The organism is Leifsonia sp. CL147 (assembly GCF_900114565.1).
GTDB lineage: Bacteria > Actinomycetota > Actinomycetes > Actinomycetales > Microbacteriaceae > Leifsonia.
Genome location: NZ_FOTM01000008.1, coordinates 5,860 through 62,742, shown reverse-complemented (window position 1 = coordinate 62,742; position 56,883 = coordinate 5,860). Strand labels below are relative to the sequence as shown.

The window sequence follows — 56,883 nt, the reverse complement described above, 5'->3', positions numbered from 1 at the left end:
CTCCTGCTCGAGCGCCTGCACGTCCTTCATGGAGGCGCTCTGCTGCACCCGGTCGGAGTCGCGCTTGGCGCGCGCCTCGACGATCTCGACGTCCGACTCGATGCGCTCGAGCTCGGCGCGCGCGTCCTCCAGCTCACCGGTCGCGGAGATCCAGCGGGCGCGCAGCGCATCCACCTCGGGCTGGAGCTTCGCGAGCTCGACGGCCTGCGGCAGGTTCTTCGCGGCGTGCGCGAGCTGCGCCAGTCGCGTGTCGGCGGCTTGGAGGCGCAGGAGCTCGGTCTGGTCGGCGTGGCTGGCTTTCACAGTGCGGTGCTTCCTTACGTAATGGTGGTCATTGCAGGATGGCGAAATCCCAGGGGTCCGTCCGCAGCTCGCTGACGACGACCTCCACGCCGGGCAGGGCCGTACGCAGCTGCACGGCGGCGGTGTCGAGCCAGAGCCACTCACTCGCCCAATGGGACACGTCGAGGAGGGCGGGACCGCCGCCGACCGCAGCCTGCTCGCGCGCTTCGGAGGCGGGATGGTGGCGGAGGTCCGCGGTGATGTAGACGTCGGCTCCGCGCACGGCCTCGGTGGCGAGCAGCGAATCCCCCGCCCCTCCGCACACGGCGACGCGAGTGACCGGCTGCTGGTAGTCGCCGGCCGCGCGGACCCCGCCGGCGGTCGGCGGGAGGATCTCGGCGAGCGCACGCGCCAGCTGCCCGAGCGTCGTGGGCCGGGGCAGGTCGCCGACCCGTCCGATCCCCGTGACGCCGTCCGGCGAGGGTGCGATGGGACGCGTGTCGTGCAGCCCCAGGCGCGCGGCGAGCACATCGCTCGTGCCTTCGGTCACCACATCGGCCGTGGTGTGCGCGGCGTACAGAGCGACGCCGCCGCGGATCAGCCGGGCGAGCAGCGCGCCCTTGTAGCGGTCCTCCGCGATGCTCGTCACGCCGCGCAGGAGGAGCGGATGGTGCGCGATCAGCAGGTCGGCGGACAGTTCGACCGCCTCGTCGACCGTCGCCCCGACCGCGTCGACGGCGAGCAGGATGCGCTCGACCGCCGCGCCCGGATCGCCCGTGACGAGACCGGGTGCGTCCCAGCTCTCGGCACCGGCGAGCGGCCAGAGCTGCTCGACGGTGTCGCGGACGGAGGAGAGGGTGTTCGGCACGTCGTTCAGCCTACGGGATGCGCTCCCGCCCCGACCCTGCGGGTCAGGCGACCGCGAGCTCCTGATCGCGCACGGCGGGGACCGCGCTCACCAGGACACCGAAGAACCCGATCAGCAGCGCGATCACCACGCCGATGTTGCTCGCCCCGATCCCCGCGTGCGGGTCGATCCCCACCAGCCGGAACAGGTAGCCCTCCCACGCCAGCCAGGGCAGGGGCGAGCTGACCGTCCCCAGACCGATCACCGTTCCGCCGACCAGCAGGCCGAGGTTGGTCCAGCGCCAGTCCGGGTAGATGCCGCCGCGCGTCACGAGCGACGGCTGGTGGAACCGCCGGGTTCGCAGCATCATTTCCCCCGAGAACACCCCGACCCACGCGGCCACGGGCACCGAGAGCGCCGTCGGGACCCCGCGGATGACCGAGTCCAGGTCGGTCACGGTCGCGGCGAGGACACCCCCGGCGAGCGCGATCGCCCCGCCCGCGAGGAGGGTGCTCCGGCGTCGTCCGAGCCGCACGCCCAGCGCATCCACCGTGAAGCCGGCCGAGTACACGGTCAGGACGAGAGCGGAGATCAGGGACAGCCCGACGGCCAGCAGCAGCGGAACCGGGTACCAGGCCGGGAGCCCCAGCCCCACCAGGCCCGCCACCGGATCGCGGGCGAGCTCACCGGCGAGCTCCGGATGGGAGGCCGCGAGCAGACCGCCGTAGGAGACGAGCACGAACGGCGGGACGCCGGCGCCGAACGTCGCCCACAGCATCGCCGCCGCCCCGGACGAACGCGGCCGCTGATAGCGGGCGACCTCCGCGCTGCTCATCGCCCAGGCCAGCCCGACATAGCTGAAGACGAGCACGGCTCCGGTGGCCACGTGCGTCCAGAGCGCGTCCGGAACGGCCAGCGCCCGACCCACATCGACGAGCCGCCACGTCGCCGTGACCATCAGCGCGATCAGCACGGCGGAGGCGATCGTCAGGATCAGCTGCACCCGCGCCAGGAGCGCATACCCGAAGTAGGCGACCGCGACGGCGACCAGGATGGTGACGGCGAGCGCCCCCGAGGTGGCCGCGACGGGACTCCCCGGCCAGTTCTCGGCGGTCGTGAGCGAGCCGGCCGCCGAGCCGGCGAGCCACAACAGCACAGCACCCCAGAACAGCTTGACGACGAGGGCGATCACGGTCGGCAGGAGGTTGCCCAGCATCCCGAAGGTGGCGCGCGACACGACGAGGGTGGGCTGCCCGCTCCACTTGCCGGCGAGCGTCGCCAGCCCGAGGGGAAGGAACGACAGCGCCACGCCCACGAGCGTCGCGACGAGGAGCTGACGCAGGCTGAGCCCGAGGACGAACAGCGTCGCGCCCACGCCCACACTGATGAGGGAGGAGGTTCCGGCGAACCAGAGCCAGAACATCCGGGAGGCGCGCCCCACCCGCTGCTCGAGCGGAGTCGGTTCGAGGTCGGCCGCCTCGGGGACGAACAGGCGCAGGGCGGCGCGGTGTCCCGCCGGGAGAGTCGGGGCGACACCGGTCCGCGGGGGCTGGGGCGGGAGCGTGGCGGAGCCGGAGTTGCTGGATGCTGTGCCGAGTGCCGGCGCCGGCGGGTTCGGATCCCGATCCGGGTTCGTCCCCGTCTCCGGCTCCGGCTGCGGCTGCGGCTGCGGCTGCGTCTCCGGCTGCGGCTCCGGCTGCGGCTGCGGCTGCGTCTCCGGCTGCGTCTGGGGACCCGGAACAGCCAGGACGGGGATCGGCTGCGAATCACGCGGTGCGACATCCTCCGGGACGAACCCCAGTGGCTCGGCGCGATTCACCGGCTGGAAGGTCGGCGGCCGGACGGCGTCGCCCGCCGTACCCGAAGAACCCGCCGCACCCGAAGAACCCGCGGAACCCGCCGCGTGACGCCCCACCGCATCCCGCTGCACGATGATCGGGATGGCCGACGTGATCCGCGCCACCTCCTCCTCGAGCGCACTCGCCAGTTCGTCGTCGCTGTGCCGCTCGCCGCGCGCCCCGGGGTCCATGACGCCAGACTACGACGCGCCGTGACCCGGCAGCAGAGGGATCCGCCCGGCGAGCCGAAGTGCCCAGTAGCATCGGACTGTGAGCGGAATCGCAACCCCGTACGAGGACCTCCTGCGCGACGTCCTCGCGAACGGCACCCACAAATCCGACCGGACCGGCACCGGGACGCGCAGCGTCTTCGGCCGGCAGCTCCGCTTCGACCTGGCCGACGGCTTCCCGCTCATCACGACCAAGCGCGTCCATTTCAAGTCGATCGCCTACGAGCTGCTCTGGTTCCTGCGCGGCGAGAGCAACGTCGGCTGGCTGCGCGAGAACGGCGTCACCATCTGGGACGAGTGGGCCGACGAGGATGGCGAGCTCGGCCCGGTCTACGGCGTGCAGTGGCGCTCCTGGCCGGCACCCGACGGCCGGCACATCGACCAGATCCAGCAGGTCGTCGACACCCTCCGCAGCGACCCCGACTCGCGCCGGATCATCGTCTCCGCCTGGAACGTCGCCGAGATCCCCGACATGGCGCTCGCGCCCTGCCACGCCTTCTTCCAGTTCTACGTCGCCGACGGACGGCTCTCCTGCCAGCTCTATCAGCGCAGCGCCGACATGTTCCTCGGCGTGCCGTTCAACATCGCCAGCTACGCCCTGCTGACCATGATGGTCGCCCAGCAGGTGGGGCTGGAGCCGGGCGAGTTCGTCTGGACCGGCGGGGACGTGCACATCTACGACAACCACGTGGAGCAGGTGAACGAGCAGCTGACGCGCGACCCGTATCCGGCGCCGCGGCTCCGCTTCACCCGGAAGCCCGACAGCATCTTCGACTACCGCTTCGAGGACTTCGCCGTCGAGGACTACCGGCACCATCCCGCCATCCGCGCCGCCGTCGCCGTATGACCGTCGCGCTGATCTGGGCGCAGGCCCACGACCGCGTCATCGGCGTGGACGGCGTCATGCCGTGGCACCTGACGGAGGACCTCCGTCACTTCCGCGCCCTCACCGGCACCGACCCGGTGATCATGGGCCGGCGCACCTGGGAATCGCTCCCCGAGCGGTACCGGCCGCTCCCCGGCCGCGACAACATCGTCGTCACCCGCCAGGAGGGATGGGCTTCCCCGGGCGCGCGCGTGACGCACTCCATCGACGCGGCTCTTGCTGCCGCTGGGGACGCCTCCACGGTGTGGGTCATGGGCGGCGCGGAGCTCTACCGCCAGACCCTGGGCGTGGCCGACCGCCTCGAAGTGACCGAGCTCGACCTGGACGTCGCCGGCGACTCGCGCGCACCCGAGGTGGGGCCCGAGTGGACGGCGGACGCGGGCGAGTGGCTGACCGGATCGAACGGGATGCGCTACCGCTTCGTCACCTACACCCGCTGACCGGTCCGCTCGCTCTCCGACGAATCGGCCCGCCGCAGCCCTAGGAGGTCAGCCCGGCCACCAGGTTCACCGTGGCCGCGACGATGACGGTGCCGAACAGGTACGACAGCAGCGTGTGCCGGAGGATCGTCCGGCGGATGTACGAGCTCGTGATGTTCGTGTCGGAGACCTGGAACGTCATCCCGAGCGTGAAGGAGAGGTAGGCGAAATCGCTGTACCGCGGCGGCTCCTTCTGGTTGAAGTCGATCCCGCCGCCCTTCCGGTAGTACATGCGGGCGTAGCGCAGCGCGTAGAGGGTGTGCACGAGCGTCCAGGAGAGCGCGATGCTGACCACCGACAGCAGAGCGACGCCCAGCTGCGCGCCGCCGTGGAGGTGCCGGGCATCCACCAGGATGTAGACGATCGCCGCGACGCTCGCGCTCGACGCCAGCAGCAGCACGATGTCGGAGACGCGGCGGCCCGGGTCCTCGAGGGTCGCATGGCTCTCGGTCCCTGCCGCATCCATCCGCCACACCGACACCCACGCCCAGACGACGTAGACCAGGCACGCCGCAGCCCAGCCGGCGATGACCGAATAGTGCCAGTCGTCCACGAGGCCGTCCACCACGGTGACGGCCACGCCCGCCCCCAACGCGACGCCCATCCTGACGCGGGAACGTCCGCGTCCCTTCTGCAGTTCTTCGGTCACACTCGGGATGTTCGCACATGTCCCCTGGGCGCAGGCTCCAGCGCGCCGGTACGATCGTTCACGTGACCTCAGCAACGCTCTCGCCCTCTCCGCTGGCCGACCTCGACACCGACTCCTTGCGTGAGGCGCACGCCGCCTTCGCCCGCGCCTACGACGAGCTGAAGGCCGCCGGCCTGAAGCTCGACCTGACGCGTGGCAAGCCGTCGGCCGAGCAGCTGGACCTGTCGGACGATCTGCTGCACCTGCCCGACGGCCGCTTCCGGGATGCCGCGGGCACAGACCTGCGCAACTACGGCGGAGCGAGCGGGCTTCCGGAGCTGCGAGCGATCTTCTCGGACGCACTGCGCATCCCGGTGGAGCAGTTGCTCGCGCTCGGCAACTCGAGCCTCACGCTGATGCACGACACGATCGCGTTCGCGCTGCTGCACGGCGTCCCCGGCGCCGATCTTCCCTGGGCGGGCCGGCCGATCAGCTTCCTCGCGCCGGTTCCGGGGTACGACCGGCACTTCACGATCGCCGAACGCCTCGGCATCCGGCTGATCCCGGTGCCCAGCGACGACAACGGACCCGACGTCGAGGCCGTCGCCTCGCTGCTGGCCGCCGACGACAGCATCCGCGGGATGTTCTGCGTCCCCGTCTACTCCAACCCGACCGGAGCCGTGTACACCGAGGAGGTCGTCCGGGCGCTCGTCTCGCTGCCCGCTGCACCGGATTTCCGCCTCATCTGGGACAACGCGTACGCCGTCCATCACCTCACCGACGAGCGCCCGGAGCCGATCGACGTCCTCGCGCTGGCCGCCGAGGCCGGCAACCCGGACCGCCCGCTGGTCTTCGCCTCCACCTCCAAGGTGACCTACCCGGGCGCGGGCGTGGCGTTCTTCGGCGCCTCCGCCACGAACATCCAGTGGATGCTGCACAACCTCTCCGCTCAGAGCATCGGCCCGGACAAGCTCAACCAGCTCCGCCACGTCGAGCTGCTGAAGGATGCGGAGGGCCTCGCCGCCCACATGGACAAGCACCGCGCCATCCTGGCTCCGAAGTTCGCGGCGGTGGATGCGGCGTTCCGCGAGCGCCTGGCGCCGTGGGGCGGCGGGTCGTGGACGGCTCCGCGGGGCGGCTACTTCGTCAGCCTCGACATCGTCGACGGCGCGGCGAATCGTGCGGTCCAGCTGGCGAAAGAGGCCGGGATCGCGGTCACTCCGGCCGGGGCGACGTTCCCGTACGGCGACGACCCGCGCGACGCGAACATCCGCATCGCGCCGACGTTCCCGCCGCTCAGCGAGCTGACGACCGCGCTCGACGGCCTCTGCACGGCGATCCTGCTGGCCGAGGCCGAGACCCTGCTCGCCGATCGGGACTGACCGGATGACGCGGTGGGTCGTCCGCGCCAGTGTCGAGGAGGACTGGCCGGCGTACCAGGCCCTGCGCTTCGAGATGCTCCAGGACGCGCCCATCGCGTTCCTGGAGACGATCGAGCAGGCCCGCGCGCATCCCGACGAGCACTGGCGCAGGCGCGCCTCCAACGCGGTGCCGACGAACCGTCTGTTCGCCGCGGTGGCCGAGGACGGGCGGTGGCTCGGCAGCATGGGCGGATACCAGTCCGCGAACGCCCACGACCCCTACCTCGTCGGCGTCTACGTGACGCCTGCGTGGCGGGGCCGCGAGCACGGGATGACGGACGCGCTCCTCGACGCCGTGATCGCGTGGGCGCAGGGACGCGGCGAGCGCCTGCTGCTCGACGTCCACGAGGACAACGCGCCGGCGATCCGCGCCTACCTGCGGCGCGGGTTCGCCTTCACGGGCCGCACCCAGCCCTATCCGCTGGACCGGACCGCCCTCGAGCGCGAGATGTTCCTCCCGCTGCCCCCGATCCCCGCGTCCGGGTCCGCGAGCTCCTGAGTCCGGGCGGACGGGTCAGACCTCGCCGAAGCCGGTGTCCACGAGGTCGGCCAGCGCATCGACGGCGGGGCGGCCGCCCGGGTCGGCTGACGCGATCCGTGCGGTCGAACCAGCGGTCAGCCCCAGGGACATGATGCCCAGGAGGCTCTTCGCATCCTTGCCGTTGACGGTCACCTTCGACGGGAACGTGTTGGCCAGCTTGACGAACTCGGCCGCGGGGCGGGCGTGCAGGCCCTCCGGATTGCGGACCAGGACCTCGCGCTCGTAGGGACCGCCGGCGTCGGCGGGAGACTCGGCGGCCTCTGCCGCAGGCTTCGCGGCCCACGCATCCACCGCTCCCTCGGCGGCCGCGACGACCGCATCCAGAGTCCCACCCGACTCCGCAGCGACGGCGGCGGCGACCCCGCCCTCGACGAACGGCACATCGACGACGCGGACGCGAGAACGCTGCCCCTCGTCGAGCATGTCGAGCACTGTCTCGGCGGTCAGCAGCGCGGAGCCGAGGTCGCTGACGACCACGACCCCCTCGCCGCCGTCCGCCTCGGACACGCCGGACATCACCTTCGCGAAGCTGGTCCCGATCCCGTCGTCGTCCGTGCCGCCCGCGGCCACCAGCCGGACGGATCCCGCCATCTGGCGCGCGAGCTCCACCATCCCGGCCGCGATCTGCGAGCTGTGCGAGACGAAGACGATTCCGACCGTGGCGGTCATCCGGCCGCTCCAGCCGAACCGGACGCTCCGGACGCCCCGGACGCCCCGGACGCTCCGGACGGCCCGGATGCTCCAACCGCTTCCGCCGCCGCGCGCAGCAGCAACGCTGTGGACTGCGCTCCCGGGTCGCGGTGCCCGGCCGACCGCTCGCCGAGGTAGCTCGCGCGGCCCTTCCGGGCCACGAGCGGCTCGGTCGCCTCCGCACCCTTCTCCGCCGCCTCCGCTGCCGCCGCCAGGATGCCCGAGGCCGGCGCCCCGGACTCCTGCGCGGCGGAGGCGGCGTCGACCGCGGGCGTCCAGGCGTCGATCATGGTCTTGTCGCCGGGCTCCGCCTTGCCCCGGGAGACGATGCCGTCACGCGCCGCGGCAAGGACCGCCACGAGCTCCTTCTCGTCGATCGCGCCGGAATCGCCGACCGGGTCCGCCGCCTTCAGGAACGCCGTCCCGTACAGCGGGCCGGACGCGCCTCCGACCGTCGAGATCAGGGTCATGGCCACCGAGCGCAGCGCATCCTTCGGCGTCGCGTCCTCCGCCAGCTTGCCCAGCGCGTCGACGGACGCGCGCAGCCCGCGGTCCATGTTCTCGCCGTGATCGCCGTCGCCGATCTCCCGGTCGAGCGTGTTCAGCTCCTGCTTGTGCTCGCCGATGGATGCGGCGGCCCCGGCGATCCACGTCCGGATCCAGTTCGTGTCCAGCGTCATCGACGCCTCCTCCTCGTTCTCGGTCTCGGTGTCACGTCCGTCAGCGGGTACGACCGCGGCTCAGACGCCCCAGCGCAGCGCGGCCGTGTGGACCGGTGCGTCCCAGAGCGCGGTGAACTCGTCGTCCAGCTTCAGCACCGAGATGGATGCGCCCTGCATCTCCAGCGACGTGACATAGCTGCCCACCAGCGAGCGGCTCAGGGTGATGCCGCGCTCGTCCAGGATCTCGGCCGCCCGGCGGAACAGGATGTAGAGCTCCGACAGCGGCGTGCCGCCCATCCCGTTCACGAACAGCAGGACCGGCGAGCCGTCGAACGACAGGTCGCCGAGGATCGCATCCATCATCCGGTCCACCAGGCGGTCGGCCGGCTCCAGCTTGATCCGCTCGCGACCGGGCTCGCCGTGGATGCCGACACCGAACTCGATCTCGTCCTCCGGCAGCACGAAGCCGGGCTGTCCGGCGTGCGGGACGGTGCCGTCGGTCAGGGCGAGCCCGATCGAGCGGACGTTCGCGTTGACCCGCTCCGCGATGGCGGTCACCGTGTCGAGGTCGTCGCCCCGGTCGGCCGAGGCGCCGGCGATCTTCTCGACCAGCACGGTCCCGGCGACACCTCGGCGCCCCGCCGTGTAGAGCGAGTCCTGCACCGCGACGTCGTCGTTGGTGACCACGGAGCGCACCGTGATGCCCTCCGCCCCGACCAGGTCCGCTGCGGTCTCGAAGTTGAGCACGTCGCCCGTGTAGTTCTTCACGATGTGGAGGACGCCGGCTCCGCCGTCCGCGGCCTTGGTGGCCTCGACGATCGGGATCGGCGTCGGCGAGGTGAACACCTCGCCCGGAACGGCCGCATCCAGCATCCCCTTGCCGACGAAGCCCGCGTGAAGCGGTTCGTGGCCGCTGCCGCCGCCGCTGACGAGACCCACCTTCCCCCGCACCGGGCCGTCGGCTCGCGCCACGAACTTCGGATCCTGGGACACCCGGACGATGTCGGCGTGGGCCCGGCCGAAGCCGGCGAGGGACTCGGTGACGACGTCGGGTACGTCGTTGATGAGTTTCTTCATCGAAACCTCTCCTTCCATTCCGGTGGATGCCTCCACCGTGTCAGTGCGTCGCGGCCACCCACTCGTCGAGCTTCGCGGCCGCAGCCCCGGAGTCGATCGCGTGGGCCGCGACCGCCATTTGCGAACGGAACCGGTCCAGGATGGACTCCTGGACCCTCGACGGGTCGGACGCGAGCTCGAAGGAAACGAGCCCGGCCGCCGCGTTGAGCAGGACGATGTCGCGGACGGGGCCTTCCTGCCCTGCCAGCACGGCACGCACGACCGCCGCGTTGTACGCGGCGTCCTTCCCGAGCAGGTCCTCGATCCGCGCGCGGGGGATGCCCAGCTCGCGCGGGTCGATGTCGTGCTCGGTGACGAGGCCCCGGGAGACCTCCCAGACGTGGCTGTGACCGGTGGTCGACAGCTCGTCGAGCCCGTCGTCGCCGCGGAAGACCAGCGCGGTCGCGCCGCGGGTCTGGAACACGCCGACGATGAGCGGGATGCGGTCGAGCGCCGCCACGCCGACCGCCGACGCCTCGGGCCTCGCCGGGTTGCACAGCGGCCCGAGGTAGTTGAAGACGGTCGGCACGCCGAGTTGCGCCCGCACCGGCCCGGCATTGCCGAAACCCGGGTGGAAGGCGCTGGCGTAGGCGAAGGTGATCCCCACCTTCTGCAGCACCTCCGCCACGCGCTCGGCGGAGAGCGTGAGGTCGATGCCGAGGGCCGCCAGCACGTCCGACGAGCCGGACGACGAGCTCGCGGCCCTGTTCCCGTGCTTGATGACGGGGACGCCCGCTGCCGCGGCGACGATGGAGGCCGTGGTCGACACGTTCACGGTCCCGAACCGGTCGCCGCCGGTCCCGACGATGTCCAGCGCCATCGGATCGACGGGCAGCGGGACGGCGTGCTCGAGGATCGCGTCGCGGAAGCCGACGATCTCGTCCACGGTCTCGCCCTTGGCGCGCAGCGCGATGAGGAAGGCGGCCAGCTGCGCGTCGGTCGCCTCGCCGGTCATCACCTGGTCCATCGCCCACGCCGCGTCCGCCACGCTCAGGTGCTCTCCGGCCAGGAGAGCGGTCAGCACGGACGGCCAGGACTGCGCATGGGACATGAAGCGATCCTATCGGCGGGCGACACGCCACGGCGAGAGCCGCCGATCCGGCGGCCGCTGACCGGGTCTTAACCGGAATTCGGGCGGATTCAAGCCCCCTGGGTGGGAAAACCATGGGTTCTTTTCAGCCATAATGGGTTACGTGACGAGCACCTCCCTCAATTCTCCAGGACTGGCTCCCTCAGTCAGTGCGCCGGCGATCAACCGGCCCAATGTCGTGGCTGTCGGCACGATCGTGTGGCTCGGCTCGGAGGTGATGTTCTTCGCGGGCCTGTTCGCGATCTACTTCACCCTGAAGTCGACATCGCCGCAGCTGTGGACCGCCGAGACGCAGCACCTCAACGTCCCGTACGCGCTGACGAACACGATCGTCCTGGTGCTCAGCTCGGTCACGTGCCAGTTCGGTGTCTTCGCTGCCGAGCGCATGCAGCCGCGGCGGGTGGGCAGCCGGCTGCAGTTCTGGCGCTGGGGCATGGTCGAGTGGTTCACGCTGACCTACCTCATGGGCGCGGTCTTCGTGTCCGGCCAGGTGCTCGAGTACGCGACGCTCGTCTCCGAAGGCATCGCCCTCAGCGGCAACGCCTACGGCTCGGCCTTCTACCTGACGACCGGCTTCCACGCCCTGCACGTCACCGGCGGCCTCTTCGCCTTCCTCCTCGTCATCGGCCGCGTGTTCGCGGTCAAGATCTTCGGCCACAAGGAGGCGACCAGCGCGATCGTCGTCTCCTATTACTGGCACTTCGTCGACGTGGTGTGGATCGCCCTGTTCGCGGTCATCTACCTCATCCGATAGTGAACAGGAGCGTTCTTCACCCCATGCGTCCGAAAAACCGCAGCACGGCAGCGCCGGTCCGCTCGAGCAAGACAGCACGGAAGGCCGGTCGTCGTCACCCGCTGGCCACCGTCGCGCTCCTCGCCATCGGCCTGGGCCTGACCGGCGGCGCGTACGCCGCGTTCACGACCACCACGGCATCCGCCGACGAGCCCGCCGCCGCCACGAGCCAGAGCTCGGTCGACGAAGGCAAGAAGCTCTTCGAGTCGAACTGCGCCACCTGCCACGGCCTCCAGGCCCAGGGCTCGTCCGTCGCGCCCAGCCTGATCGGCGTCGGCGCGGCCGCCGTCGACTTCCAGGTCGGCACCGGCCGCATGCCGATGCAGATGCAGGGCCCGCAGGCGCAGGAGAAGCCGGTCCAGTTCACCGACGACCAGGTGAAGGCGCTGGCGGCCTACGTCGCCTCTCTGGCGCCCGGCCCCTCCATCCCGGAGCAGAAGTACCTGGACGGCAAGGGCAACGCCGCCCGCGGAGCCGAGCTGTTCCGCATCAACTGCGCGATGTGCCACAACGTCGCCGGCGCCGGCGGCGCGCTGACCGAGGGCAAGTACGCCCCGCCGCTGACCGGCGTCAGCGCACAGCACATCTACGAGGCCATGATCACCGGCCCGCAGAACATGCCGGTGTTCAACGACCTGAACATCTCGCCCCAGGGCAAGGCCGACATCATCACGTACCTGAAGTACATCCAGAACAACCCGTCCCCGGGCGGCTTCGAACTCGGCTCGCTCGGCCCGGTGGCCGAGGGCCTGTTCCTCTGGATCTTCGGTCTGGGCGCGATCGTCGCCCTCACCGTGTGGATCACGGCGAAATCCAATTAGCCCTTCGGGCAATCAGCCGGCACCAGGCACGACACAGCGTAAGAAGGAGAGCAATGGCACAGGACGAGAACGGCGGTCACGAGCTGACGCCCGCCAGTTCGTCTGCTGAGGAGCACCGGACCGGCGACCCCGGGACGGCGGTGATCATCCGCGACGCTGTCGAGAACCCCGGGTTCCCGCCGCACCGGCCGCGCGTCACCGACCTCGACCCGCGGAAGGAGCGGCGCGCAGAGCGCACCGTCTACACGCTCTTCTACCTGTCGATCGCGGGTTCCGTGTGGGCGGTCGCCGCCTACCTGGCGTTCCCGATCGTCGACAGCGACCCCGGGTCGGTCCGCCTGAACACGCTGTTCATCGGCCTCGGCGGCGCGCTCGCCCTCCTCGCCATCGGCATCGGCGCTGTCCACTGGGGCAAGGCGCTCATGCACGAGAAGGAAGGCGTCGACCTCCGCCACCCGGTGCGCGGGAGCGACGCCACGACGCTGCGCGCCGCGGAGATCTTCCGTCAGGCCGACGAGGAGTCCGGCTTCAACCGCCGCACCCTGGTGCGCAACAGCCTCATCGGTGCGCTCATCGCGTTCCCCCTCCCGGCCGTCGTCCTTTTCCGAGGCCTCGCGCCCCAGAACGTCGACCCGGTGGAGGCGCTCTCCCAGACCATGTGGGCCAAGGGCGTCCGCCTGACCCGCGACCCCAGCGGCACGCCGATCAAGGCGTCGGATGTGACGCTCGGCAGCGCATTCCACGTCATCCCGGAGGGCCTCCTCCAGGCGGACGACATGCTCGAGCAGAAGGCCAAGGCCGCCGTGCTGCTCATGCGCCTCAAGCCCGAGGACCTGCACGTCTCCAAGGGCCGCGAGACCTGGAACTACGACGGCATCGTCGCCTATTCCAAGATCTGCACGCACGTCGGGTGCCCGGTGGCGCTCTACGAGCAGCAGACCCACCACCTGCTCTGCCCGTGCCACCAGTCGCAGTTCGACATCACGCACGAAGCGCAGGTCATCTTCGGACCGGCGAAGCGGCCACTGCCGCAGCTGCCGATCACCGTCGACGCCGATGGCTACCTGGTCGCGCGCAGCGACTTCCACGAGCCCGTCGGCCCGAGCTTCTGGGAGCGCCATTGAGTACCACCACCGCCGCACCCGCGGCAACGAAGACGGCCTCCTCGGGAGGGTTCACGGCAGCGGCCGCGAACTACCTCGAAGACCGCACCAGCATCTCCGGGGCCGTCAAGGAGTTCGGCCGGAAGATCTTCCCCGACCACTGGTCCTTCCTCCTCGGCGAGATCGCGCTGTACAGCTTCATCGTCATCCTGCTGTCCGGTACCTTCCTCACGTTCTTCTTCCAGGCCTCCATGGCGGAGGTCGTCTACAACGGCTCGTACGTCCCGCTGAAAGGCATCTCGATGTCGTCGGCGATGCAGAGCACGCTGAACATCTCGTTCGAGGTGCGCGGCGGCCTGCTGGTCCGTCAGATCCACCACTGGGCGGCGCTGCTGTTCGTGGCGGCCATCGGCCTGCACATGCTGCGCATCTTCTTCACGGGGGCGTTCCGCAAGCCGCGTGAGCTCAACTGGATCATCGGCTTCGTGCTCTTCATCCTCGCGATGGCGGAGGGCTTCACCGGCTACTCGCTGCCGGACGACCTGCTCTCGGGCAACGGCCTCCGCATCATCGACGGCCTGGTGAAGGGCCTCCCGGTGGTCGGCACGTGGATCTCGTTCCTGCTCTTCGGCGGCGAGTTCCCGGGCACGGCGATCGTCGGACGCCTGTACACGCTGCACATCCTGCTGCTTCCCGCGCTGGTCGTGGCGTTCATCGCGTTGCACCTGATGTTCGTGGTCATCCACAAGCACACGCAGTACGCGGCCCCCGGCCGCACGCAGGGCAACGTGGTGGGGTACCCGGTCCTCCCGGTGTACGCGGCCAAGGCCGGCGGCTTCTTCTTCATCGTGTTCGGTGTCGTGGTGCTGATGGCCTCGCTGTTCACGATCAACCCGATCTGGAACTACGGCCCCTACGATCCATCACCCGTCTCGGCGGGCACCCAGCCGGACTGGTACATCGGCTTCGCGGACGGCGCGCTGCGCCTGGTCCCGCCGGGCTGGGAGTTCGTGTGGCTGGACCGCACCTGGTCGTTCAACATCATCGTGCCGGTGGCGATCCTCGGACTGTTCATCGTGACGGTCATGATCTACCCGTTCCTCGAGGCGTGGGTCACGGGCGACAAGCGCGAGCACCACATCCTGGACCGTCCGCGGAACGCCGCGACCCGCACCGCCATCGGCGCTGCCGGTGTCACGTTCTACGCGGTGTTCTGGGCGGCGGCGAGCTCGGACATCATCGCCACGCACTTCAAGCTGACGATGGAGGGTGTCATCCACACCCTCCAGGCACTGCTCTTCGTCGGGCCGGTGGTCGCGTACATCGTGACCAAGCGCGTCTGCCTGGCGCTGCAGAAGAAGGACCGCTCGATCGCCCTCCACGGCTACGAGAGCGGCCGCATCGTGAAGCTGCCCGGCGGCGAGTTCATCGAGGTGCACGAGCAGCTGAGCGACTACGAGCGCTGGCGTCTGATTTCGTACGAGACGTACGAGCCGCTGATGGTGCGCCCGAACCGCCGCGGCAAGATCACGGCGGCGAACCGGATGCGCGCGGGCCTGTCCCGCTGGTTCTTCGAGGACCGGATCCTGCCGCCCACCCGCGGCGAGCTCGAGTCGGGTCACGGACACCACTGACCGTCCCGTCTCACGGAAGCGCCGGCGCGTTGATTCGCGCCGGCGCTTCTGCGTTCGCTCTCTCCCGCTTTGGTAAGGTCTCCCCCGATGCCCGCTGACCTGAACCGCCTCGCGTCCTGGCTGCGCTGCCCGGTGTGCGCCGCGGACCTCGAACCCGTCGACCACCTGACCCTGGGCTGCGCAAACGGCCACCGCCACGACGTCAACAAACGCGGCTACGTCTCCCTGCTCGGCGGCGGCAGCAAGCACCTGGGTGACACGCCCGGGATGCTGGACGCGCGGGACCGCGTCCTCGAGGCCGGCGCCTACTCCCCCATCGCGGAGGCGGTCGCTGCAGCCACCGCCGGGACGCGGATCCTCGACGCCGGCGCCGGAACCGGCCACTACCTGCGCGCTGCGCTGACCGCCGTACCGTCGGCACTCGGTCTCGCCATGGACCTCTCGCCACAGGCGGTGGCCCGGGCTGTGCGTTCGTCGGACCGCATCGACGGGCTCGTCGCTGACACGTGGCGCCCCCTTCCCGTCCGGTCGGAGAATGCGGACACGATCCTCGATGTCTTCGCGCCGCGGAACCTGCCCGAGTTCCACCGTGTCCTCCGCCCGGGAGGGGTGCTGGTGGTCGTCGTGCCCCGTCCCGACCACCTCGGATCGCTGAGGGCCGGGGGGACGATGCTCGACATCCCGTCCGATAAGGCAGAGGACGTCATTGCCACGTCAGAGGCCCTGTACGCCCTTCAGACGCGCGAACCCGTCGGGTACGACTTAGCACTCACGGACGACCTCGCCGCCGCTCTGGCGGGCATGGGCCCGTCGGCGCGCCACACGGTGCCCGCGGGTGCGATGGGCGGGGGCGCGGTGGGCGCGGGCGCGGGCGCGACGGGCGGAGGCGCGGCGGGCGCGGGCGCGGTGGGCGGAGGCGCCGCGGGCGAGGGCGCGGCGGGCGCGGCCGCGGGCGCCGGCACCCCCGAGACGACCCGCGTCTCCGTCGACGTCCTCCGCCTCGTCCGCCGCTGACGCCTGCACGGCACACACGACCCGCGTCATCGACGTCCTCCGCTGCGTCTACCGGTGACGCCTGCACGCACACACACGACCGGCGTCATGGACGTCCTCCGCTGCGCCCGCCGCTGACGAACGAGCACCCCCGCCACGACACACATCTGCGTCGAGGTCCTCCGCCGATGCCGGCACCGCATCCACTGGTCCCGACATGCCGTGTCGGCACGTTCGAAACGGCATGTTGGGACCACCAGATTGGATCCGTGGGACGCAACACGCCCTAGGCGACGCGCGTGACCGCGTGTTGCGTCCCACGGATGGCGCCCTCGACGCCAAAGCGCCGCGTTCCACGGATGCGACCCTCGACACCGAAGGACCGCATCCACTGGTCCCAACATGCCGTTTCGGCACTTTCAAAACGGCATGTTGGGACCACCAGATTGGATCCGTGGGACGGATGGCGCCCTCGACGCCAAAGGGCCGCCTCCCGGAGGAGACGGCCCCATGTACGAGGTACGCGGTGCGACGTGCGGGTCAGCGGGCGAAGTAGCCGCGGTAGTACTCGTAGACCCAGCCGACGAGGCAGACGAGGGCGAAGGCGACGCCGATGAAGCAGATCCAGAAGCCCACGGCGAGGCCGAGGATGACCAGCCCCGCACCGACGGCGAGGGAGAACGGCCACCAGCTCCACGGGCTGAAGTGCCCGAGTTCGGGATCGCCGTCGTCGATGTTCGCGTCGAGGCGGTCCTCCGGCAGCTCACCGCCCTGCGAGGCGTGCGAGCGGCCCACGTAGAAGGCGATGAACGCCGAGAGGATGGCCGCGAGCAGCATGCCGACGGTGCCCACCCACTCCACATTGCGGTGGAACTCGTCGAGCAGGTTCCACAGCGTGTAGACGACGGACGACAGGACGAAGAAGATCGAAAGGATCCAGAACAGGATCGCATTGGCGCGCATGGGTTACCTCACCTCGTCGTTCGCGATGTCGTGCACGGGGGCTTGCGGGGCGTCCTTGGCCGCACCGATCCCGATCGGGATGCCCGCCTCGGGGTGGTTCAGGTCGAAGGCCGGCGACTCCGAGCGGATGCGCGGGATCGACGTGAAGTTGTGCCGCGGGGGCGGGCAGCTGGTCGCCCACTCGAGCGAGCGGCCGTAGCCCCACGGGTCGTTCACGGTGACCTTCGGCGCGTTGCGCGCGGTGAGGTAGACGTTCACGAAGAACGGGATCATCGAGATGGCGAGGATGCCCGCACCGATCGACGACACCTGGTTCATCCACGTGAAGCCGTCCGACGGCAGGTAGGTCGCGTACCGTCGCGGCATACCGACCACGCCCAGCCAGTGCTGGATCAGGAAGGTCGTGTGGAAGCCGATGAACAGCAGCCAGAAGTGCCACTTGCCCAGCCGGTCGTTGAGCATCTTGCCCGTCCACTTGGGCCACCAGAAGTAGAAGCCGGCGAACATCGCGAAGACGACCGTGCCGAACACGACGTAGTGGAAGTGCGCCACCACGAAGTACGTGTCCGAGACGTGGAAGTCGAGCGGCGGGGACGCCAGGATGACGCCGGTCAGACCACCGAAGGTGAAGGTGATGAGGAAGCCGATCGACCACAGCATCGGCGACTCGAAGGTGAGCGACCCGCGCCACATCGTGCCGATCCAGTTGAAGATCTTCACGCCGGTCGGAACCGCGATGAGCATGGTCATCAGCGAGAACCAGGGCAGCAGCACCGATCCGGTGACGTACATGTGGTGCGCCCACACGGTGACCGACAGGGCCGCGATCGAGATGGTCGCGTAGACCAGCGTCTTGTACCCGAAGATCGGCTTGCGGCTGAACACCGGGAAGATCTCGGACACGATGCCGAAGAACGGCAGGGCGATGATGTACACCTCGGGATGCCCGAAGAACCAGAACAGGTGCTGCCAGAGCAGGGCTCCGCCGTTGGCCGCATCGTAGATGTGCGCATCGAACACACGGTCGGCGGCCAGCGCGAACAGCGCAGCGGCCAGCACCGGGAAGGCCATCAGCACGAGGATCGAGGTCACCAGGGTGTTCCAGGTGAAGATCGGCATCCGGAACATGGTCATGCCCGGGGCGCGCATCGTGATGATCGTGGTGATGAAGTTCACCGCGCCGAGGATGGTTCCGAAGCCCGAGAGGCCGAGGCCGAGCACCCAGAGGTTGCCGCCGAGCCCGGGCGAGAACGTCGTGCTCGACAGCGGCGCGTAGGCGAACCATCCGAACGAGGCGGCGCCCTGCGGGGTGAGGAAGCCGGCGACGGCGATCAGCGAGCCGAACGAGTAGAACCAGTACGCCAGCGCGTTCAGCCTCGGGAAGGCCACGTCGGGCGCGCCGATCTGCAGCGGCATGAGCACGTTGGCGAAGCCCGCGAACAGCGGCGTCGCGAACATCAGCAGCATGATCGTGCCGTGCATCGTGAAGAGCTGGTTGTACTGCTCCCTGGTCTGCACCACCTGGAGACCCGGCTCGAACAGCTGGGCGCGGATGATGAGGGCCATCACGCCGCCGATGAGGAAGTACACGAACGAGGAGATCAGGTACATGTACCCGATGGTCTTGTGATCCGTCGACGTGATGTAGTTCACGAGGATGTTGCCCTTGCGGGCCGCACCGTTCGCGGTGAGGATCGTGGACGCAGGCCTCGGAGCCGCGGTGGCTCCCGGTGCGGGTGCTGTCGTCGTCATCAGTCTGTCCTACTCGTTACCCGCAGGGGCGGCGCCCGTCCCGGGCAGGTTCTGGTTGCGGTCGTACTCGGAGCCCAGCTGACCCGTGAATCCCTGGGCGCGCAGGCTCTGGATGTGAGCGTCGTACTCCGACTGCGGCACGATCTTCACATTGAAGAGCATCGCCGAGTGGTACTCGCCACAGAGCTCGGCGCACTTGCCGACGAAGGTGCCCGTGCGGTTCGTGGTCGAGAAGTACAGGTAGTTCGTCTTGCCCGGGATGACGTCCTTCTTGTACAGCATCGCGGGGACCCAGAAGGAGTGGATCACGTCGCGCGAGTCGAGCTGGATCGTGATCGTCTTGTTCTCGGGCAGGTACAGGGTCGGGATCTTGCCCTCCTGGACCGCGCCCTGGGTGGCGCTGTTGTCGTCCGGCTGGACCTGGACGCCCGGGTCGTAGACGTTGTCGGTCACGTAGTTGAAGTCCCACGCCCACTGCTTGGCGTACACCTGGATCTTGAGGTCCGGGTTCGCGTACGGCTTCTCGATCGCCGCCTGGTCGCGGGCGGTGAAGGCGAAGAAGCCGAGGACCAGGATGAGGGGCACGATCGTGTAGAAGATCTCGATCGGCATGTTGTAGCGCAGCTGCGACGGAAGGCCGGTCTGCCCCTTGCGCCGGCGGTAGACGATGACCGCCCACAGGATCAGGCCCCACACGATGATGCCGACGATCAGGAGCACGATCCAGCTGGTCACCCACAGGCCGCTGATGCGGTCGGTGTGGTTCGTGACGGGCGGCTGACCCTCCACGAAGCCCGGGAGGAATCCGTGCAGCTGAGCCTGCGTGCAGCCCGCAAGCGCCACGACGAGCGTCGCAGCGATCGGGATGGCAGCCCATCGGAGACGGCGATTGTGACGCACCGGTGACCTTTCGAGTGACTACGGGGACAGTTCACATGCAACTGTATGTGGCTGCATCCACCCTACTCCGACTGACACCCTGATCCGAACAAAAGGGCCGCCCTGTGGAGGGCGGCCCTGAGTGTTCTCGTGTGCTATGGAACTCAGTGGAAGGAGTCTCCGCAGGCGCAGGAACCGGTCGCGTTCGGGTTGTCGATCGTGAAGCCCTGCTTCTGGATGGTGTCCTCGAAGTCGATCGTCGCGCCGTCCAGGTACGGGACGCTCATCTTGTCGACGATGACCTCCACACCGTCGAAATCGACGGTCGCATCCCCGTCGAGCATCCGCTCGTCGAAGTACAGCTGGTAGATCAGACCGGAGCAGCCACCGGGCTGGACGGCGACGCGCAGACGCAGGTCGTCGCGGCCTTCCTGCTCGAGCAGGCTCTTGACCTTGGATGCCGCGGTGTCGGTCAGGCCGACTCCGTGGGCCTTGGTCGCGGTCAGCGTCGTGTCGGACATCGGGCTCCTCACAAAGGATGATTCAGGCTTCGGAAACGAAATCTGCGTCGATTGTACGTCGCTCGGCTGCGATTTCCGCGACCGCCGCCGATCCGCTCAGGATTCTCTCGCGTTCAGCCGCGTGAGAAGCAGCGCCTCGGCGAGCACGGCACGCTTGAACACCCCGAGGTGGAGGGACTCGTTCGGGCTGTGCGCACGGGTGTCGGGGTCCTCGACGCCGGTCACCAGGATCTGGGCCTCGGGGAACTCCCGCACCAGATCGGCGATGAACGGGATGGAGCCGCCGATGCCGGTCTCGACCGCCTCCGCGCCCCAGGCGTCGGTCATGGCGCGCTTCGCCTCGCTCGCGGCCCAGCCCGCGGTGTCGACCAGGAACGGGTCGCCGAGGTCGACGTCGTCGATGGCGATGACCGCCCCGAACGGAGCGTGCGCCCGCAGGTGGCGCTCGAGCGCCTCGTAGGCCTCGCGGGCCGGCTGCCCCGGCGCGACACGGGAGCTGATCCGGACGGACACGCTCGGCAGGAGGGTGTTGGAGGCGTTGGCCACGCTGGGGGCGTCGATGCCGGTGACCGTGATGGTCGGCTGCGACCACATCCGCGACAGGATCGGGCCCCGCCCGATGCTCCGGACTCCGGGAAGGAAGGCGGCGTCCTCCGCCAGCTCCTCCTCGCTGAACGCGGGTGGCTCGGCGGCCCCCGTGTACGACCGCAGACCCTCGACGGCCACGGCGCCGTCGTCGTCGTGGAGCGTCGCGAGCAGTCTCGCCGCCGCGAGCATCGCATCCGGAGCAGCACCTCCGTACATCCCGGAGTGGGAGGCGTGCCCGAGCGTCGAGACGGTGAGCCGGAACGTCACGTTGCCGCGCAGCGAGACCGTGAGCGCCGGCGTGTCCACGTCGACGTTGTCGGAGTCGGCGACGACGATCACGTCCGCCGCCAGCGCGGCGGAGTTCTGCTGGAGGAAGTTCGAGAAGGAGCGCGAGCCGAACTCCTCCTCGCCCTCGATGAAGACGGCGAGGCCGAGATCGAGGTCGTCGCCCAGAGCCTCATGCAGGGCGCGAACGGTGGCCACGTGCGACATCACGCCCGCCTTGTCGTCGGCGGCGCCCCGGCCGTACAGCCGGTCGCCGCGGACGGTCGGCTCGAACGGCGGCGTCTCCCAGTCCGCCGCGTCGCCCTCGGGCTGCACATCGTGGTGGGCGTAGAGCAGGACCGTGGGTCGTCCGTTCCGCGCAGCGCGCGTCGCGAGCACGGCCGGCTGGCCCAGGCTCTCCGCCCCGCCGTCGTCGCCCCGCGACGGGATCGGCGCCTGCTTCACCTCGACGCGGTCGAAGACGCCCGTCTCCGTCAGCAGGGCGGCCACCGCATCCGCACTCCGGCGCACGTTCGCCGGGTCGAACGCCGACCACGACACCGAGGGGATGCGGACCAGCTGCGCGAGGTCCGCGATCGCCGACGGCAGCCCGGCGTGGACTGCGGCGCGGACCTCCTGCTCGACGCCGTCCGGGGAATCGGGCGCGGCCGTGTCGTGGGTCGCGGAAACGGGGGTCAGCTGGCTCTCTGTCATGCGGGTAATCTTAAGCGGACCCCACAACCGAAGGCTCGAAGTTGGCGAAACGACAGAACCCGGCGAGCGACGCGGAAACGCCCGCAGCCGAGACCCCCGAAGAGACGGCTGCCCGGCTGAAGCAGGGCAAGGGGGCGCCGACGCCCTCCCGCCGCGAGCAGGAGGCTGCACGCAAGCGCCCGCTCGTCCCCACCGACCGCAAGGAGGCGGCCCGGATGGCGCGCCAGCGGCAGGCGGAGGCGCGCGAGAAGGCCCGCGTGGGCATGGCCGCCGGGGATGACCGCTATCTGACGGCCCGCGACCGCGGCCCGCAGCGCCGCTACGTCCGCGACTACGTGGACGCGCGCTTCTCGATCGGCGAGTTCCTCATCCCGATCATGCTGCTGGTGATCGTGCTGACCTTCCTGCCGTCCCCGCTCCTGCAGGCGTACGGCCTGTTCGCCCTCTGGGGGTTCTTCCTGATCGCGGTGATCGACTGCATCGTCCTCGGCTTCCTGGTGCGCAAGCGCATCGCCGCGAAGTTCGGGGAGAGCAAGGTCGAGCGCGGACTGCGCTGGTACGCCGCGATGCGCGCCCTGCAGCTGCGCGTGATGCGCCTGCCCAAGCCGCAGGTCAAGCGCGGCCGGTTCCCCAGCTGACGTGGCGATCATCGCGGCGGCCGACGGCTCCGCCCTCGGCAACCCCGGCCCGTCCGGCTGGGCCTGGTACGTGGACGACGCCCACTGGTCGGCCGGCGGCTGGCCGCACGGCACCAACAACCAGGGCGAGCTCATGGCGGTCATCGACCTGCTCGAGGCCACGGCCCACCTGGACGACGACCTCCACATCTACTGCGACAGCCAGTACGTGATCAACGCGGTCACGAAGTGGATGCCCGGCTGGAAGCGCAAAGGCTGGCGCAAGGCGGACGGCGCCCCCGTGCTGAACCGTGAGCTCCTCGAGCGCCTGGACCGCGCACTGCAGGGCCGCCGCTTCACGTTCGAGTGGGTGAAGGGACACGCCGGCCACGAGCTGAACGAGGCCGCAGACGTGCGCGCCCGTGCCGTGGCCACCGCCTATCAGCTGGGCGACCCGATCCCGATCGGCCCGGGGTGGCCCGGGACCGCGGCCGCGGCTGCGACGGCGGAGCCGGCGCCGGCGCCGGAACCGCAGCCGGACCTGGAGCCCGCCCTGCTGCCGACGCGATCCGGAGGCACGACGGCGACCGCGACGGACGACGACGCCCTCGAGTTCGACCTCTTCGACGGCCTTCCGCCCGAGGAGACGGACGAGGAAGCCGTCGCCCGGCTGGAGCGCGAACTGCTCGAACCCGGCGTGCGCTCCGACGCTTCGCGACTCGCCGCGCTGCTGCATCCCTCCTTCGAGGAGATCGGCCGCTCGGGCCGGGTGTGGGGCCGCGACGCCCTCATCTCCGAGCTCGCGGACGAGGACTCCCCCGCCGGCGAACTCGACGTCCTCGGCATCGACCGGGTCGCTCCCGATGCGCTGCTCCTCACGACGCGGACCGTGGATGCGCGGGGCGCGACACTGCGCAGCTCCCTCTGGGTGCGCAGCTCGGGACGCTGGCGCCTACGCTTCCACCAGGGCACTCCGGAGGCGTAGCAGCCCCCGGTTGATCTGCCGCGCCCACAGCGGGCCGCGGTAGAGGAACGCGGTGTAGCCCTGCACCAGGGTGGCACCCGCATCCAGTCGTTCCTGCACATCCTCTGCCGTGTCGACACCGCCTACGGAGATCACGCAGAGCTCCGGCGGGACGACCGCCCGGATCAGCCGCAGCACCTCGAGCGAGCGAGCGGCGAGCGGCGTGCCGCTCAGGCCTCCTGCTCCCGCTGCCTCGACGACTGCCGGGTCGGTGCGCAGACCCTCCCGGGCGATGGTGGTGTTGGTGGCGATGATGCCGGCGAGACCGAGCTCGACCGTGAGCCGAGCGATCCTCTCGACCTGGTCGTCGGTGAGGTCCGGGGCGATCTTCACCAGGAGCGGCGTATCGCCGGCGACCTCCTTCACGGCGGTCAGGAGCGGTGCGAGCAGTTCGAGCTCCTGCAGGCCGCGGAGCCCCGGCGTGTTGGGAGAGCTGACGTTCACGACGAGGTAGTCGGCGACCGGTGCGAGGGCCCGCGCGCTGGTGAGGTAGTCGGCCGTGGCATCCTCGACGGCGACCACCCGCGACTTGCCGATGTTGACGCCGAGGACGGGACGCCGCCGGGCGCGGCGCACCCGCAGCAGCTGGTTGGCGGCACATCCTGCGCCGTTGTTGTTGAAGCCCATCCGGTTGATGACGGCGCCGTCCGGGATGAGGCGGAACAGCCGCGGCTTCTCGTTTCCGGGCTGCGGGCGTGCGGTGACCGTGCCGACCTCGACGTGGCCGAAGCCGAGCGCGCCGAGGCCGAGAACGGCCTCGCCGTCCTTGTCGAAGCCCGCCGCCACACCGAACGGGGAGGCGAACCGCAGTCCGAGCGCCTCCACCGCCAGCGAGGGGTCGGGCGCGGTGTACCGGCGGGCGAGACCGCCGAGGCCCAGGGCCGGGAGGGCGCGGATCACCAGGAACGCGAGATGGTGGGCCCGCTCGGGGTCGAGCCGGGACAGGATGAGGTCGAACAGTACGCGATACATGCCTGTTCGAGAATACCCGTTAGGGCACATCCACCGTTTCCGCACGGTGCGCGAGGCGCAGCGAGCGGATCGCCTCCTCGAAGTCGTCGAGGGAGTCGAACGCCTGGTAGACGCTCGCGAAGCGCAGGTAGGCGACCTCGTCCAGCTCCCGCAGCTCCGGGAGGATCGCCAGCCCCACGTCGTTGGCCTCGATCTGCGACGCGCCGGTGGACCGGATGGTCTCCTCCACCTTCTGCGCCAGCACCGCCAGGTCGGAGTCGGTCACCGGCCGGCCCTGGCAGGCCTTCCGCACGCCGAGGACGATCTTCTCGCGGCTGAACGGTTCGGCCACGCCGCTGCGCTTGATCACGCTCAGACTCGCCGTCTCGGTGGTCGAAAAGCGGCGGCCGCATTCCGGGCACTGCCGCCGGCGGCGGATGGAGAGCCCGTCGTCGCTGGTCCGCGAGTCGATGACGCGGGAATCCGGGTGGCGGCAGAAGGGGCAGAACATGGAGGAATTCTACCGCCCGGAGTCGGCCGGACCGCCCGGGCGGAAGCGCGCGGTGACCGCTTCGCCGTGCGCAGGGAGGTCCTCGGCTGCCGAGAGCGCGACGATGCGGTCGGCGACCTCGCGCAGCGCATCCCGGTCGTAGCTCACGACCTGCTGCGGCCGCAGGAACGAGTAGGCGCCGAGGCCGGGCGAGAAGCGGGCCTGGCCGCCGGTCGGGAGCACGTGGTTGGAGCCGGCGAGGTAGTCCCCCAGGCTGACGGGCGACGTGGCCCCGAGGAAGATGGCGCCGGCATTGTGGATGGACGCGAGCAGCGCCTCCGGATCCGCCGTCTGCAGCTCGAGGTGCTCCGGTCCGTAGGCGTCGCTGAAGGCGGCGGCCGCCGCCAGGTCGTCGACCAGGACGATCGCCGACTGCGGGCCGCCCAGCGCGGTCCGGACGCGCTCGGCGTGCTTCGTGGCGTCTGCCTGCCGGCCGAGCTCGGCGACCACCCGATCCGCGAACGCCGGACTGTCGGTGACGAGCAGGGAGGCGGCCGCCTCGTCGTGCTCCGCCTGGCTCACCAGGTCGGCAGCGACGTAGCCGGCATCCGCCGCATCGTCGGCGATGACCAGGATCTCGGTCGTTCCCGCTTCCGAGTCGATGCCGGCCTGGCCGCGCACGACGCGCTTGGCCGCGGCGACGTAGACGTTGCCCGGTCCGGTGATGACCTGGACCGGCTCCAGACCCAGCTCTTCGACGCCGTACGCGAGCGCGCCGATCGCGCCGGCGCCTCCCATCGCGTACACCTCGTCGATGCCCAGCAGCCCGGCGGCGCCCAGAATGGCGGGGTGGACCGCGCCTCCGAACCGCCTCTGCGGCGGACTGGCGAGAGCGACGGAAGCGACGCCCGCGACCTGGGCCGGAACGGCGTTCATCACCACGCTCGACGGATACGCCGCCTTGCCGCCGGGGACGTAGAGCCCGGCGCGCTCGACCGGCTGCCAGCGCTGGACGATGGTCGCGCCCGGGCGGATGGCGGTCTCGGCGGCGGGCGGGACCTGTGCGGCCGTCGCCTCGCGGACGCGTGCGATCGCCTCCTCCAGGGCCTCGCGGACCTCGGCGGGGAGCGCCTGCACGGCCGCGTCGATCTCGGACTGCGGCACGCGCACGGACGCGGGAGCCCCGCCGTCGAAGCGCTCGGCCTGCTCGGTCAGCGCCGCGAGGCCGCGCCGCCGGACATCGTCGATCAGCTCGGTGGCGATGGACATCGCGGCGTGCACGTCGACGACCGGACGAGGAACCAGGCGCTGGAAGGCGGCGCGAGTAGGCTGGACACCGCGGAGGTCGATGGTCTGGATCATGGCCCGACCAGCCTAACGGTTCGCGCCGGTCATCCCCCGCGCGGAATGGTCCCGACAGATTCGAGCTTGTACCCACAGTATGAACAGTGCATCCCCCGACCCCACCGACGGCACCGTCAGCGACGCGACTCCCGACCTCGCGGCCTTCCGGCAGACGTTCCGCCGTCACGCTGCCGGGGTGGCGCTGATCACGGCACAGACCTCCGACGGCACTCCGGTCGGCTTCACGGCCACCTCCCTGGCATCGCTCGCCGCCGTGCCGCCCCTCGCCACCTTCAACATGTCGCTGTCGGCGTCGAGCTGGCCCGCGATCGCGGAGACCGACCGGGTCGTCATCCACACCCTCGGTGTGCGGAACCGCGATGTGGCGCAGATCCTCTCGGGGGACAACCGGCGGCGCTTCCTCGGCGACCACTGGTACCGCGGCCCGCACGGACTGCCCGTGATCAAGGACACGACCGCGTGGATGGTCGGACGCATCCTCGAACGCACCGAGGTGCACAACAGCGCTGTCGTGATCGTGCAGATCGAGGAGGGCGGCCTCGGCGAGGACGACGCTCCGCTCGTCTACCACGAACGCACCTACTGGCGCCCCGGCACCCCCGTCTGACCCGGCCCCGCCGCCCGCCGCCGTCCGCTGCCCGAGCCCGCCGCCCCAGCTGTCGCCCCCCAGCCCGCCGCCCGCCGCCTCCGCTCTCGCCCCCTCACGCTGCGCCACTGTCCCCCCTCCCGCTCTCCCCCTCCCGCTCTCCCCCTCCCGCTCTCCCCCTCCCGCTCTGCCGCCCTCACGCCCTCCCCGAAGTGCTCGTTGTTGCAGCCCCAGACGGCGTGTCGGGTGCAACAACGAGCACCTCGCCGGAATGAGCACCCTGGCGGATGCAACAACGAGCACCTCGCGGGAACGAGCCCCTCGGCGGAATGAGCACCTTGGGGCAGGCGGGCCCCGTACGCGCAACTACGAGCACCTCGGCGGGAGGAGCACGTCCCCCTCGCCCCGACCTTCCGCCGAGGTGCTCGTTGTTGCAGCCCCAGACGGCGTGTCGTGTGCAACTACGAGCACCTCGGCGGATGGCGGAGGGTGGAGGCGGGGGGGTGGAGGCGGGGGTGGAGGGGAGGAGGCGGGGGGCGGAGGGGGCGGGAGGGGCGGCGTCAGACGAGGCAGTTGGGGCCGAGCAGGCCCTTCAGCTCTCCGTAGAGGTCCGCGCTGACGGTGACCGGCCGGGGAACCTCGAACACCCGCGCGACGTGACCCTTCACCAGCCGCAGGCGCACCTCGCTCTCGCCGGGGTGACGACCGAGGACCTCGTTCAGGGACAGAACGGTGTCGGTGGTCGCGCGCTGGTCCGGCATCGTGATCACGAGCGGCCCGGAGTCGTTCGCCTGGCCCACGTCGGGCGTCATCAGCGAGAACGCGTGCAGGTTCATCCCGTCGTCGCGCAGGCTCACCCGGCCCCGGACGACGACGATCGCGTCTCCCACCAGCTGCGGAGAGTACTCCTGGTACGCCTTGCCCATGAACATGACGGTCAACTCGCCGCCGAAGTCCTCGACCTGGATCATCCCGTACTGGTTGCCGGATGCCTTCGCCACGCGGTGCTGCACGCTCGTCACGAGGCCCGCGATCGTGACGGTCTCGCCGTCCTGGATGCTCTCGGAGCCCACCAGCTCGGCGATCGACGTACTGGCGAGCTTGGCCAGCTGCAGCTCGAGGCCCGCGAGGGGATGGTCGGAGACGTAGAGTCCGAGCATCTCGCGCTCGAACGCCAGCTTGTCGCGCTTCGCCCATTCCGGACGCTGCGGGATGTGGTGCTGCGTCTGCGTCGCCTCGTCCTCGCCCCACAGGCTGTCGAAGTCGAACCCGACATCGCCGTTCGCCTCGTTGCGCTTGATCTTGACGGCCGACTCGACCGCATCCTCGTGCACCTCGATCAGCGCACGACGGGTGTGGCCGAGCGAGTCGAATGCGCCCGCCTTGATGAGCGACTCGACCGTCCGCTTGTTCGCGGCGTGGATCGGCACCTTGTTCAGGAAGTCGTGGAACGTCTCGAAGCGGCCCTTGCTCTCGCGCGCCTCCCGGACCCCCTCCACGACGTTCGCCCCGACGTTGCGGACCGCGCCCATCCCGAAGCGGATGTCCTCGCCGACGGCGGCGAAGTACAGGTTGGATTCGTTGACGTCCGGCGGCAGCACCTTGATGCCCATGCGGCGGCACTCGTTGAGGTAGAGGGCCATCTTGTCCTTGGAGTCGCCGACGCTGGTCAGCAGCGCCGCCATGTACTCCGCGGGGTAGTGCGCCTTCAGGTAGGCCGTCCAGTACGAGATGACGCCGTAGGCGGCCGAGTGCGCTTTGTTGAACGCGTAGTCGGAGAACGGGAGCAGGATCTCCCAGAGCTTGTTGACCGCATCCATCGAGTAGCCGTTGGCCTGCATGCCCTGCGAGAAGCCCTCGAACTGCTTGTCGAGCTCCGACTTCTTCTTCTTGCCCATCGCGCGGCGCAGGATGTCTGCTTGGCCGAGCGAGAATCCCGCGACCTTCTGCGCGATCGCCATCACCTGCTCCTGGTAGATGATGAGGCCGTAGCTCGTGGAGAGGATCTCGGCGAGCGGCTCGGCGAGCTCCGGGTGGATGGGCGTGATCGCCTGCTGGGCGTTCTTGCGCAGCGCGTAGTTCGTGTGGGAGTTCGCGCCCATGGGGCCCGGCCGGTAGAGCGCGATGAGCGCCGAGATGTCCTCGAAGTTGTCCGGCTTCATGAGCCGCAGCAGCGACCGCATCGGGCCGCCGTCGAGCTGGAACACGCCCAGCGTGTCACCGCGCGAGAGGAGCTCGTAGGCGGGACGGTCGTCGAGCGCGAGCTCTTCGAGGACGAGTTCTTCGCCGCGGTTGTCGCGGATGTTGTCGAGGGCGTCGTTGATGATGGTGAGGTTGCGCAGCCCCAGGAAGTCCATCTTGATGAGTCCGAGGGACTCGCAGGCCGGGTAGTCGAACTGCGTGACGATCTGGCCGTCCTGCTCCCGCTTCATGATCGGGATGATGTCGATCAGCGGGTCGGACGACATGATGACGCCGGCCGCGTGCACGCCCCACTGGCGCTTCAGGTTCTCGAGTCCGAGCGCCGTGTCGAAGACGGTCTTCGCCTCCGGGTCGGTCTCGACGACCGCCCGGATGTCGACCGCCTCTTTGTAGCGCGGGTGGTCTTTGTCGAAGATGCCGGTGAGCGGGATGTCCTTGCCCATCACGGGCGGGGGCATCGCCTTGGTGAGCTTCTCACCCATCGAGAACGGGAAGCCGAGCACACGCCCGGAGTCCTTCAGCGCCTGCTTGGCCTTGATGGTGCCGTACGTGACGATCTGGGCGACGCGCTCCGAACCGTACTTCTCGGTCACGTACTTGATGACCTCGCCGCGGCGGCGGTCGTCGAAGTCGACGTCGAAGTCGGGCATCGAGACGCGGTCGGGGTTGAGGAACCGCTCGAAGATGAGGCCGTGCTGCAGCGGGTCGAGGTCGGTGATCCGCATCGCGTAGGCGGCCATCGAGCCGGCGCCGGAGCCGCGGCCGGGGCCGACGCGGATGCCGTTGCGCTTCGACCAGTTGATGAAGTCGGCGACCACGAGGAAGTAGCCCGGGAATCCCATCTGCGAGATGACGCCGATCTCGTAGTCGGCCTGCTTGCGCACCTCGGGGGTGATGCCGCCCGGGTACCGCTGCTCGAGGCCCCGCTCGACCTCCTTCACGAACCACGTCTGCTCCGTCTCGCCCTCGGGGACGGGGAAGCGCGGCATGTAGTTCGCGGCCGTGTCGAACTGCACGTCGCAGCGCTCGGCGATCGCCAGGGTGTTGTCGCACGCCTCGGGATAGTCGCGGAACAGCTGCCGCATCTGCTCCGGCGTCTTGAGGTAGAACTCGTCGGCGTCGAACTTGAAGCGGTTGGGGTCGTCGAGGGTGGAGCCGGACTGCACGCAGAGCAGGGCGGCGTGACTCTTCGCATCCTCGGCGTGCGTGTAGTGGAGGTCGTTGGTCCCCACCAGCGGCAGGCCCAGATCTTTCGCCAGCCGGATGAGGTCGGACATGATCCGGCGCTCGATGCCGAGGCCGTGGTCCATGATCTCGGCGAAGAAGTTCTCGCGGCCGAAGATGTCGCGGAACTCGGCCGCCGCCTCCCGTGCCGCCTCGTACTGGCCCAGGCGCAGGCGCGTCTGGACCTCGCCGGAGGGGCATCCCGTGGTCGCGATGATGCCCTTCGAATACCGGCTGAGCAGGTCGCGGTCCATGCGCGGCTTGAAGTAGTAGCCCTCCATGGAGGCGTACGACGACATCCGGAACAGGTTGTGCATGCCCTCGGTGGTCGCCGCGAGCATCGTCATGTGGGTGTACGCGCCGGAGCCCGAGACGTCGTCGCCGCCGCCGTCGCCCCAGCGGATCCTGGTCTTGTCGGTGCGATGGGTGCCGGGCGTGAGGTACGCCTCGGTGCCGATGATCGGCTTGATGCCCGCATCGACGGCGGTGCGCCAGAAGTCGAACGCGCCGAACATATTGCCGTGGTCGGTGATGGCGACCCCGGGCATCCCCTGCGCCGCCGCCGCCTCAACCAGCGGTTTGACCCGCGCCGCCCCGTCGAGCATCGAGTACTCGCTGTGGACGTGGAGATGTACGAAGGAGTCGCTCATGACCCCTTCAGCGTAAACGGTTCGGCCGACATTTTTCGGCGACCCTCGGCACCGCCGGGGGGAAAGGAGGAGATGTTGCGCGACGCGCCGCGCGGGCGCAGGAAAGGGAGGAGGCGAGGGCCGGAACCGACCGGAATTCCTCCGTTTTCGATGCGCGCCGGCTACGTGCGGAGCACGTCCAGAGCGTGTTGCAGGTCCGCGGGATAGGTCGTCGTGAAGGTGACCCACTCCCCCGTCGCCGGGTGGTCGAAGGACAGCTGGACGGCGTGCAGCCACTGGCGCGAGAGGCCCAGCCGCGCGCTCAGCGCCGGGTCGGCTCCGTACATCGCATCGCCCACGCACGGGTGCCGCTGGGCCGCCATGTGGACGCGGATCTGATGGGTCCGACCGGTCTCCAGATGGATCTCGAGGAGGCTTGCCGAAGGGAACGCCTCGATCGTCTCGTAATGCGTGACGGAGGGCTTCCCGCCCGCGACCACGGCGAACTTCCAGTCGGACCGTGGATGGCGGCCGATCGGCGCGTCGATCGTGCCGGTGAGCGGATCCGGATGGCCCTGCACGACGGCGTGGTAGATCTTCTCCACGGTCCGGTCGTGGAAGGCACGTTTGAGGACCGTGTAGGCGTGCTCCGACTTCGCGACGACCATGAGGCCGCTCGTGCCGGCGTCGAGGCGGTGGACGATGCCCGCGCGCTCGGCGGCGCCCGAGGTGGAGATCCGGAAGCCCGCGGCGGCCAGCGCGCCCAGCACCGTCGGGCCCTCCCAGCCGACCGAGGGATGGGCGGCCACGCCGACGGGCTTGTCGATCACCACGATGTCGTCGTCATCGTGCACGATCGTGAGCTCGGGGACGGCGATGGGGACGACCTGCACGTCCGACTTCGGCTGCCACGACACCTCGAGCCACGAGCCGGCCGCGAGGCGGTCGGACTTGCCGGCCTCCCGGCCGTCCACCGTCACGCCGCCCGCCTCGGCGATCTCGGCGGCGAAGCTGCGCGAGAAGCCGAGGAGCTTGGCGAGGCCCGCGTCGACGCGCGAGCCGTCGAGCCCGTCCGGGATCGGGATGCTGCGCGACTCCATCTAGCTCTGAGGTTTGTCGTGCTGATTCGCGATGGGCTGCTTCGGCTCGCCCAACGTCGGCTCGCCTGCGACAGGCCCCCCTGCGACGGGCTCCCCTGCGACCGGGTCACCCGGGACCGACTCGCTCGCCGGGTCACCCGCGACCGACTCGCTCTCCGGGTCGACGTCGCCGTCCGGCGCGTGCCGGCCGTCGAGGCCGACGCCGCGGAGGGTGAGCAGGAGGAACAGCACCATGCTCGACACGATCGCCACGTCGGCGAGGTTGAAGATCGCGGGCAGCACGGGGATCTGCAGGAAGTCGACCACGTGGCCGACGCCGAAGCCGGGTTCGCGGAACAGCCGGTCGGTCAGGTTGCCGAGGAGCCCCCCGAGCAGCAGCCCGAACAGCACCGCCCAGGCCGTCGACCGGATCCGCGGGGCGTACCAGATGACGAACCCGAGGACGCCGACGCCCACGATGGAGAAGATCCATGTGGAGCCGGTGCCGATCGAGAACGCTGCGCCCGCGTTCTTCACGAAGTGGAACTGCAGCAGCTGCCCGAGGACCTGGAACTGCTGACCCTCATAGAGGTTCGCCACCACCAGGAGCTTGGCGGTCTGGTCGACGAGGTACACGCACAGCGCCACCACGCCCAGGATCACCAAGGCCCGGACGCTGACCTTGGACCGGGAGGGACTAGCCTCCAAAGCCGGGGAAGGCCGGAGGCTGCTGACCAACCTGCTGGCCCTGGTTGCCGTCGTCGGAGCCGCCTGCGGGCACCGGAGCCGGAACCGCGCTTCCGGCGCCTACCGGAACGGCCGCACGGCTCTGGGCCGGGTTGGCGCCGCCGCCCTGGACGGGCGCGTCGAGGTCGCGGAGCTGGCTCTCGATGTAGCTCTTGAGACCCTTACGGTAGTCCCGCTCGAACGTGCGGAGTTCATCGATGCGACGCTCGAGTCCGGTGCGCTCCTGGTCGAGGGCGCTGATCTGGGCGCGCTGCTTCGACTCGGCCTCTGCGACGATGCGGGCTGCGGTGGCGTGCCCCTCGGCGATGAGCTGGTCGCGCTTCTCGACGCCCTCGCGCACGTGCTCCTCGTGGAGCCGGCGGGCGAGCTGGAGGAGGTTGTTGGTGGCGTTGGGGTCGTTCGCGTCGTCCGCTGGCGGCTGGTACGCCGGAGCGGGCTGAGCCTGCGCCTGCTGAGCGGCCTGTGCGGCCTCCTGCTGCGCCTGGGCGAGGCGCTGACGCAGGTCTTCGTTCTCGCGCTGAAGACGCTCGGTCTCGGCGTTGCCGGCCTGCGCCGGAGCGGCGACGGCGCCGCCCTGGCCACCGCTGCGCTGCAGCTCGGCGATCCGGGAGTCGGCGGCCACGAGACGCTGCTTGAGCTCCTCGTTCTCCTGATTCAGGCGACGCAGCTCGACGACGACTTCGTCGAGGAAGTCGTCGACCTCGTCCTGGTCGTACCCCTCGCGGAACTTCGTCGGCTGGAACCGCTTGTTGACTACATCTTCCGGAGTCAGCGCCATGGCAAGCCACCTTCGTGAAAAATTGGAACAGAAACGCGTTCAGCCAACGCTAGCAAAGCGGATGGGACTCGCGCAGCCACCCGCACGGTCCGCGCGTCGGCTCGTCAACGATACAACGGGCGCTCCGCCGCGGGCCTCAGCAACACTCAGCGGAATCCCAGGGTCACGTACAGCCCGATGATGACCACCAGCATCGTGAGGCTCCACCCGAAATCGATCGCCACCGGACCCATGGAGACGCGCGGGATGATCCGGCGGAAGAAGCGGATGGGCGGATCGGTGATCACGTACGTGGATTCGGCCAGCACCAGCCCGAAGCCGCGCGGCCGCCACTGGCGGGCGAACACCCGGACGAGATCGAGCACGAACCGGGCCCACAGCACGAAGAAGTAGATCAGCAGCGCGTAGTAGACGACGGTCGCGATGATCGAGACGGCAAGCACCTACCCAGTATGGACGAAAGCGCACCGCCTCCCCTGCCGCCCACGGAGGAGGCGGAGGGAGCCGATGCGCTCAGGCGTCGTGGAGCCGGACGTCGCAGCCGGCGGGTGCGTCCCGCCGGAGGTCGCGTCCCCGCCAGGCGCCGCGTGCCGTCAGGCCTGGGCGAAGAAGGATGCGTCGACGTCGGCGTCCTGACCGCCGTGCTCGCCGGAGACCACGACGTGGCTCGGCGAGAGCAGGAACACCTTCGGCGTGACGCGCTCGATCTTGCCGTAGAGCCCCTGGGAGAGGCCGCTGGCGAAGTCAACGAGGCGCCGGGCGTCGCCCTCGCTCATCTGCGAGAGGTTGATGATGACCGGGATGCCCTCCCGGAACGACTCGGCGATCGCCTGGGCGTCGCGGTACTGGCGGGGGTGGACCGTGAGGATCTCGTTCATTTCCTGTACCGATGCATTCCGTGCTGTGGACGACTTGCGCAGCGGCGTGACCGGAGCGCGGCCGGCCGCGGGTGCGACCGGGGCGGGATGGGGGACGGCCTGCACGGGCGACGGAGCCGGCGCGGGGGCTTCGCGGCGCGGCTGGTGCTGCTCGTGCTGCTCCTCGAACTCCAGCTCCTCGTCGGCAAGGCCCAGGTAGACCATCGTCTTCTTCAGCGGGTTGGCCATGGCTTCCTCCGTACAGACCTGCGCGACGCCTCGCCACGCACGTGAACTCGTGCTTCGAGATTAACGAACCTCGGGCCGATTCCCGGTAATGGCCGTCCCGATCCGAAGGTGTGTCGCGCCGGCGGCGATGGCCTCCCGGTAGTCCTGCGACATCCCGGCCGAGATCGCGGAGGCGTCCGGGGCGAGCGAGCGGACGCGGCCGGAGGCGGCGCGCACCCGTTCGAAGGCGCTGGCGGGCTGCTCTCCGAGCGGAGCCACCGCCATGACGCCCAGCAGGCGCAGTCCCGGCGTTTCCAGCACGTGCTCCACCAGCGGCTCCAGGTCGCGATCTGCGACGCCGCCGCGTCCGGGATCGTCCGTCAGGTTGAGCTGGACGAAGACGTCGAGGTCCGGGTCGGCCTCGCCCTCGCGGGCGGCCAGCGCATCCACCAGCGACAGCCGGTCGACCGAGTGGACGACGGACGCGTATCGCCGCACCTGCCGCGCCTTCTTGCCCTGCAGCTGCCCGACGAAGTGCCAGGCGAGGTCGAGGTCGGCCAGCTCGGCGGCCTTCGCCTGCGCCTCCTGATGACGGTTCTCCCCGACGTCGCGCACGCCGAGCCCGGCGAGCTCGCGCACCAGCGACGCCGGGTGGAACTTCGTCACGACGATGGTGGTGAGCTCCCCGGGCGAACGGCCGGCGGCCCGGGCGGCGTCCTCGACGCCCTCCCGGACCGCTGCGAGCCGCTCGGCCAGCCCGTTACTTGAGGAAGTCGGGGATGTCGAGGTCGTCATTCTCGTCGTCGAACGCCGGGTCCTTCTGGGGTGCCGCCTCTGCGGCCGGGCTCTCGCCGGTCTGCCAGGTGTCGGCGGCGGGAGCGGGAGCCGCGGCCTCGCCTGCTTCGAACGGCGCGGAGGAGGCCGCCTGCGCCTGCTCGGATCCGGCCTCCACATAGCTGGCGCGCCGGCCGTCGACCGCCGCGGGCCGCGTGTTGGGCTCGCCTCCGTCGAAGCCGGCCGCGATGACGGTCACGCGCACCTCGTCGCCGAGGGTGTCGTCGATGACCGCACCGAAGATGATGTTCGCCTCCGGGTGCACCGCCTCCTGGACCAGGCGAGCGGCGTCGTTGATCTCGAAGATCCCGAGGTTCGATCCGCCCTGGATCGAGAGCAGGACTCCGTGGGCGCCGTCGATCGACGCCTCCAGCAGCGGCGAGGCCACGGCGAGCTCCGCGGCCTTGATCGCCCGGTCGGCGCCGCGCGAGGAGCCGATCCCCATGAGCGCCGAGCCGGCTCCCTGCATGACCGACTTGACGTCGGCGAAGTCGAGGTTGATGAGTCCCGGGGTGGTGATGAGGTCGGTGATGCCCTGCACACCGGCGAGGAGCACCTGGTCGGCGGTGGAGAACGCCTCCAGCATGCTGATGCCGCGGTCGCTGATCTCCAGCAGCCGGTCGTTCGGCACCACGATGAGGGTGTCGACCTCTTCCTTGAGCCGCTGGACGCCGATCTCGGCCTGCTGCTGCCGGCGCTTGCCCTCGAACGAGAACGGCTTGGTGACGACACCGATCGTCAGCGCGCCGATCGACTTCGCGATGCGTGCAACGACCGGGGCGCCGCCCGTGCCGGTGCCGCCGCCTTCACCCGCCGTGACGAAGACCATGTCGGCGCCCGCGAGGGCTTCCTCGATCTCCTCGGCGTGGTCCTCCGATGCGCGACGGCCGACCTCGGGGTCGGCTCCGGCGCCGAGGCCGCGGGTGATCTCGCGCCCGACGTCGAGCTTGACATCGGCGTCGCTCATCAGCAGCGCCTGCGCGTCCGTGTTGATGGCGATGAACTCGACGCCGCGGAGGCCGAGCTCGATCATGCGGTTGACGGCGTTGACGCCGCCTCCGCCGATGCCGACGACCTTGATCACGGCGAGGTAGTTCTGTTGTGCTGTCACGTCCGGCCTCCACGGGAACCTTCGACCTCAAGTTGAGGCTTAAAGTCTTGCTCAGTATGCAATTCTCGATCCGACGTTAGGTGCGCGGTGGCCCCGCCCGGGTAACCCGGCAGGCGTGTCGGAAAAGTGCCATCCATCTCGGCGCTAGCCCGTCGTCACGCTGTGCGGCGACGAGACGTCGTAACGGGATGCGCCGGCTGCGCTCTTCAGCAGAGCGGCGAGGTCCGCGGCCTTCAGCGAGGAGTCCTCCGCGCTCCCCCAGACCACGGTCGCATGGCTGCTGCGCAGGGTGAAGCTCACGTCGTCCTTCGTCTTCGCGGCGATCGTGTCGACCTGCGCCAGGACGCCCGGAGGCAGGGCGCTCAGCACGCTCGCGGCCGCGGCGAAGCCCGAGTCCGCATCCACGTCCGCCGCGCCGCCGCTCGCCGCGATGAGGGGGAAGCCGTCCGGCCGCTTCTCGCTGCTCGCGATCGGAACCTTGGCCGCATCCACCAGGGTGTATGCGCCGCCCTGCTGGATGACTCCGACGGGCTGCCGCTCGACCACGCGGACGACGATCGAGTCCGGCGGATGGCTCTCGACCGTGTAGCTGCGGATCAGCGGGAAGGCGGCGAGGTCGCTGGAGATCCCCGCCTGGTTGAGCAGCGGCAGCGGCGTGCCCCGCTGATCCGAGAGCTTCTTCTCGATGGCGGTCGCATCCAGCCGGGAGGTCCCCGTCACCTGGATGTGCTTGAGCGCGAGCAGCGGAGAATACGCGATGATCGCGACGGCGAGGACGAGGGCGGCCACGACTCCCGCGGCGGCCAGCCAGGCGAGGCGGCGACGCCGCGAGCGCTTGGTGAAGCGACGGACCTCCCCGCGCTCGACGCGCTTGCGCTCGCGACGGGCCGCGCGCAGCGCCGTGGCGATCTCGCGGTTCGTGGGCAGCCGCGAGTAGGGCGAGCTCTCCGTGCCGGGCGCGGGAGCGGGGAGCGGCGACCGCACGGGATCCCGCTGCTCGGGCTTCACCACGGGGATGGGCTCGGTCACGGTCCCGACGGTGCGCGGCACGGCCTCGTCCCGGTCTCGCCCGCCGCGCTCCTCCGCGTTCCCACGCGGCGCGGCGGACGCCGCGGCCGGCGCCTCCTGCCGGTCGAAACCCTGAGGACGCTTCACGGGACGCCTACTCCGCCGGGACGGCGTCCGGGTGCTCCCGGCGCAGCGAGTCCAGCAGCTGGGGGACGATGCGGTAGACGTCGCCGCAGCCCAGCGTGATCACGAAATCGCCCTCGCGCGCGATCTGCGCGGTGTGGTCGGCGGCCTGCTGCCAGTCCGCGATGAAGGCGACGTGCTCGGGATGCGCGAAGCGGTCGGCGACGAGCGCTCCGGTGACGCCGGGCTCGGGATCCTCCCGAGCGCCGTAGACGTCCAGCACGACGGTCTCGTCGGCGTACTGCTCGAGCGTCTCGGCGAACTCCCGCGCGAACAGCCGCGTGCGGCTGTAGAGGTGCGGCTGGTGGACGGCGATGATCCGGCCGTCGCCGACGACGGTGCGCGCGGCCGAGAGGGCTGCGGCGACCTCGGTCGGGTGGTGCGCGTAGTCGTCGTAGACGCTGACGCCGCCGACGGTCCCGTGCAGCTCGAAGCGGCGCTCCGTGCCGCCGAACCCGGCGATGGCCGCGAGTGCTGCGGCCGGGTCGAAGCCAAGGCCGGTGAGGACGGCGAAGGCTCCCCCGGCGTTGACGGCGTTGTGGCGGCCGGGAACGCGCAGGCGGGCCGCGTAGTCCTCGCCGCGGTAGCGGAGCACGAAGGACACCGGACCGTCGGTGACGATGGAGCGCACCTGGACGTCTGCATCCTCGGCCTCGCCGAAGGTGACGATGCGCTTGTCCGGCGCCTCCTCGCGCAGGCGGCGCGTGACGTGGATGGCGCCGGGGTCGTCGGAGGACACGACGACGAACTCGTCGGCCTCGCGCGCGAACGTGACGAACGCATCCTCGAACGCCTCCAGCGAGCCGTAGTGGTCGAGGTGGTCCGGATCGACGTTGGTGATCAGGGCGACGGCCGTGTCGTACAGCAGGAACGAGCCGTCGGACTCGTCCGCCTCCACCACGAACAGCTCGCCGGCGCCCGTCTGAGAGCTCTTCCCGAGGGAGGCGATCACACCGCCGTTGACGAAGCTCGGGTCCTCGCCGAGGCCGAGCAGCCCGGTGATGATCATGCCGGTGGAGGTGGTCTTCCCGTGGGCGCCGGCGACGGCGACCAGGCGGGACCGCTTGATCAGCCAGGCGAGCGCCTGGGAGCGGTGCAGCACCGGAAGGCCCTTCGCCAGCGCCAGCTGGTACTCCGGGTTGTCCTGCCACAGGGCTCCGGTGACGACGAGCGTGTCGGCGTCGCCGACGTTGGCCGCGTCGTGGCCGACGGTGATCGTCGCCCCGAGGCCGCGCAGGGTGTCGATGTTGGCGGAATGCCGCACATCCGATCCCGTCACCGTGTAGCCGGCCTCGAGGAACAGGCGGGCGATGCCGCTCATCCCCGAGCCGCCGATGCCGACGAAGTGCAGCTTTCCGAGCTCGTCGGGCAGGGTGAGATTCGGGTCTGGCTTGATCGTCACCCATGCAGCTTACGCGGCGAACCTCCATAACCCTTCGAGGCGCCGCCGACGCCGGCGGTTCCGGGTCAGAGCGATTCGCGGATGAGGGCGACCATGCGGTCGGAGCCGTCGCGGACGCCCGCGGAGGCGGCTCGAGCGGCCATCGCGGCCACGCGGTCCGTGTCGGCGAGCAGGGGCAGGAGGTGCGCATCCACCCACGGAGGAAGGAACTCGGCGTCGTCGACCAGCAGGCCTCCCCCGGCCTGGACGACGCCGGCCGCGTTGAAGCGCTGCTCGCCGTTGCCGATCGGGAAGGGCACGTAGACGGCGGGGATGCCGAGGGCGGCGAACTCGCACACGGTCGCAGCGCCCGCCCGGGCCACGGCGACGTCGGTGAGCGCGAAGGCCAGGTCCATCCGGTCGCAGTAGTCGAGCAGGCGGTAGTGCTCCACACCGGGGTCGGTGAGCTCGCCGCGGCCGCCCTGGATGTGCAGCACCTGCCAGCCTGCGGCGGTCACCTCCCGGGCGCGGGCGACGATCGTCTCGTTGAGGCGCCGCGCACCGAGCGAACCACCCGTGACGAGCAGGGTGGGGCGCTCGGCGGACAGCCCGAACTCCGCCGCCGCGGGCGCGCGGGCGGCGGCACGATCGAGCTCCTCGATCTCGACCCGCAGCGGCATGCCGACGAAGGTGGGATGCGGAAGCGGCGTCCCCTCGAAGGCCACCCCGACCCACGGCGTGTACCGTGCCCCCAGCCGGTTCGCGAGGCCCGGCCGGGCGTTCGCCTCGTGGAGCACGAGCGGAACCCGCTCGCGACGTGCGGCGGAGTAGGCCGGGGCGGCGGCATAGCCGCCGAACCCCACCACGACGTCGATCCCCCGGGAACGGATCAGCTCGCGCACCGTCCGGATCGTGCGCCGGTACTCCCCCGGGAAACGCAGGGCCGCGGCATTCGGGCGGCGCGGGAAGGGCAGCTTCGGGATGGTCGCCAGCTCGTAGCCGCGCTGGGGCACGAGCCGCGCCTCCAGACCCTCCGCCGTGCCGAGGACCAGCACCTCGGCGGCGGGGTCGTCGCGCCGCAGGCGGTCGGCGACGGCGAGCAGCGGGTTCACATGGCCGGCGGTGCCTCCGCCGGCGAGAAGGTAGCGCGTCATGCGCGCAGGTCCTCCGCATCCCGGCGCTGGGCGGCGAGGGAGTCACGGTGGGACTGGCGCGCGAACGACAGCACGATTCCGATGGCGGTCATGGAACTGATCATCGCAGTCCCACCTGCGGAGATCAGTGGGAGCGGGACGCCGAGAACCGGGATGACGCCGAGCACCACCGCGATGTTGACGAACGCCTGGCCGATCAGCCAGACCATGATGGCCGCCGTGGTCACCCGGGCGAACGGATCCGTGGACGAGTGGATGATGCGCAGGAAGACGATCGCGAGCATCACGAAGAGCAGCAGCACCACGACGGCCCCGATCAGGCCCAGCTCCTCGCCGATGATGGCGAAGATGAAGTCCGTGTCGGCGGCCGGGAGCCAGGACCACTTCGAGTGCGAGTTGCCGAGCCCCACGCCGAAGACGCCGCCGGACGCCAGCGCATAGAAGCCGTTGTTGATCTGCCAGTCGACATCCGGATTGGCCGCGCTCGTCCCGCCGAACGCCGCCGCGATGCGGCCCAGACGGCTCGCGCTGGAGATCGCGACGAAGAAGGCCACGACGCCGACGGCCACCACCCCGGTGAACAGGTACCGGATCCGGACACCCGCGAAGAACAGGCCGCCGAGCACCAGCCCCGCCATGATCATGGTCGTGCCGAGGTCGCCGCCGAGCGTCACCAGGGCGATCGCACCGCCGGCGACCGGGACGACCGGGATGGCGACGTGCTTCCACTGGCCGAGCACCTCGCGCTTTCGCGCCAGCACGATCCCCAGCCAGACGACGAGGGCGAGCTTGATCGCCTCCGACGGCTGCACGGTCAGCGAGCCGATCTTGAGCCAGTTGCGGTTGCCGCCGATCTCCATCCCGAGCGGAGTGAGCAGGACGAGCACCTGCAGGAAGCAGGCGGCAGCGAGGAAGAACCAGATCGATCTGCGCCAGAACGCCCGCGGAAGCCGCGACACCACGAACATCAGCGGGAGGCCGACGAGCGCGTACGCACCCTGCGACCAGAAGCGCGCGAAGAAGTTGTTGCTGTCGTTGTGCGACTCGACCGCCGACGACGACAGCACCATGACGAGACCGAACACCACCATGAAGAGCGTGATGCCGAGCAGGAGGAAGTAGTTGGCCGACTCGGACGTCATCGCCCGCCCGAGCTGGATGCGCGTGGTCAGCGCTCCGAGACGGCCGGCGCGCGACTCGGTCTCCTCAGCCCTGATCCGGGTCGGGACGCGAGGCGGACTCGTCATCTGCCTCACCTCCCACGTACTCGTTGACCGCTGTCTGGAAGCGACGGCCGCGCTCCGCATAGTCGGCGAACTGATCCATCGACGCCGCCGCCGGGGCGAGCAGCACCGTGTCGCCCTCGCGGGCGAGGCCGCCGGCCAGCCGCACCGCCGTCGGCATGACCTCCTCAGTCTCGCGGGCCTCGACCTCCAGCACGGGAAGCTCCGGCGCGTGTCGCCGGAATGCAGCCATCAGCGGCTCGCGGTCCACTCCGATGAGCACCGCCCCACGGAGGCGGCCCACGTGGGCGGCGACCAGCGCATCCACGTCGACGCCCTTCAGCAGGCCGCCCACCAGCCAGACCACGGACGGGTAGGCGCGCAGCGATGCGTCGGCCGCGTGAGGGTTCGTCGCCTTGGAGTCGTCGACCCAGCTGACGCCTGCTTCGACCCGGACCAGCTCGATGCGGTGCGCATCCAGCCGGAACGCGGTCAGGACATCGCGGATCGTCTGCGGAGTGACCCCGTACGAGCGCGCGAGGGCGCTGGCGGCGAGGATGTTCGCGACCACGTGCGGCGCATCCAGCCCCGCCTCGCGGAGCTCGTCCAGGGTGGTCAGCTCGATGGCGGCGTTCGCGCGGTCCTCCAGGAACGCGCGATCGCAGAGGATGCCGTCCACGATCCCGAAGTCGCTCGGGCCGGGAACATCCAGTCCGAAGCCGATGGCGCGCGCGCCCTCGACGACCTCCGCCTCCTCCACCATCCGCAGCGTGTTCGCGTCGGCCCGGTTGTAGACGCAGGCGACTTGCGTGTTGTCGTACACCTTGGCCTTCGCGGCGATGTACGCCTCGAGCGACCCGTGCCAGTCCAGGTGGTCCTCGGCGATGTTGAGGCACGCGGCGGAGAACGGCGAGAGCTCGCCGCCGGCGTTGCGGTTCACCCAGTGCAGCTGGTAGCTGGAGAGCTCGACGACGAGCACGTCGAAGCCCTCCGGATCGCGGATGGCGTCGAGCACCGGGACGCCGATGTTGCCGCACGGCGCGACCCGGTTGCCGCCGGCGAGGATCATCGTCGCGGTCAGCTGCACGGTCGTCGTCTTGCCGTTGGTGCCCGTGACGCAGATCCAGTCGGCCGGGCCGTCGGCGCCGTCGGCGCGGGCGACCTTGTCGCGCAGGCGCCAGGCGAGCTCGATGTCCCCCCACACCGCCGTGCCGTTCTCCTGCGCCCAGACGAGCAGCGGGTGGTCCCAGTGGAATCCGGGGGACGCGATGACGAGCTCCGGGTCGAACGCGACCAGTCGCTCCGGCGCAGCACCCAGGTCGGCCTGCTCCACGAGCTCGGCGCCGATGACCTCGAGCAGCATCCGCCGCTCGTCGTCCGCCTTCGCCGTCACGACGAGCACGTCGGCACCCAGTTCGGCGAGCGTGTCGGCGACGGAGAATCCGGTGACGCCGAGCCCGTAGACGGCCACGCGCAGCCCGCTCCAGTCCGCGTGCCAGCTGGTCAGCCCCACGAGCCTTTCGGCGGTCCGGTCCGCCGGCGTGCCGGGGTCGCGCGAGTCGGTCATGTCGCCAGCCACTCCAGGTAGAAGGAGCCGACGCCCGCGGCCACCAGCAGGCCGCCGATGATCCAGAACCGCACCACGACCGTCACTTCGGCCCATCCCTTGAGCTCGAAGTGGTGGTGGACGGGACTCATCAGGAAGATGCGTCTGCCGTGCGTCAGCTTGAAGTACGCGCGCTGCACGATCACCGAGCCCGCCTCGATGACGAACAGTCCGCCGATGAGGATGAGCAGGAGCTCCGTGCGGCTCAGGATGGCGAGCGCTGCGACCGCGCCGCCGAGGGCCAGGGAGCCGGTGTCGCCGAGGAAGATCTGCGCAGGCGAGGTGTTCCACCACAGGAAGCCGACGACGGCTCCGACGATGGCCGTCGCCACGATGGCCAGGTCGAACGGGTCGCGCACGTCGTAGCACTTGGCGACGTTCTCGGGATTGAGGGTCACGCTCGTGCACGACTGGATCGACTGCCAGAAACCGATGATGATGTACGCGCCGACGGCGAGGATCGACGCGCCGGAGGCGAGGCCGTCCAGCCCGTCGGTCACATTGACGCCGTTCGAGGTCGCCGCCACGATGAAGTTGATCCAGATGAGATACAGGCCGTAGCCGACGAGGACCCCGATGACGCCGAACTTCGTGATCGAGCCGAAGTCGAGGACCGGGATGTCGCGGATGACCGAGACGCTCATCGACGCCGGCGTGTAGTCGTGGCCGTTCGGGAACCGGATCGCGAGGAACGCCCAGACGCTCGCGACGATCACCTGACCGGCGACCTTGGCCCAGCCGGTGAGGCCGAGGCTCCGCTCACGCCGGGTCTTGAGGAAGTCGTCGACGAAGCCGACGACGCCGAGCCCCACCATCAGCAGCAGCACCAGGAGGGCCGAGACGCTGGTCTCATCCCCGGTGAGCAGCAGAGCCGTGAAGTAGCCGAACAGCGTGCCGAGGATGACGACGATGCCGCCCATCGTCGCGGTGCCGCGCTTCGCGTGATGACTCTGCGGGCCGTCGTCCCGGATGAACTGCCCCCACTGCAGGCGGCGGAACAGCCGGATGAAGAGCGGCGTCAGGAACAGCGTGAACGCCATCGACAGCGCACCGGAGGTCAGCAGGGCTTTCACGAGAAGAATTCTCCCAGTCGGTCGCCGAGGAACCGGAGTCCCGCCGAGTTCGACGACTTCACGAGCACGGTGTCCCCGGCGCGCAGCGCGCCCGTCAGGTGCTCGAAGGCGGCGTCCTGCGTGTCGAAGAAGATCGACTCGCCGTCCCACGAGCCCTCTTTGATCGCGGAGATGTGCATCCGCCGGGCGCCGGGCCCCACGACGACCAGCTGGTCGATGCCGAGGCGGACGGCGAGCAGGCCGACGCGGTCGTGCTCCTCGCCCGAGAACTCGCCCAGCTCGCTCATCTCGCCGAGCACCGCGACCGTCCGGCCGGGCCGCTCCGAGATCTGGGCGAGCGTCCTGAGGGCGGCGGACATCGAATCCGGGCTGGCGTTGTAGGCGTCGTTGATGACGGTCACCGCGCTTCCGCCCAGCACCTCCATCCGCCAGCGCTCCGCCGTCTTGACGGACTGCAGCGCCGCGACGATGAGATCGATGCCGACGTCGAGGACGTGCGCAGAGGCGGCGGCGGCCAGCGCGTTCATCACGTGGTGCTCGCCGAGCACCTGGAACCGGACCGGCCGCGAGGACCCGTCCGGCAGGTGGAGCGTGAAGGAGGTGCCGCGGCGGTCGGACACCACAGCGGTCGCGCGCACGTCGGCACGCTCGTCCAGTCCGAACCACAGCACTCGGGCGACCGTCTTATCCGCCATCGTGCGCACGCGCGCATCGTCGATGTTGAGCACGGCGACATCCGACTCCAAGAGGTCCGTCACCATCTCGGACTTCGCGAGCAGGGTCTTCTCGATGCCGCCGAACTCGCCGGCGTGCGCCAGCCCGACCTTCAGCACCACGCCGACGTCCGGGCGCGCCATCCGCACCAGGCGGGCGATCTCGCCGATGCCGCTCGCGCCCATCTCGGCCACGAGGAACTGCGTCCCCTCGTCCACCTGCAGCATGGTCACCGGGGCGCCGACCTCGTTGTTGAACGAGGCGCGCGGCGCGATGGTCGGCCCGACCTGCTCCAGCACCGCCCGCAGCAGGTTCTTGGTGGTGGTCTTCCCGTTGGAGCCGGTGATCCCGACGATCTTCAGCCTCCCGAGCGAGCGCACGCGCGCGATCACCTCGGTGGCGAGGTCGCCGAGGGCCGCGACCGTGTCCTCGACCAGCAGCTGCGGGACCGGCAGGTCGAGTGGATGGTCGACCGCGACGAGCGCGGCGCCCGCCTGCGCCGCCTGCGGGGCGAACAGGTGGCCGTCCGTGAACTCGCCGGGCTTGGCGAAGAACAGCGAGCCGGGGACGACCTCGCGCGAATCCGTCGTCGACTCGCCGGCGACCTCGGTCTCAGGCGTCGCGTCCGTCCCGTCGAGCAGCAGCGTGCCGCGGGTGGCCGCGGCGATCTCGGCCAGCGTGAGAGCGATCATCTACAGCCACCCCGCCTCTCGCAGTGCGAGGCGGACGTCCTCGCGTGCGGAGTAGGGCAGCCGCTGTCCGGCGACCTCCTGGTAGTCCTCGTGGCCGGGGCCGGCGTACAGCACGACGTCTCCTTCTCCGGCCAGCGAGAGCGCGGTGCGGAAGGCCGCGCGCGGGTCCGGGATCTCGTACAGCTCGAGGTCCGGCACGGCCGAGCGCGCCCCCTCGAGCAGGGCGGTGCGGATGCTGGCCGGGTCCTCGAAGCGGGGGTGGAAGTCGGTGATGACGACCGCATCCGAACCGCGGGCGGCGATCGCGCCCATGTCCGTCCGCTTGGTGGTGTCGCGGTCGCCGTCGGCTCCGAACACCATGACGACGCGCCCCTCCGTCACCTTGCGCAGCGCGCTCAGCGTCGAGAGGAAGGCGTCGGGGCTGTGGCCGTAGTCGATGAAGACCACGGGACCGCGCTCGCCCGAGAGGCGCTCGGCGCGACCCGGGATGTACGCGTCGATGCCGCCGTCGCGCTCCAGTGCTGCGCCGATCGCGTCGAGGTCGTAGCCGGACTCCACCAGCATGACGATGGCCAGGGCGGCGTTGGCCGCGTTGTAGGCGCCGAGCAGCGGGATGCGCGTCTCGAGCCGGCGGCCGTCCGGGCCTTCCAGCGCGAAGGCCGTGTGGGTGATCGTCTCCTCGAGCACGGTGAGCATCCACTCGGCGTCCGACCCGGGCGAGGTGGAGAGGGTGGCGACCGGGATGCGCGACTGCTCCACGAGCCGGCGTCCCCAGTCGGAGTCGACCGTGACGACGCCGCGACGCGCGCGGTCGGGCTGGAAGAGCTCCAGCTTGGCGGCGAAGTAGTCGTCCATCGCCGTGTAGTCGTCGAGGTGATCGTGGCTCAGGTTGGTGAAGCCGACGACGTCGAAGACGATCCCGTCGACGCGGTGACGGCTCAGCGCCTGCGCCGACACCTCGACCGCCACGGCGCGGACGCCCTCTTCGCGCATGCGGGCCAGCAGGGCGTGCAGCTCGCTCGCCTCCGGGGTGGTCAGCTTGCTCGTGATGGCGGTGTCGCCGATGCGGCGCTCGGCCGTCGAGCTGAGGCCGGAGACCACGCCGAGCTGGCCGAGGATGGCGTTGAGCAGGTACACGACGCTGGTCTTGCCGTTGGTTCCGGTGACGCCGAAGAGAGTCGCCGAGTTCTCCTCGGTGCGGTAGATCCAGGCGGAGACGGCGCCGAGCGCCGCGCGGGGGTCCGGCGTGACGATGACCGGCAGGCCGGAGTCGGCAGCGAGTGCCGCGCCCTCCTCGTCGGTGAGGACGGCGACCGCTCCGGCCTCGGCCGCGGCGGCCGCGTACGTGGCGCCGTGCGCGTTGCGTCCCGGCACCCCGATGTAGAGGTCGCCCGGTTCGACGACGGAGCTCGCGAGGGCAGCACCGGTCACCTCGACACCGTCGAGGTCGCCGCGGGCGTCGAGCCCGAACTCGGCGACCAGCTGGGCGAGCGGGCGGGCGACGGGATGCTCGGGGCGCAGGGACGAGGGCGCCGGTCCTGTCACGAGGCTCACTTTCCGTAGACGGTGTCTTCAGTAGTAGGGGGGATAGTCGGCCGGGCTGGACGTGGAGGGCTTCACCCGGTAGGTCTTCAGCACCTGACTCATGATCGTGTGGAACAGCGGAGCGGCAGCTGCCGACGAAGTAATGGTAGTCGGGTATCCGAGGTTGACCGAAACGACGTACTGCGGATCGTCCACCGGGGCGACGCCCATCACCGACACGTAGTACGAGGGCAGATAGCCGCCCTTCCCGTCCGGCTGCTGGGCCGTCCCGGTCTTCGCGGCGACGCGGTAGCCGGGGATCTGCAGCTGCTTCTTGAGCTCGCCCGAGGTGACCACCGACTCCATCATCCCGAGGGTGGTGGCGGCCGCCTGAGGCGACACCACCTGGGTCGGCTTCGTCGTCGGGACGTCGGTCACGCTGCCGTCCGGGTGCTGGCATCCCTCGACCATCGAGAGCGGGATGCGGGTGCCGCCGTTGGCGAGCGCCTGGTACGCGTCGACCATCTGCAGCTGGGTCGCCGACACGCCCTGGCCGAACATCGTCGCGTACTTGGTCTGGTCGTCCCAGTCCTTGACCGGGTGCAGGATGCCGTCCGACTGGCCGGGGTAGGGCAGGCCCGTGGACTCGCCGATCCCGAACTTCTTCAGGTAGTCGTAGCGCGTCTGGTCGGCGAGTCGACTGCCCAGCTGGGACATGCCGGTGTTGGAGGACATCATGAGGACGCCCGTGAGCGTCAACCGGAGAGGATCGTGGTAACCGGAGTCGTGCAGGTCGGCGCCGTTGCCGGACTTCCACTCGTACGGTGCGAGAACCGGAGTCGTGGGCGTCGCCTTGCCCTGGTCGATGAGCATGGATGCGGTCAGCGCCTTGAAGGTCGATCCCGGCTCGTACGGGTCGCTGAACAGCTTGAGCCCCCAGTACGACGGATCGGTGCCGTTGATGTTGTTGGGATCGAGCGCGGGCCACTGCGCGATGGCCTTGATCTTGCCGGTCTTCGCCTCCGCGACGGTGACGAAGCCGAACTTCGAGCCGGTCGCGGCCACCTGCTGGGCCAGCGTCTGCTCGGCGAACCACTGCAGGTCGCTGTCGATGGTCAGCTTCAGCGTGCCGCCGTCCTTCGCCTCCTTCTGCACCACAGTGCTGCCCGGGATGGCGACGCCATCCGCACCGCGCTGATAGGTCTCCTCGCCGTTCTCGCCGGCCAGGCAGCCGTTCTCGCTCGCTTCCAGTCCCGCATTGCCGCCGTCCGACAGGAAGCCGACGAGGTTCCCGGCGACCGCTCCGTCCGGATAGCTCCTCGCCTGCTTCTTCGTGAACGTCAGCCACGGGTACGGCAGCTTGTCGAGCTTGTCGAAGGTGCCGACATCCATCCCGGACTTGATCAGGACATACTGCGACTTCGGGTTCTGCTTGAGCGCTCCGTCGATCAGTCCGAGCACGGCGTCGCCGCCCTGGCCGGTGATCGCACCGATCGCCGCCGCCGCCTTCACGAGTTTGTCCCGCCCGCCGGCGATCGCATCCTTGGGCGAGGCCGCCGCCGCATACGTGTAGACGGTGGTGGCGAGGATGGACCCGTTCGCGTCGACGATGTCACCGCGGTTGCCCAGCAGGGAGGTCGAGACCTCCTTGGCCTTCATCGAGTCCGCCTGCAGGGCGTCCGCCCGGATCACTTGGATGTCGACGAGCTTGGCCCCGAGGATGCCGACGGCCGCCGCGACGGCGAGGACCGTCGCAGCGGTCCGCCGCCGCAGCATCTTCTTGCCGACCATGCGCACGCCCCGTCCGTCGTCAGTGCGTCACCGGGGTCGGCAACGCTCCCTCCAACGGTACGGGCCCCGTGGTGGCGGCCGGGGTAGCGGCACCCGGACCTGTGGAATTCACAGGCTGCCCGCCCGGGGCCGTCGCCGGTGTCTTCGGCTGGGTCACAAGCGGGACTCCGGCCAGGAGCGCATTGGGCACGAGGTTGCCCTGGGCGCCCGTCACCGTGCCGGCCGCGCCGTCCGCCGGAAGCGGCGCGCCGAGCACGGCCCCGTCCGAGAGCCGGAGGTACGCGGGGCTGCTGTTGCTGACCATCCCGAGGGCATTGGCGTTGGCGGCAAGGTTCTGCGGGGACGACACCCGGTTGAGGTCCTCCGACACGGCTTGATACGACCGCTGGAGCTGCGCCTGCTTCGCCTGCAGGGTGTTCAGCTGGTAGGCGCCCTGCGAGATCCCGATGCTGAGGAGCAGCTGCGCCACCACGACGGTGAGCAGCGTCCCGACCGCGACGGCCGCGTACAGAGTGCGCGGCCGGGCCCTCCGCTGGGAGCGGGTGGACACCACTTCGAGGTGGGTGCGCTTGGGCTCCTCCACCGGTGCCGGGAGGGCCCCGCCATGCCACAGCGCCGCCGGACGCTTGCGCGTGGGCTGCGAGATCGCTTCTGCCAGGTTGGTGCTCACGAGCCCCTCCTCATCTCATCCGTGTCGTGGTGTCGGCGGTGTTCGCGGGTCGTACCCGCTCGGCGGCGCGCAACCGCACCGATGTCGCGCGAGGGTTGGCCGCCTTCTCGTCCTCGTCGGCCAGTTCCGCGCCGCGGATGAGCAGCTTCAGCTCCGGACGGTGCTCCGGCAGCTCGACCGGAAGGCCCGCCGGGGCGCTCGAGACGGAGCGGGCCTGGAGCTCGCGCTTCACGATGCGGTCCTCCAGCGACTGGTAGGACTCCACGACGATGCGGCCGCCGACGGAGAGCGCGTCGATCGCCGCGGGGATCGCCCGCTGCAGAACGGACAGCTCCTGGTTCACCTCGATCCGCAGCGCCTGGAAGACCCGCTTCGCCGGGTGGCCCTGCCGCTGGACCGCCACGGGGGTGGCCTTGGTGATCAGGTCGACGAGCTGGCCCGACCGCTCCAGCGGCTGCTTCTCGCGGGCCTCCACGATGCGGGAGGCGTATCGACCGGCCAGCCGCTCCTCCCCGTACTCGCGGAAGATCCGGCGCAGGTCGGCCTCGGAGTACTCGGCGAGCACGGTGGCGGCGGTCAGTTCGCTGGTGGAGTCCATCCGCATGTCGAGCGGGGCGTCCTTCGAATACGAGAAGCCGCGCTCCACCCGGTCGAGCTGGAGGGAGGAGACGCCGAGGTCGAAGAGCACGCCGTCGATCCGGAGGAAGCCCAGCCCCTCGATCGCCTCCCGGATGCCGTCGTAGACGGTGTGGACGAGGTGGACGCGGTCGCCGAAGCGCTGGAGGCGCTCCCCCGCTATCGCCAGGGCCTCGGGATCGCGGTCGAGCCCGACCAGGGTGGCCTCGGGAAAGCGTTCGAGGACTCCGGCGGAGTGACCGCCCATCCCGAGGGTGGCGTCGACGAAGACAGCGCCGGGCTTCGCCAGAGCGGGGCCGAGCAGCTCGATGCAGCGCTCGAGGAGGACGGGGGTGTGGATGCGGTCGTTTCCGGTGGAGTCGGTCATGGCTGTTCGGGACGGTCGCTGTGCCCCTGATTCCGGATCCCCATCCATCCCGACCTGACACCGGGGAAGTGGCGTCAGGGCGTATGGCTGGGAGTCGGGCGTCAGGGACGCCGCGGTCAGAAGAGTCCCGGGATCACCTCCTCCTCCGTGTTCGCGAATGCTGCCTCCTGCTCGGCCAGGTAGGTCTCCCAGGCCTGTGCGTCCCAGATCTCCGCGCGGCTTCCCGCGCCGATCACGACCAGGTCGCGATCGAGTCCTGCATACGAGCGCAGCGCCGACGGGATGGTCACCCGGTTCTGCTTGTCCGGGACCTCGGCGCTCGCCCCCGAGAGGAAGACGCGCAGGTAGTCGCGGGCCTGCTTGCTCGTCACCGGCGCCTGACGGATCTTCTCGTGCAGCGCTTCGAACTCACGCTGCGAGAAGACGTAGACGCAGTGCTCCTGGCCGCGGGTGAGGACGAGGCCGGACGCGAGCTCGTCCCGGAACTTGGCCGGAAGGATGATGCGCCCCTTCTCGTCGAGTTTCGGGGCGTGCGTACCGAGGAACATCGGCTGCCACCCCCACTCTCCCGGCCCAGGTTGCGGTGTTGCTCCACTTTACTCCACTTCCATCCACAAAGTCATGCACCCTGACCAAATTGCCCCGAAATGGGGACGCTGAAGCCCGGAATACCGCGGAAGTACGGGGTGGAGGGAAATGGAGGGCCCGGGATGGAAAGAGGGCATGAAAAAAGGGCCGATCATTCGATCGGCCCTTCGATGGAAGAACTGTGGAGCAGGGTGGAGGGGTTAGCCCTCTCCGCCGCCTTCGTTGCGCTTGTCCCAGCGATCGTTCATGCGGTCCATGAAGCCGGCCTGAGCCCCGCGCGCCTTCGCGCCCTTCGGCTCCGCCGTGCCCGGCTCGACGGCCACGCGCTTGCCCGGCGCGACGGCGACGAGGACCCCGGCGAACATCACCACGAAGCCCACGATGCCGACGACCGGCTGCTGGAAGTAGACGCCGGCCACCAGGACGGCCACACCGACGACGGCGAGCAGGATCCCGAGGACGATCGAACGGTAGGCAGGCCGAGCCCGCTTGCCCCCGACCTTCGCGACGAAATCTGCGTCATTCTGATAGAGACTGCGCTCCATCTCTTCGAGGAGGCGCTGCTCGTGTTCCGAAAGCGGCATCCGATTCCCCCTCTTTCTCGCGGGTTCGAGGCTTCAGTGAAGCCGATTGTAGCCTTGCGGGTCTGGCTAGGCTAGGCGTGTGTCTGAAAGCATCCGGTTCGTCGATCTCATCCAGTCCAGAATCGATGGATTCTTCGATACGCCTGCTTCCATTCTCGTCTCCATCGCCGATGAGCTCTCTCCCGTCGCGGCTTTCTCAAGGGATTTTCTCAGCGGCGGCAAGCGATTCCGGGCCCTTTTCTGCTTCTGGGGCTGGCAGGCCGTCCGGACGGCGGGAGGCGGCGAGGACGACGGCGCCGGTCCGGGGGCGATCACGGCCGGCGGCGCGCTGGATGCCGTGGTCTCGGTCGCCAGCGCGCTCGAACTGTTCCACGCCGCCGCACTGGTCCACGACGACCTGATCGACAACTCCGACACGCGCCGCGGGGCGCCGTCCGCGCACAAGCGGTTCGAGCGGCTCCACGACCGGGAGGGGTGGGGCGGATCGGGCGCGAGCTTCGGCACCGGAGCCGCCACTCTGCTCGGCGACCTGCTCCTCATCCTCAGCGACGAACTGTTCGACGAGGGCCTCACCCAGCTCGTCAGTGCACCCGCCCGGCGCGCCGCCCGCGCCGAGTTCAACCGGATGCGGCTGGATGTGACCGCCGGCCAGTACCTCGACATCTTCGAGGAGATCGGCTGGGCCGGCCGCCCGGACGCCGACCAGCTGGCGCGCGCGGAGCGGGTGATCGTCTACAAGTCGGCCAAATACTCCATCGAGTCGCCGTTGCTCATCGGAGGGAGCCTCGCCGGAGCCACCGTCGGCCAGCACGAGGCGCTGCGCGCGTTCGGGCTCCCGCTCGGCATCGCGTACCAGCTGCGGGACGACCTCCTCGGCGTCTTCGGCGACGCGGACGTGACCGGCAAGCCGAGCGGCGACGATCTCCGCGAGGGGAAGCGGACGGTGCTGATCGCGCTCACCCGGCAGGCCATCCCCTCGGGGGCGCGTGCCGCCCTCGACGAGTTGCTCGGCGACCCCGGCCTCACGCCGGAGCAGATCCGGACCCTGCAGCTGACCATCCGGGAGTCGGGCGCGGTGGAGACGGTGGAGAAGATGATCGCGGACAACGTCGCGCGCGCGATCGCCGCGCTCGACGCGGCGCCGCTCGGCGCGGCCGCCCGCGCGCAGCTGCGCGACCTCGCGGTCACGGTCACGCGGCGTACCGCCTGAACGGCCTGCTCGCCCTACTCGCCTGACGGCCTGCCGTCCTGCTCGCCTGACCGGCCTGCTCGCCCGAGGACGGGAGTCTAGGCGAGCGCCTGCGCGACCCGGCGGACCTCCGCCTTGCGGCCGGCACGTAGCGCCTCGATCGGCGAGGTGCCGAGGCTCTCCTCCTCGGCGAGGAGCCAGTCGACGGCCTCGTCGTCGCTGAACCCGTCGTCCGCCAGGACGATCAGGGTGCCGTGCAGTTCGCTCAGCGGCTCGCCGTCCTTCAGGAAGGACGCCGGGACTTTCAGGATGCCGTCGACGCGCTTGGCGCCGAGGTGACGGTCCTCGATGAGCCGGCGGACCCGGCTCACGCTCAGGCCCAACTGCTCGACGAGGTCGGGGACGGTCAACCACTCGGTGGTCTGGACGTTCTCGCTCACCCCTCCAGCGTGCCACGAGATCGGGGGGAGCGAACGCCACTCCGATTGTTACGATCAGGTAAACTGCTGTCACATCAGCCACTTCTGTTGACTCCTCTTGCCTTCTGTGCCAGCGTGGGGTGTCGTCGTGTCACTCGAAAAGGGGGGTCACCATGGCTCTGGCAGATACCGGCAAGGTCCGCAGCATCCTGGGAACCGTCCCGATCGCCGTGGCGAGCTCGCTCGCGGTCACCCTCAATCTCGTCACGCCGGCCCAGGCCGCGCCGCGCGAAGACCACGCGTCGGGCCATGACGGAGACACCGGAGAGGTCACTCCGCTCGAGCGGGCCACGGTGACCAGCACGATCGCCGGGGCGGCGCAGACCTCCGCGGCGAGCACCAGCGTCGCGGCCGCGCCGTCCACCTACCGCGTCCGGTCGGGCGACACGGTCTCGGGCATCGCCGCCCGATTCGGCCTGTCGACCGCGGCCGTGCTCGCGCTCAACGGGCTCAGCTGGAAGAGCCTCATCTTCCCCGGGCAGGTGCTCGCCCTCGCCGGCCCCGTACACGCCGCGCCTGCTCCCGCAGCACCTGCTCCGGCTGTGCCCGCTCCGGCAGCACCCGCGCCCGCTGCGACCACCACGTACACCGTCGTGCGCGGCGACACCGTCAGCGGGATCGCCGGCCGGTTCGGCGTCTCCACCCGCTCGGTCCTCGCCGCCAACGGCCTGAGCGCATCCAGCCTGATCTTCCCCGGTCAGAAGGTCCGCATCCCGGGCATGACCACGGCCGCTCTCGACACTCCCGCAGTGACGCCCGTCGCTGCCGCACCCGTGGCCGCTCCGGCGCCCGTCGCGGCTCCCGCGCCCCTGCCGATCGCGTCTTCCGGGCACGTCGTCGCCCTCACCGACGAGATGCGCGCCAACGCGCAGCTCATCATCCGCATCGGCCGCCAACTCGGCGTCCCGGATTCGGGGATCGTGATCGCCCTCGCCGCGGCGGCACAGGAGTCCGGCCTCCGCAATGTCCGCTATGGTGACCGCGATTCGCTCGGCCTGTTCCAGCAGCGCCCGAGCACCGGATGGGGCACTCCCGAGCAGGTGCTCGACCCGACCCGCGCCACCCTCGCCTTCTACGGCGGCGCCGCGAACCCCAACAAGGGCAAGACCCGGGGGCTCCTCGACATCCCGGGATGGACGAGCATGAGCATCACGCAGGCGGCTCAGGCCGTGCAGCTGTCCGCGTTCCCCGACGCCTACGCCAAGTGGGAGACCTCCGCCCGGGCGTGGCTCGCCCAGCTCGGCTGAGCGCAAATGTCACAGCCGGATCACAGCAGCGGCCTCCGCCGGTGTTTTGCAGGGTTCGCGCATCCCTCATTCCCTAGACTCGATCCGTGACCACGAGCCAGACCGACCCGATGATCGGACGTCTCATCGACGGCCGGTATCAGGTGCGCTCGCGGATCGCCCGCGGAGGCATGGCGACGGTCTACCTGGCCACCGACCTGCGCCTCGAGCGCCGGGTCGCGATCAAGATCATGCACGGCCACCTGGCCGACGACTCCACTTTCAAGAGCCGCTTCGTGCAGGAGGCCCGCTCCGCCGCGCGCCTGGCGCATCCCAACGTCGTCAATGTCTTCGACCAGGGCCAGGACTCCGACATGGCGTACCTCGTCATGGAGTACCTGCCGGGGATCACCCTGCGCGACCTGCTGAAGGACTACGGCAAGCTCACTCCCGAGCAGACGATCGACATCATGGAGGCGGTGCTCTCAGGCCTCGCCGCCGCGCACAAGGCGGGCATCGTCCACCGCGACCTCAAGCCCGAGAACGTGCTGCTCGCCGACGACGGCCGGATCAAGATCGGCGATTTCGGGCTCGCCCGCGCAGCCAGCGCCAACACCGCGACGGGGCAGGCGCTCCTCGGGACCATCGCGTACCTCTCCCCCGAGCTCGTCACCCGCGGCGTCGCGGATGCACGCAGCGACATCTACGCGCTCGGGATCATGATGTACGAGATGCTGACCGGCCAGCAGCCGTTCCTCGGCGAGCAGCCGATGCAGATCGCGTACCAGCACGCCAACGACGCGGTCCCGGCGCCCAGCAGCAAGAATCCGGCGGTGCCGGCCGAGCTCGACGAGCTCGTCCTGTGGGCGACCGAGAAGGATCCGGACCGCCGCCCGCGCGACGCGCGCGAGATGCTCGACCGGCTGCTCGAAGCCGAGAAGTCGCTGCGCGGCGAGGCCGTCCTGCAGCCGACGATGGTGCTGCCGCCCGCCCTCGACCTCGACGCGGGCGACACCCAGATCATCAACCCGGCCATCCGTCAGCAGGTCGCCTCCAGCACTCCCGCCGCGACCGCCACCCTGTCGGCGGCGGCCGAGAAGCGCCGCCGCAAGGGCTGGTGGCTGTTCGCGCTCGTGCTCCTGCTCGCGGGCGCGGCCGCCGGGACGGGCTGGTACTTCGGTGCGGGACCGGGGTCGCTCGTCACCGTGCCGAACGTCGTCAACGCTGCACCGGCCGCCGCGACGGCCCAGCTGCAGAAGCTCGGCTTCAAGACGGCACAGGCTCAGGAGTACAGCACGACGGTGGCCACGGGGATGGTGTCGAGCACCGATCCGCGGGCGGGCATACCCGCCGGGCGCGGCAGCACCGTGACGCTGCGGATCTCGCAGGGGCCGAAGCCCATCACGATCCCCGCACTCGCCGGCAAGACGGTGGATGCGGCGAAGAGCGCCATCACGGGAGCCGGTGCCAAGGTCGGCGCGGTCGCGCAGCAGTTCGATGCGAAGGTGCCCGCGAACACGGTGCTCTCCGCGACGCGCGCCGACAACAATGCCGACATCTCCGGAGGCGGGCCGTATTTCGAGGCCGCGGCGGTCAACCTCGTCGTCTCGGCCGGCTCCATCCCGGATGTCTCGGGCAAATCGGTCGCGGATGCGTCGGCGATCCTCAGCAAGGTGCAGCTGCTCACCTCGGCGGGGCCGCAGAGCTACAGCGACACGATCCCCGAAGGCGACGTCATCGCGGCGCAGCCGCAGCACCAGCCCGTGCGCCCCGGCGACACGCTGCTGCTGGAGACGTCTAAGGGTCCGGAGCCGGTCACGGTGCCGGATGTCGTCGGCAAGACGTGGGATGTCGCCAAGAAGGCGCTCACGGACGCGGGCTTCCAGCTCAAGTACAGCCCCATCGCCGACGTCGCGCCTCCGGCGTTCGTCGTCTCGAAGATCTCCCCCGGCGCCGGCACGCAGCAGGCCAAGGGCTCCACGATCACGGTCAACTTCGCCGGCTTCTAGCGGCATCCCTCCCGTCCCGGTCCCGTCCCGTCCCGGTCCCGTCCCGTCCCGACGTCCCGCTCCGCCCACTCTCCCGCTCGTCAGCCTGGCTCGCGAAAACGGAGGACTTTCGGCCGCCCTGTTCGAGAAACTCCTCCGTTTCCCGCCATATCCCTCCGACCCCGCCACATCCTCCTCCCTTCCCCACCGGCATGGGCTGCGGAACCGGAGGAGTCGCGGCCCCGGCCGGATGTGGGAACGGAGGAGTTCCGGGCGAGGCCTTCGCCGAACGCAGGAAACGGAGGAGCTCCGGGCGAGGTCTTCGCCGAACGCAGGAAACGGAGGAGTTC

The 56,883-nt window shown here is 70.1% G+C and carries 53 protein-coding genes (1 of these 53 only partly in view); 15 read left to right on the top strand and 38 right to left on the bottom strand.

Features of this window, described 5'->3' with window-relative positions:
- The 3 genes in view from BM287_RS08985 to BM287_RS08975 are tightly spaced (at most 43 nt apart) and all read right to left on the bottom strand, a layout consistent with a single transcriptional unit that may run on beyond the window.
- Positions 1 to 303, bottom strand: partial view of a zinc ribbon domain-containing protein gene (locus tag BM287_RS08985; RefSeq protein ID WP_090038547.1) — the beginning only. The gene continues 432 nt to the left of window position 1, outside the view; 303 of the gene's 735 nt are visible here — the first part of the coding sequence; its start codon is at positions 301 to 303; its stop codon lies off the left edge, out of view.
- A gap of 28 nt (positions 304 to 331) precedes the next feature.
- Entirely contained in the window at positions 332 to 1,150 is an 819-nt protein-coding gene (locus tag BM287_RS08980) for a Nif3-like dinuclear metal center hexameric protein (RefSeq protein WP_090038550.1), read from the bottom strand.
- A gap of 43 nt (positions 1,151 to 1,193) precedes the next feature.
- A complete protein-coding gene (locus BM287_RS08975; protein WP_090038552.1) occupies positions 1,194 to 3,158 on the bottom strand; it encodes a purine-cytosine permease family protein in 1,965 nt (654 codons plus the stop codon).
- A gap of 79 nt (positions 3,159 to 3,237) precedes the next feature.
- Between BM287_RS08975 and BM287_RS08970 the strand changes: the two genes are divergently transcribed.
- Together BM287_RS08970 and BM287_RS08965 are read left to right on the top strand one after the other, a co-directional pair.
- A complete protein-coding gene (locus tag BM287_RS08970; protein ID WP_090038554.1) occupies positions 3,238 to 4,044 on the top strand; it encodes a thymidylate synthase in 807 nt (268 codons plus the stop codon).
- Positions 4,041 to 4,523 (top strand): dihydrofolate reductase, encoded by a 483-nt coding sequence (locus BM287_RS08965; protein WP_090038560.1) that lies wholly within the window; start codon positions 4,041 to 4,043, stop codon positions 4,521 to 4,523. The genes BM287_RS08970 and BM287_RS08965 overlap by 4 nt, the downstream gene beginning before the upstream one ends.
- A gap of 40 nt (positions 4,524 to 4,563) precedes the next feature.
- Here the strand turns inward: BM287_RS08965 and BM287_RS08960 are convergent, their stop codons facing one another.
- Positions 4,564 to 5,211, bottom strand: a complete 648-nt coding sequence (locus tag BM287_RS08960; RefSeq protein ID WP_244528093.1) for a DUF1345 domain-containing protein — start codon at positions 5,209 to 5,211, stop codon at positions 4,564 to 4,566.
- Positions 5,212 to 5,273: 62 nt separating this feature from the next.
- Here BM287_RS08960 and BM287_RS08955 point away from each other — a divergent pair, with 62 nt between their 5' ends.
- On the top strand, positions 5,274 to 6,572 hold the full coding sequence (locus tag BM287_RS08955) for an aspartate aminotransferase type Ic (protein ID WP_244528092.1): 1,299 nt from the start codon (positions 5,274 to 5,276) through the stop codon (positions 6,570 to 6,572).
- A gap of 4 nt (positions 6,573 to 6,576) precedes the next feature.
- Positions 6,577 to 7,110 carry a GNAT family N-acetyltransferase gene (locus BM287_RS08950; protein WP_090038565.1) on the top strand — a complete coding sequence of 178 codons (534 nt, stop codon included), beginning with the start codon at positions 6,577 to 6,579 and terminating at the stop codon, positions 7,108 to 7,110.
- 15 nt (positions 7,111 to 7,125) lie between these two features.
- On the opposite strand, the gene dhaM is transcribed toward BM287_RS08950, so the two are convergent.
- The 4 genes from dhaM to trpD are packed head-to-tail and all read right to left on the bottom strand — an operon-like array spanning position 7,126 to position 10,671.
- Positions 7,126 to 7,821: a dihydroxyacetone kinase phosphoryl donor subunit DhaM gene (gene dhaM, locus BM287_RS08945; protein ID WP_090038568.1), complete on the bottom strand. Its 696-nt coding sequence runs from the start codon at positions 7,819 to 7,821 to the stop codon at positions 7,126 to 7,128.
- Entirely contained in the window at positions 7,818 to 8,522 is a 705-nt protein-coding gene (gene dhaL / locus BM287_RS08940; RefSeq protein WP_090038570.1) for a dihydroxyacetone kinase subunit DhaL, read from the bottom strand. Before dhaL ends, dhaM begins: the two co-directional genes overlap by 4 nt.
- 60 nt (positions 8,523 to 8,582) lie before the next feature.
- Positions 8,583 to 9,581, bottom strand: coding sequence for a dihydroxyacetone kinase subunit DhaK (gene dhaK / locus BM287_RS08935; protein ID WP_090038573.1), 999 nt, complete (start codon positions 9,579 to 9,581; stop codon positions 8,583 to 8,585).
- Between the two features lie 40 nt (positions 9,582 to 9,621).
- Positions 9,622 to 10,671 (bottom strand): anthranilate phosphoribosyltransferase, encoded by a 1,050-nt coding sequence (gene trpD, locus BM287_RS08930; RefSeq protein WP_090038575.1) that lies wholly within the window; start codon positions 10,669 to 10,671, stop codon positions 9,622 to 9,624.
- 133 nt (positions 10,672 to 10,804) lie between these two features.
- On the opposite strand from trpD, the gene BM287_RS08925 reads away from it, so the two are divergent.
- From BM287_RS08925 to BM287_RS08905, 5 genes are all read left to right on the top strand, one after another.
- Positions 10,805 to 11,464, top strand: coding sequence for an aa3-type cytochrome oxidase subunit III (locus tag BM287_RS08925; RefSeq protein WP_170857491.1), 660 nt, complete (start codon positions 10,805 to 10,807; stop codon positions 11,462 to 11,464).
- 23 nt (positions 11,465 to 11,487) lie between these two features.
- The gene (locus tag BM287_RS08920; RefSeq protein ID WP_090038580.1) at positions 11,488 to 12,324 is read left to right on the top strand and encodes a cytochrome bc1 complex diheme cytochrome c subunit; all 837 of its coding nucleotides are present in this window, start codon (positions 11,488 to 11,490) and stop codon (positions 12,322 to 12,324) included.
- Positions 12,325 to 12,377: 53 nt separating this feature from the next.
- Positions 12,378 to 13,448 carry a cytochrome bc1 complex Rieske iron-sulfur subunit gene (locus BM287_RS08915; RefSeq protein WP_090038582.1) on the top strand — a complete coding sequence of 357 codons (1,071 nt, stop codon included), beginning with the start codon at positions 12,378 to 12,380 and terminating at the stop codon, positions 13,446 to 13,448.
- Positions 13,445 to 15,061, top strand: a complete 1,617-nt coding sequence (locus BM287_RS08910; RefSeq protein WP_090038585.1) for a cytochrome bc1 complex cytochrome b subunit — start codon at positions 13,445 to 13,447, stop codon at positions 15,059 to 15,061. The genes BM287_RS08915 and BM287_RS08910 overlap by 4 nt, the downstream gene beginning before the upstream one ends.
- Positions 15,062 to 15,148: 87 nt before the next feature.
- On the top strand, positions 15,149 to 16,075 hold the full coding sequence (locus tag BM287_RS08905; RefSeq protein ID WP_244528090.1) for a methyltransferase domain-containing protein: 927 nt from the start codon (positions 15,149 to 15,151) through the stop codon (positions 16,073 to 16,075).
- Positions 16,076 to 16,594: 519 nt separating this feature from the next.
- On the opposite strand, the gene BM287_RS08900 is transcribed toward BM287_RS08905, so the two are convergent.
- The 5 genes from BM287_RS08900 to BM287_RS08880 all read right to left on the bottom strand — a co-directional run bounded on the left by BM287_RS08900 (position 16,595) and on the right by BM287_RS08880 (position 21,735).
- Positions 16,595 to 17,017, bottom strand: coding sequence for a cytochrome c oxidase subunit 4 (locus tag BM287_RS08900; RefSeq protein WP_090038588.1), 423 nt, complete (start codon positions 17,015 to 17,017; stop codon positions 16,595 to 16,597).
- 3 nt (positions 17,018 to 17,020) lie between these two features.
- Positions 17,021 to 18,769, bottom strand: a complete 1,749-nt coding sequence (ctaD, locus tag BM287_RS08895) for an aa3-type cytochrome oxidase subunit I (protein WP_090038591.1) — start codon at positions 18,767 to 18,769, stop codon at positions 17,021 to 17,023.
- Positions 18,770 to 18,778: 9 nt separating this feature from the next.
- A complete protein-coding gene (gene coxB, locus BM287_RS08890; protein WP_090038594.1) occupies positions 18,779 to 19,669 on the bottom strand; it encodes an aa3-type cytochrome oxidase subunit II in 891 nt (296 codons plus the stop codon).
- Positions 19,670 to 19,812: 143 nt separating this feature from the next.
- A complete protein-coding gene (gene erpA, locus BM287_RS08885; RefSeq protein ID WP_090038596.1) occupies positions 19,813 to 20,169 on the bottom strand; it encodes an iron-sulfur cluster insertion protein ErpA in 357 nt (118 codons plus the stop codon).
- Positions 20,170 to 20,265: 96 nt separating this feature from the next.
- On the bottom strand, positions 20,266 to 21,735 hold the full coding sequence (locus BM287_RS08880; RefSeq protein ID WP_090038598.1) for a dipeptidase: 1,470 nt from the start codon (positions 21,733 to 21,735) through the stop codon (positions 20,266 to 20,268).
- A gap of 41 nt (positions 21,736 to 21,776) precedes the next feature.
- Here BM287_RS08880 and BM287_RS08875 point away from each other — a divergent pair, with 41 nt between their 5' ends.
- Both BM287_RS08875 and BM287_RS08870 read left to right on the top strand, forming a co-directional pair.
- Entirely contained in the window at positions 21,777 to 22,373 is a 597-nt protein-coding gene (locus tag BM287_RS08875) for a DUF3043 domain-containing protein (RefSeq protein ID WP_090038601.1), read from the top strand.
- A gap of 1 nt (position 22,374) precedes the next feature.
- Entirely contained in the window at positions 22,375 to 23,337 is a 963-nt protein-coding gene (locus BM287_RS08870; RefSeq protein WP_090038604.1) for a ribonuclease HI family protein, read from the top strand.
- Here the strand turns inward: BM287_RS08870 and BM287_RS08865 are convergent.
- Genes BM287_RS08865 through hisD form a run of 3 tightly spaced genes read right to left on the bottom strand, consistent with a single transcriptional unit; the run spans position 23,305 to position 26,179 of the window.
- Positions 23,305 to 24,348: a quinone-dependent dihydroorotate dehydrogenase gene (locus BM287_RS08865; protein WP_090038607.1), complete on the bottom strand. Its 1,044-nt coding sequence runs from the start codon at positions 24,346 to 24,348 to the stop codon at positions 23,305 to 23,307. The genes BM287_RS08870 and BM287_RS08865 overlap by 33 nt on opposite strands.
- A 19-nt stretch (positions 24,349 to 24,367) precedes the next feature.
- The gene (nrdR, locus tag BM287_RS08860; protein WP_090038610.1) at positions 24,368 to 24,838 is read right to left on the bottom strand and encodes a transcriptional regulator NrdR; all 471 of its coding nucleotides are present in this window, start codon (positions 24,836 to 24,838) and stop codon (positions 24,368 to 24,370) included.
- Between the two features lie 9 nt (positions 24,839 to 24,847).
- A complete protein-coding gene (hisD, locus tag BM287_RS08855; protein WP_090038612.1) occupies positions 24,848 to 26,179 on the bottom strand; it encodes a histidinol dehydrogenase in 1,332 nt (443 codons plus the stop codon).
- Positions 26,180 to 26,258: 79 nt separating this feature from the next.
- On the opposite strand from hisD, the gene BM287_RS08850 reads away from it, so the two are divergent.
- Positions 26,259 to 26,789 (top strand): flavin reductase family protein, encoded by a 531-nt coding sequence (locus tag BM287_RS08850; RefSeq protein ID WP_090038614.1) that lies wholly within the window; start codon positions 26,259 to 26,261, stop codon positions 26,787 to 26,789.
- Positions 26,790 to 27,328: 539 nt separating this feature from the next.
- On the opposite strand, the gene dnaE is transcribed toward BM287_RS08850, so the two are convergent.
- The 21 genes from dnaE to BM287_RS08745 form a co-directional block, all read right to left on the bottom strand.
- Positions 27,329 to 30,844 carry a DNA polymerase III subunit alpha gene (dnaE, locus tag BM287_RS08845; protein ID WP_090038616.1) on the bottom strand — a complete coding sequence of 1,172 codons (3,516 nt, stop codon included), beginning with the start codon at positions 30,842 to 30,844 and terminating at the stop codon, positions 27,329 to 27,331.
- A gap of 161 nt (positions 30,845 to 31,005) precedes the next feature.
- Positions 31,006 to 31,923: an RluA family pseudouridine synthase gene (locus BM287_RS08840; RefSeq protein ID WP_090038619.1), complete on the bottom strand. Its 918-nt coding sequence runs from the start codon at positions 31,921 to 31,923 to the stop codon at positions 31,006 to 31,008.
- Positions 31,924 to 32,565 carry a signal peptidase II gene (gene lspA / locus BM287_RS08835; RefSeq protein ID WP_244528103.1) on the bottom strand — a complete coding sequence of 214 codons (642 nt, stop codon included), beginning with the start codon at positions 32,563 to 32,565 and terminating at the stop codon, positions 31,924 to 31,926. It lies immediately after the preceding gene.
- Positions 32,566 to 32,599: 34 nt separating this feature from the next.
- Positions 32,600 to 33,427: a DivIVA domain-containing protein gene (locus tag BM287_RS08830; protein WP_090038621.1), complete on the bottom strand. Its 828-nt coding sequence runs from the start codon at positions 33,425 to 33,427 to the stop codon at positions 32,600 to 32,602.
- Between the two features lie 146 nt (positions 33,428 to 33,573).
- Positions 33,574 to 33,870: a YggT family protein gene (locus tag BM287_RS08825; protein ID WP_090038623.1), complete on the bottom strand. Its 297-nt coding sequence runs from the start codon at positions 33,868 to 33,870 to the stop codon at positions 33,574 to 33,576.
- A gap of 150 nt (positions 33,871 to 34,020) precedes the next feature.
- On the bottom strand, positions 34,021 to 34,533 hold the full coding sequence (gene sepF, locus BM287_RS08820) for a cell division protein SepF (protein ID WP_090038625.1): 513 nt from the start codon (positions 34,531 to 34,533) through the stop codon (positions 34,021 to 34,023).
- Between the two features lie 60 nt (positions 34,534 to 34,593).
- A complete protein-coding gene (locus BM287_RS08815) occupies positions 34,594 to 35,307 on the bottom strand; it encodes a YggS family pyridoxal phosphate-dependent enzyme (RefSeq protein WP_090038627.1) in 714 nt (237 codons plus the stop codon).
- Entirely contained in the window at positions 35,273 to 36,457 is a 1,185-nt protein-coding gene (gene ftsZ / locus BM287_RS08810; protein ID WP_090038630.1) for a cell division protein FtsZ, read from the bottom strand. The genes BM287_RS08815 and ftsZ overlap by 35 nt, the downstream gene beginning before the upstream one ends.
- 144 nt (positions 36,458 to 36,601) lie before the next feature.
- Positions 36,602 to 37,612: an FtsQ-type POTRA domain-containing protein gene (locus BM287_RS08805; protein ID WP_090038633.1), complete on the bottom strand. Its 1,011-nt coding sequence runs from the start codon at positions 37,610 to 37,612 to the stop codon at positions 36,602 to 36,604.
- Positions 37,613 to 37,619: 7 nt separating this feature from the next.
- On the bottom strand, positions 37,620 to 39,050 hold the full coding sequence (murC, locus tag BM287_RS08800; RefSeq protein ID WP_090038638.1) for a UDP-N-acetylmuramate--L-alanine ligase: 1,431 nt from the start codon (positions 39,048 to 39,050) through the stop codon (positions 37,620 to 37,622).
- A gap of 65 nt (positions 39,051 to 39,115) precedes the next feature.
- A complete protein-coding gene (locus BM287_RS08795) occupies positions 39,116 to 40,183 on the bottom strand; it encodes a UDP-N-acetylglucosamine--N-acetylmuramyl-(pentapeptide) pyrophosphoryl-undecaprenol N-acetylglucosamine transferase (protein WP_090038641.1) in 1,068 nt (355 codons plus the stop codon).
- Positions 40,180 to 41,430 carry a putative lipid II flippase FtsW gene (gene ftsW, locus BM287_RS08790; protein WP_090038643.1) on the bottom strand — a complete coding sequence of 417 codons (1,251 nt, stop codon included), beginning with the start codon at positions 41,428 to 41,430 and terminating at the stop codon, positions 40,180 to 40,182. The genes BM287_RS08795 and ftsW overlap by 4 nt, the downstream gene beginning before the upstream one ends.
- The gene (gene murD, locus BM287_RS08785) at positions 41,390 to 42,973 is read right to left on the bottom strand and encodes a UDP-N-acetylmuramoyl-L-alanine--D-glutamate ligase (RefSeq protein ID WP_090038645.1); all 1,584 of its coding nucleotides are present in this window, start codon (positions 42,971 to 42,973) and stop codon (positions 41,390 to 41,392) included. Before murD ends, ftsW begins: the two co-directional genes overlap by 41 nt.
- Positions 42,970 to 44,085, bottom strand: a complete 1,116-nt coding sequence (gene mraY / locus BM287_RS08780; protein ID WP_090038648.1) for a phospho-N-acetylmuramoyl-pentapeptide-transferase — start codon at positions 44,083 to 44,085, stop codon at positions 42,970 to 42,972. Before mraY ends, murD begins: the two co-directional genes overlap by 4 nt.
- Positions 44,082 to 45,491 (bottom strand): UDP-N-acetylmuramoyl-tripeptide--D-alanyl-D-alanine ligase, encoded by a 1,410-nt coding sequence (gene murF / locus BM287_RS08775; RefSeq protein WP_090038651.1) that lies wholly within the window; start codon positions 45,489 to 45,491, stop codon positions 44,082 to 44,084. The genes mraY and murF overlap by 4 nt, the downstream gene beginning before the upstream one ends.
- Positions 45,492 to 47,036, bottom strand: a complete 1,545-nt coding sequence (locus BM287_RS08770; protein WP_090038688.1) for a Mur ligase family protein — start codon at positions 47,034 to 47,036, stop codon at positions 45,492 to 45,494.
- A 27-nt stretch (positions 47,037 to 47,063) separates the two neighbouring features.
- Positions 47,064 to 48,806, bottom strand: a complete 1,743-nt coding sequence (locus BM287_RS08765; protein ID WP_090038653.1) for a peptidoglycan D,D-transpeptidase FtsI family protein — start codon at positions 48,804 to 48,806, stop codon at positions 47,064 to 47,066.
- Positions 48,807 to 48,825: 19 nt separating this feature from the next.
- A complete protein-coding gene (locus tag BM287_RS08760) occupies positions 48,826 to 49,476 on the bottom strand; it encodes a cell division protein FtsL (protein ID WP_090038656.1) in 651 nt (216 codons plus the stop codon).
- A 10-nt stretch (positions 49,477 to 49,486) separates the two neighbouring features.
- Positions 49,487 to 50,479, bottom strand: coding sequence for a 16S rRNA (cytosine(1402)-N(4))-methyltransferase RsmH (rsmH, locus tag BM287_RS08755; protein ID WP_090038658.1), 993 nt, complete (start codon positions 50,477 to 50,479; stop codon positions 49,487 to 49,489).
- A gap of 116 nt (positions 50,480 to 50,595) precedes the next feature.
- Positions 50,596 to 51,027 (bottom strand): division/cell wall cluster transcriptional repressor MraZ, encoded by a 432-nt coding sequence (mraZ, locus tag BM287_RS08750; RefSeq protein ID WP_090038660.1) that lies wholly within the window; start codon positions 51,025 to 51,027, stop codon positions 50,596 to 50,598.
- Between the two features lie 240 nt (positions 51,028 to 51,267).
- Entirely contained in the window at positions 51,268 to 51,651 is a 384-nt protein-coding gene (locus BM287_RS08745; RefSeq protein ID WP_090038662.1) for a DUF3040 domain-containing protein, read from the bottom strand.
- Positions 51,652 to 51,730: 79 nt separating this feature from the next.
- Here BM287_RS08745 and BM287_RS08740 point away from each other — a divergent pair, with 79 nt between their 5' ends.
- A complete protein-coding gene (locus BM287_RS08740) occupies positions 51,731 to 52,861 on the top strand; it encodes a polyprenyl synthetase family protein (protein ID WP_090038665.1) in 1,131 nt (376 codons plus the stop codon).
- Between the two features lie 77 nt (positions 52,862 to 52,938).
- Here the strand turns inward: BM287_RS08740 and BM287_RS08735 are convergent, their stop codons facing one another.
- The gene (locus BM287_RS08735; protein ID WP_090038667.1) at positions 52,939 to 53,280 is read right to left on the bottom strand and encodes an Rv2175c family DNA-binding protein; all 342 of its coding nucleotides are present in this window, start codon (positions 53,278 to 53,280) and stop codon (positions 52,939 to 52,941) included.
- A gap of 152 nt (positions 53,281 to 53,432) precedes the next feature.
- Between BM287_RS08735 and BM287_RS08730 the strand changes: the two genes are divergently transcribed.
- Both BM287_RS08730 and pknB read left to right on the top strand, forming a co-directional pair.
- Positions 53,433 to 54,566 (top strand): LysM peptidoglycan-binding domain-containing protein, encoded by a 1,134-nt coding sequence (locus BM287_RS08730; RefSeq protein ID WP_090038669.1) that lies wholly within the window; start codon positions 53,433 to 53,435, stop codon positions 54,564 to 54,566.
- An 86-nt stretch (positions 54,567 to 54,652) separates the two neighbouring features.
- Positions 54,653 to 56,554 carry a Stk1 family PASTA domain-containing Ser/Thr kinase gene (gene pknB / locus BM287_RS08725; RefSeq protein ID WP_090038671.1) on the top strand — a complete coding sequence of 634 codons (1,902 nt, stop codon included), beginning with the start codon at positions 54,653 to 54,655 and terminating at the stop codon, positions 56,552 to 56,554.
- The last annotated feature ends 329 nt before the right edge of the window (positions 56,555 to 56,883 follow it).

What these genes read in the sequence shown, in the direction of transcription:
- BM287_RS08975 (WP_090038552.1), bottom strand. Translation starts at nt 3,158, where the DNA reads ATGGACCCCGGGGCGCGCGGCGAGCGGCACAGCGACGACGAACTGGCG.
- BM287_RS08965 (WP_090038560.1), top strand. Translation starts at nt 4,041, where the DNA reads ATGACCGTCGCGCTGATCTGGGCGCAGGCCCACGACCGCGTCATCGGC.
- BM287_RS08950 (WP_090038565.1), top strand. Translation starts at nt 6,577, where the DNA reads ATGACGCGGTGGGTCGTCCGCGCCAGTGTCGAGGAGGACTGGCCGGCG.
- dhaM (WP_090038568.1), bottom strand. Translation starts at nt 7,821, where the DNA reads ATGACCGCCACGGTCGGAATCGTCTTCGTCTCGCACAGCTCGCAGATC.
- dhaL (WP_090038570.1), bottom strand. Translation starts at nt 8,522, where the DNA reads ATGACGCTGGACACGAACTGGATCCGGACGTGGATCGCCGGGGCCGCC.
- dhaK (WP_090038573.1), bottom strand. Translation starts at nt 9,581, where the DNA reads ATGAAGAAACTCATCAACGACGTACCCGACGTCGTCACCGAGTCCCTC.
- trpD (WP_090038575.1), bottom strand. Translation starts at nt 10,671, where the DNA reads ATGTCCCATGCGCAGTCCTGGCCGTCCGTGCTGACCGCTCTCCTGGCC.
- BM287_RS08925 (WP_170857491.1), top strand. Translation starts at nt 10,805, where the DNA reads ATGGGTTACGTGACGAGCACCTCCCTCAATTCTCCAGGACTGGCTCCC.
- BM287_RS08920 (WP_090038580.1), top strand. Translation starts at nt 11,488, where the DNA reads ATGCGTCCGAAAAACCGCAGCACGGCAGCGCCGGTCCGCTCGAGCAAG.
- BM287_RS08915 (WP_090038582.1), top strand. Translation starts at nt 12,378, where the DNA reads ATGGCACAGGACGAGAACGGCGGTCACGAGCTGACGCCCGCCAGTTCG.
- BM287_RS08905 (WP_244528090.1), top strand. Translation starts at nt 15,149, where the DNA reads ATGCCCGCTGACCTGAACCGCCTCGCGTCCTGGCTGCGCTGCCCGGTG.
- BM287_RS08900 (WP_090038588.1), bottom strand. Translation starts at nt 17,017, where the DNA reads ATGCGCGCCAATGCGATCCTGTTCTGGATCCTTTCGATCTTCTTCGTC.
- ctaD (WP_090038591.1), bottom strand. Translation starts at nt 18,769, where the DNA reads ATGACGACGACAGCACCCGCACCGGGAGCCACCGCGGCTCCGAGGCCT.
- erpA (WP_090038596.1), bottom strand. Translation starts at nt 20,169, where the DNA reads ATGTCCGACACGACGCTGACCGCGACCAAGGCCCACGGAGTCGGCCTG.
- BM287_RS08880 (WP_090038598.1), bottom strand. Translation starts at nt 21,735, where the DNA reads ATGACAGAGAGCCAGCTGACCCCCGTTTCCGCGACCCACGACACGGCC.
- BM287_RS08865 (WP_090038607.1), bottom strand. Translation starts at nt 24,348, where the DNA reads ATGTATCGCGTACTGTTCGACCTCATCCTGTCCCGGCTCGACCCCGAG.
- nrdR (WP_090038610.1), bottom strand. Translation starts at nt 24,838, where the DNA reads ATGTTCTGCCCCTTCTGCCGCCACCCGGATTCCCGCGTCATCGACTCG.
- hisD (WP_090038612.1), bottom strand. Translation starts at nt 26,179, where the DNA reads ATGATCCAGACCATCGACCTCCGCGGTGTCCAGCCTACTCGCGCCGCC.
- BM287_RS08850 (WP_090038614.1), top strand. Translation starts at nt 26,259, where the DNA reads ATGAACAGTGCATCCCCCGACCCCACCGACGGCACCGTCAGCGACGCG.
- dnaE (WP_090038616.1), bottom strand. Translation starts at nt 30,844, where the DNA reads ATGAGCGACTCCTTCGTACATCTCCACGTCCACAGCGAGTACTCGATG.
- BM287_RS08840 (WP_090038619.1), bottom strand. Translation starts at nt 31,923, where the DNA reads ATGGAGTCGCGCAGCATCCCGATCCCGGACGGGCTCGACGGCTCGCGC.
- BM287_RS08830 (WP_090038621.1), bottom strand. Translation starts at nt 33,427, where the DNA reads ATGGCGCTGACTCCGGAAGATGTAGTCAACAAGCGGTTCCAGCCGACG.
- sepF (WP_090038625.1), bottom strand. Translation starts at nt 34,533, where the DNA reads ATGGCCAACCCGCTGAAGAAGACGATGGTCTACCTGGGCCTTGCCGAC.
- BM287_RS08815 (WP_090038627.1), bottom strand. Translation starts at nt 35,307, where the DNA reads ATGACGACCTCGACATCCCCGACTTCCTCAAGTAACGGGCTGGCCGAG.
- BM287_RS08795 (WP_090038641.1), bottom strand. Translation starts at nt 40,183, where the DNA reads ATGACGCGCTACCTTCTCGCCGGCGGAGGCACCGCCGGCCATGTGAAC.
- ftsW (WP_090038643.1), bottom strand. Translation starts at nt 41,430, where the DNA reads ATGACGAGTCCGCCTCGCGTCCCGACCCGGATCAGGGCTGAGGAGACC.
- murD (WP_090038645.1), bottom strand. Translation starts at nt 42,973, where the DNA reads ATGACCGACTCGCGCGACCCCGGCACGCCGGCGGACCGGACCGCCGAA.
- murF (WP_090038651.1), bottom strand. Translation starts at nt 45,491, where the DNA reads ATGATCGCTCTCACGCTGGCCGAGATCGCCGCGGCCACCCGCGGCACG.
- BM287_RS08765 (WP_090038653.1), bottom strand. Translation starts at nt 48,806, where the DNA reads ATGGTCGGCAAGAAGATGCTGCGGCGGCGGACCGCTGCGACGGTCCTC.
- rsmH (WP_090038658.1), bottom strand. Translation starts at nt 50,479, where the DNA reads ATGACCGACTCCACCGGAAACGACCGCATCCACACCCCCGTCCTCCTC.
- mraZ (WP_090038660.1), bottom strand. Translation starts at nt 51,027, where the DNA reads ATGTTCCTCGGTACGCACGCCCCGAAACTCGACGAGAAGGGGCGCATC.
- BM287_RS08745 (WP_090038662.1), bottom strand. Translation starts at nt 51,651, where the DNA reads ATGCCGCTTTCGGAACACGAGCAGCGCCTCCTCGAAGAGATGGAGCGC.
- BM287_RS08730 (WP_090038669.1), top strand. Translation starts at nt 53,433, where the DNA reads ATGGCTCTGGCAGATACCGGCAAGGTCCGCAGCATCCTGGGAACCGTC.